Here is a 57,671-nt window from a genome sequence, read left to right as displayed (position 1 = left end):
GTCGGCAGCGGGCCGGTTTGAATCACATTTACACCGGCAGCGGTAAAGCCCGCCACCAATGCCGCTTCCAACATATAGCCTGAAATGCGGGTATCTTTACCGATAATCACAGTCGGCTTTTGTTCGCTATCATGCTGCACCAATACTTGGCCGGCGGCATAACCCAGCTTTAATACAAAATCAGGGGTAATCGGAAATTGGCCGACTTCGCCGCGAACGCCATCGGTACCAAAATATTTTTTCGCCATATTATGGAGTCTCCATTTAATTCAGTAGACATTCTAAATCAGCACAACCAAAGCAGCTAGCGGTTTATCCGCTTTTGCCCCAGGCAGGCATAGTCTTTCCGCTTTTGAAAATACTTCACTATTATCTGCTACTAATCCAAATAAGAAAGCATAATCAGGACAGCTGGCTGCTTGTAGCGTTCAAACGGTTATCTATACGGTTTTTATCCCAATAACCATTACTTATGCCATCTGCAACTGAAATATTTTTTACTGCTAAATCCTATGCCGCTTAAACCTGAAAATTTACTTCTTTGGTTTTATCTGACGGACCGACTATAGACACCTAATGCGCGCCATACGTTCAATGCATCCGAAGTGGCTTTTACGTCATGTACCCTCAGTATTTGGGCGCCGCGTGCGGCAGCAGCCAAAGCAGCCGCAACACTTCCGTAAACCCTAAGCTCCGCATTGCCTTCTCCGGTTAGCTCGCCAATCATTCTTTTTCGAGAAATCCCAACCAGCAACGGTAAATCAATACTGGCTCCTAATTCTTCCAAATGCTCCATCAAAGCAATATTATGCTGCAAAGTTTTACCAAAACCGAACCCCGGATCTGCCACAATTCTATTTTTTGCGATACCGGCCTCCTCACAAATACGAACCCGCTCATCCAAATAAGCGGCCACCTCCGCTACCACATCCTGATAGGTCGGATTTTGCTGCATAGTTTTCGGTTCTCCCTGCATATGCATCAAGCACACGCCTACCTTATCGTACCCTGCCAGCAGATCAACCGCACCTGTATCGGACAATGCCGACACGTCATTAATAATATCTACCCAACCATTTGACAAAGCCCGCTGCATGACAATAGTACGCCGGCTATCCAAGCTAACAGGTACATTCCATTTTGCAACTTCTTCCAATATGGGTTCTACTCGTGTCCATTCTTCCTCTGGCGACACGTAATCCGAACCGGGACGGGTAGACTCGCCGCCTATGTCCAATATATCCGCACCATCCTTAAGCAATTGCTCGGCATGCTTTAAAGATGACTGAATTGATTGCGAATAAACACCGCCGTCTGAAAACGAATCAGGCGTTAAATTCACGATACCCATAATTTTGGTTTCTGCCAAATCGAGAGTAAAACGGTTACATTGCCATTGATAATTTTTCATAGGTTTCTTTTACAAATACATCAAGATAGCGAAAATTAAAACTAAATATGCTTTAATCTTTACTACAACGTCAGGTCTTCGGCGATCGCCACTACATTGATAAAATTTGCATATTATATAATTATGGAAACTACAAACGATACCATATAGGGCATCCGAGTCATTAATAAATATCAAAGTGATGTGATTTTATTTATGGATAACTACTATTTCCTTATAAGTATCAAAATCTTGATTTCTTCCTAGGCCGTCTGAAGCCATTCCTGATCCGACAGGCTAGGTAAAATAATCTATTCATACGCCCATTCAATACCATAAAAAAACAGCAGCCTTTCAAGCTGCTGTTTTGTATTGCCATCAAATTTTATCCGAAGGCTGATGCGGTTGATCTCCATCAGGATTAGGACGCCCTGTCTCAATATCCGCAGAACCTGTTGTAGGTTGTACATGCTCTGAAGACTCAGCCTGCACAGCCTCTTCAGAAGCAGGAGTTTCAACAACTTCTTCAGTACGGATATTATGACTGTAATCTTTAGGCGGGCTGGGCTGTTTACCTGCCATAATTTCCAGCACCTGATCACGATCAATGGTTTCCCAATCCATCAAAGCTTTGGTCATGGTTTCCATTTTATCACGGTTTTCACTCAAGATTTTGTAAGCAACCGCATACTGTTCATCGATAATACGGCGGATTTCGGCATCAACCTGGCGCATAGTCCGCTCGGAGATATTTTGCGAATGAGTTACCGAACGACCCAAAAATACTTCGCTTTCGTTCTCGCCATACACCATCGGCCCCATTTTTTCCGACATACCGTAACGGGTAACCATATCACGCGCAATCTGAGTAGCACGCTCAAAATCGTTAGAAGCCCCTGTCGAAATACGGCCTACATAAATATCTTCGGCAATACGACCGCCAAACAGAATCGAAATCTGATTCAGCATTTGATCTTTATATAGACTGATGCGGTCACGTTCAGGTAACTGCCAAGTCAAACCTAAAGCACGACCACGCGGCATAATGGTAACTTTATGAACAGGATCCGTTCCTTCCAATGTTTCAGCTACGATGGCATGACCTGCCTCATGATAAGCAGTGGCCCGCTTCTCATCTTCGTGCATCACCATCGAACGGCGCTCCGGCCCCATATAGATTTTGTCTTTAGCATCTTCAAAGTCGCTTTGGTCTACTTTGATTTTATTGCGACGGCCTGCAAATAAGGCGGCTTCATTCACTAAGTTGGCCAAATCCGCACCTGAAAAACCCGGGGTACCTTTTGCCAAAGTTTTTAAATCCACAGATTCATCTAGCGGTACTTTTTTCGCATGCACTTTCAAAATCTGCTCACGTCCGCGAATATCCGGCAACGGCACAACTACTTGGCGGTCAAAACGTCCGGGACGTTGCAACGCCGGATCCAACACATCCGGACGGTTGGTAGCAGCAATCACAATAACAGTTTGATTACTTTCGAAACCATCCATTTCAACCAGCAGTTGGTTCAAGGTTTGTTCACGCTCGTCATTACCACCGCCCAAGCCTGCTCCGCGCTGACGGCCTACCGCATCGATTTCATCAATAAAGATAATACACGGCGCATTCTTCTTGGCCTGCTCAAACATATCGCGTACACGGCTGGCACCCACGCCGACAAACATTTCTACGAAATCCGAGCCCGAAATGCTGAAAAACGGTACTTGCGCTTCGCCTGCAATCGCCTTGGCCAGCAAAGTTTTACCGGTACCCGGGCTACCAGCCAGCAAAATGCCTCTTGGCACACGTCCGCCCAAACTTTGGTAACGGTTGGGTGCTTTTAGGTAATCAACAATTTCCTGCACCTCCTCTTTAGCCTCATCGCAACCTGCCACGTCTGCAAAAGTTACCTTATTGTTGTCTTTATCCAGCAACTTGGCGCGGCTCTTGCCGAATGAAAAAGCTCCGCCCTTGCCGCCACCGCCGCTTTGCATGCGCATAAAATAAAACCATGCGCCGATCAGCAGCAATACAGGCAGCAAGCTAAATAGCACGCTAGTAAACATGCTCGGCTTTTCTTCCGGCGTTACCTGCACACGCACTTTTTTCTCTAAAAGCGTAGGAACAAGATTGTCATCCAACGGAGCATTGGTAAAGAAAGGCGTATTGTCGGTACGCTCGCCTTTGATCATATAGCCGCTAACTACCGAACCTTCGATATTGACACTGGCTACTTCACCTTTATTAACTTGTTCGATAAATTGCGAGTATTCGATCTGCTGTTTGTTTTCCTGTTTGTCGGTGATGGCATTGAATGCTGCCATCAAACACACGGCCAAAACCAGCCAGACCAATAAGTTTTTAACGGTATTCCCCACTGAAACAGGCTCCATAAATAGGGTGAAAATGAAAAATGAATTTTAAATCAGGGCAGGTGCATTGTCAGCGTTTATTTTTACCTAATAGATAAATCTCACTGGAACGATTGCGTGAAGCTTCGGGCTTGCGCGTCTGTACTGTAGTGAAAACTTTCTTCATTTCCGACAGATACTCCTGATAACCGGCACCTTGAAATACTTTAACCAAAAACGTACCGCCAGGCTTCAGGTGGTTGGCCGCAAAATCCAAGGCCAACTCGCACAAGTAGAAGCTACGGGCCTGATCCGTTACTGCATTGCCCGACATATTGGGGGCCATATCGCAAATTACAAGGTCTAGCGGCCTCCCCGCAAGTAAAGATTCGAACTCCGCCAATACGGATTCTTCACGAAAATCACCTTGGATAAACGATACGCCGTCAATCTGTTCCATCGGCAAAATATCCAAAGCAAAAACTTCACCGCCTTGGCCGACCAGTTTGGCTGCTACCTGAGACCAACTACCCGGAGCGCTACCCAAATCTGCCAATACTGTACCCGGCTTGATCAACTTATCTTTTTCATTGATTTCCAAAAGTTTGTAAGCCGCGCGCGCACGATAGCCATCTTTTTGCGCCATATGCACATAGTGATCGTTCACATGCTCGTTGAGCCAAGCTTTGGAGGATTTCGAACGGACTGCCATAAAGCCATATTGAAAAACAAAAGAGTGCTATTGTACGTTATTTTCTGCACGAAAGGCTGCAATTCGCGTAAAATAAGAATTTATTTATTTGATTTAAAGTAGTTCATCATGACAGACAAGCTCAGCCATAAAGAAATTTTGGCGCTTAAAGCCCGTGCCCACCACCTGAATCCGGTAGTAATGATCGGCCAAAACGGCCTTACCGAATCGGTTATTAAAGAAACCGATGCGGCGCTCACCGCGCACGAATTGATTAAAGTACGTGTTTTGGGTGATGACCGCAGCGAACGTATCGAAATGTGCGAAGCTCTTTGCGAAGCCGTAGATGCTCAGCTAGTTCAGCATATTGGCAAATTACTGGTTTTATGGCGTAAAAATATTGAAGCTTAAAGAGTAACCCTATCTTGAATTACAAAGGCCGTCTGAAAATTTTCAGACGGCCTTTGTTTAATACCCAAATCTAGCTTAATGCCATTCCAAGCGTAACATACGAAATACCAATCCGAAAGCCAATATACTGCAAACCATATAAATCACGCTCGAAGTGCCGTGCCATTGTCCGAAGCTCCCTCCTACCAGAGAAAGCAGCCAATTGGTTGTTCCCGCCTTATGCGCTTCAATTACCGGCGTAACCAAAAATTGATTTATCGCCAACAAAGCCAGCAACAGCAAAACGAATTTATTGGTTTTGGTACGGATTAGGCTTCGGCTCAATTCATGACGGCCTATAAAATAAATTAACAACCATACCGCCAAACCACTATAGGCCACGACATTAAACATACTTCCGGCCATAGCTCCGGCTTCCATTTTCGTCATATGAGAAAACAGCACCGGTACGGCCAGATAACCTATACCCAATTGCAAGCCCAACCATGCACCTGCCAACACTGCTGCCAGTTTATTCATTCCTACCTCATTTTATAATTTGCTTATCGTATGTCTGCCTGTATACGCTGAGCCTGCCCTTACTGTCAAACGTTTAAGACAAAGCAAAGGTTTATCCGGATAAACGTTCCTCTTAGTGCAAATATTACCACAGTAAATATATGAGGATACCGTATATTTACCCAGCCAGATCATCCTATCTGCCACATAATCCAACCAATAATCTTTGTACCCTTGTTTTAAAATGTTTTTACAAATTAGAATCGGAAAACAAAGGCACCGGATCCAATTCTATTAAATCCGATGCCCTCAATCATTAATAACACAGCAAGCAATTCTGTAAAATACAATTAAATGTATTCAACACTCACAATATCATACTCGCGCACACCGCTCGGAGCTTGTACTTCAGCCACATCACCCTCTTCTTTACCAATCAGAGCTCGTGCAATCGGCGAGCCGACAGAAATTTTATTTTCTTTAATATCTGCCTCATCTTCACCCACAATTTGATAACGAACGCGCTCTTCGGTTTCTAAGTCTTCTAAAGTCACCGTTGCGCCAAAAACCACCTTGCCTTCGGCATGGATTTCGGCCGGGTTGATAATATGCGCCATCGAGAGCTTACCCTCTACCTCAGCGATCCGCCCCTCGATAAAACCTTGGCGCTCTTTAGCAGCCTCATATTCGGCATTCTCAGACAAATCACCATGTGAACGGGCCTCGGCAATGGCTTCGATGACAGCAGGTCGGGCCACACTTTTAAGGTGCTGCAATTCGGCTTTCAGCAATTCGGCACCGCGTACGGTCAACGGAATTTTCTGCATTTCTTCTTCTCCAAAAGAGCGGCACACCCGCCCTGTTTTTTAATATAAAAACGCAAGCCGCCCGAATTGCGGCGGCTTGCTTGTTGCTTTCAAATATAGTGCTTATTGTATCAAAGATAGCCAAAATAGCAACCGTTGCAATCTAATTTTAATGACATGGTAAAGCCGTTTACTTTATAGATTTGCACCTTTCCAAACAAAATTTTCGTAAGTTGGATAAGAATACCAAATCTAGGAAACGCAGTATCCTATTTCAATGTCCATTCATTCGCCCTACATCAACTTTTAGACATTCCGGTTTACTATTATATGTATATTGAGAGTGTTAAAAAAACATCACCCAGAATCTCCGTCTTACAGATGGCACTCGACACCCATCTATAAAAATACGTCGTAATAAAAATAATTCAAAAATAATGATATACTGCTAATCAGCAACATTTATCTGATGCTCAAATGCAATAAATGCTGTGATCATCGCCTGCCAAACGGCTTCTGCCACATCAGGTGCCAAGCCTACTACTTCTGCTTGCTCACGCCGTTTTGCAATCACTTGTGCGACGCGGTCAGGGGCTGCAACAGCCATAGGATTATTCTTTGGCTTTATCTCACCCGCACGCTTTACATATTTTTGACGCTCGGCAAGCAACGTAATCAGCTTCGCATCAATCACATCAATCTGCGCACGAATCTCTTCCAAGGTGTTCATTTGTTCTGCCGACATTCTTCACTCCTTTATTTAACTCGTTTCAAGAGAGCCATAAAAATTTTATGCTTTATTTCCTTTGTCGGCATAATACCGCTTCATACCACTTCCAGAAGACTCTTATCAAATTAATACTACACTTCTCACAAGCATTGATTGGAAGTATGATCCTAAGCCGTCATTTTGGCTACACAATGCTATTTTATTGGTAACACAAAGGGAGCTGATGACTTATTTTTATTACGTGAGGTATTAAGATAAATTGGTAATAAGCAATCCATTTATAATTAATTTAGAGGGGAGAAGCCTTGTTACCAGAATATCTGATTTGGTTGATCAATCACTCAACGATGGCAAAACGCTATTTTGCCTCCGTTTCGCGTGGAACGTCCTTTTCCTTTTAACACTTGGTGGTTGTTGCCAACGGTTTACGCGGTACCTACCGTCCGCCACAATATCGCCATGTAATGCTGCCGCTGATTGTGTTAGCGCGTTTTGATGCGATTTTATCCCCGCATACGGATACGATGAAAGCCTTGTTTGATGCAGACCGTAAGAAGCCTGAAAAAGAACGGTTTTCGCAAAAAATACTGGATAAAAAACTCACCGAAATTGTAGGTAAAGACCGCAAGCAAACTCTTTACAACACCAGTGGGTTTAACCTTACTCATTTACTGGACGACCCTGACCATATTCGAGCAAACCTAATTCAATACCGAGTTAGCCGTAGAATCGCGAAGTTGATTTATAAAAATGTACGTTCGGTGTAATAAATGGTTTGAAATGTAAGAAAGAAAAAACGGAAGCCTTGCTTCCGTTTTTTCTTTCTATACACTCAGAACGGAATATCATCATCAATATCATCGATCGGAGCGGCAGGCGTTGCTGGGGCTTGGCGGCGCGGTGCTGCCGGTGGGGCTGCCGGGGCTTCCTGCTGGTAAGCAGGCGGTGCGCTTTGGTAATGATTTTGAGAAGGCGCCGATTGATAACTACCTTGATCCGCATATTCGGCAGAACTCCCGCCGCTGCGCGAGCCGAGCATTTTCATTTCGCTTGCAATAATATCGTATGCAGTGCGTTCAATGCCGTCTTTACCTTGATATTTCCGGCTTTGAATGCGGCCTTCAATATACACTTGACTGCCTTTGCGTAAATATTGGCCCGCAATTTCGGCCAAGCGGCGATACATAGTGATATTGTGCCACTCTGTTCGTTCTTGACGCTGGCCGTTACGGTCGTTCCAAGTTTCGCTGGTTGCGATACTAAAATTACATACGGCCTCGCCGTTGGGCATATAGCGCACTTCTGGGTCGCGGCCAAGGTTACCGATTAAAATCACTTTATTTAATGACATTTTCTACTCCTGAAATTATTTGGTTGGCCGCTGCCTCGTCAAAACCTTTTTGCAGTGCCTTGATATACACGGTTTGTTTGTCGGCACTGAAACTCACGGCCTCTACACCGTCAAGCGTATTTAATGCAGAGTGTAAAGCGTCTTCACGCCCCTGCCAAGCTGCTGGTACACCGAACGCAATATTTTTTACCGGCTTTGGGGCAGGCGCGGTAGCCGCCACCCAGAGCCATAACAACATTAAGCCGATACAGAATGCGAATATACCGCCGAAACCGAAGTATTGGAACAATACGCCGCCGGCTGCTCCGCCAACAAACAAACCGACAGACTGTAAGGTATTATAAACACCCATAGCCGTGCCTTTTAAATCAGACGGAGCGATTTTCGATACTAGAGACGGCAGGCTGGCTTCCAACACATTGAAGCCGATAAAATACACCACTAAAGCCAAAGCAATCCACCACAATGACGATAAGCCGAGCCAAAGCGCCAATTGCGCGGCTGTTATACATGCGATACCTAATATAAATATCTGTTTGAGCTTATTGCGCGTTTCGCCGACTATAATCAACGGCACCATCACAATCAAACCGATAACGGTAGCAGGAAGATACACCTGCCAATGCTGTACCTTATCCAGACCTTGCGCCACCATGGCAAACGGTAACGAAGTAAACAATGCCATTTGTGCGGCATGAAGTGCGAAAATACCAAAGTTCAGGCGCAATAACTGCCCGTTTTTCAATACCTCTCCCAAGCGCCCGGGTTGGGCTTGCGCGTCTTCATGCAGTTTTGAGCGGACAGGATCAGGAGTTATAAACGCCACTACAGCGATGCTGATCAAGGTCAGCACGGCCGTCAGTAAAAATAAGCCGGGCACCCCTATCCAACGGGTTAGCAGCGGAGCGACCGCCAAGCTGAATGAAAATGTCAAACCAATGCTCAAGCCTATCATGGCCATGGCACGGGTACGGACTTCCTCACGCGTCAGATCGGCTACTAAAGCCGTTACCGCTGCGCTCACTGCTCCCGCCCCCTGCACCGCACGGGCTAAAACCAGCATTTCCAAACTATTTGCAACGGCAGCCATAAAGCTGCCTGCTGCAAACACCAGCAAGCCCGCATAAATCACCTTTTTCCGGCCGAAACGGTCAGAGGCCATCCCTAAGGGCAGTTGCATTACCGCCTGGGTCAAGCCATACGCCCCCATGGCCAAACCAATCAATACTTTATTATTTTCCACCCCGGGCAAAGTAGCCGCATACAGAGCAAGAACAGGTAAAACCAAAAACATGCCCAGCATACGTAAAGCATAAACTCCCGCTAAAGAGCTGCTGGCGCGCCATTCTTCGGGAAACATTTGGGTGCGGTTTTGTTTGACCATGATATAAAACAAAAGCGGCAAAGGCCGTCTGAAAATTTTTCAATGTAATCGGCGATTATACAACGATTACCCCGATCTTTCAGACGGCATATAAAATTTTACCCATTTAAAAATACCTTTCGAGTAATCCCTCAAATACAGCATCTGCGAATGCTTGCAGCAACTGATACTGTTGGTATAATGATTTGCAACACTTGATAAAAGGACAACCTTGGTATGTTTAAACGCCCTGAAGAACTGATTATGGCCGTATTGGCGGCATTGTGGGTAGCGCTAACCTACTTTATCGCCGACTATTTCGGTGCGCCCACGCACACCACGCTTTTAATCAGCCTGCTCACTTTGGTTTGGGCAGTTGTATTTTTTATTTTGTGGCAGCGCAATCTAACCCGACTGATTTGGCCGATATTCTTGGGTTTGCTTGCCGCCTGCTGGTGGCCTTATCTGGATTGGATAGCTATCCGCGATATCGTTGTTCCCGGTGCAACCACCGATACTATCGTTATCGCAAAACCTTGGTACGCTACTTGGACATTTAAAAGTATTTTAGCCGTAGTTCCGGTATTAATCGGTTACGGTATCAAATGGAAACTCAACCGAAAAGCGCCTGTTTCGCAAATTCCGTAACTAACTTCAAATAAATTTCACATACGGCCGGGTAAAAACCCGGTCGTTTTCTTATCTATTCTTACTTAGCAAGAACACTGGGAATGGCATACTCCCTGCCGAACCACACCCGACAACAGTACAGTAATATTTCAATCAACCCGGCTCAATACCATTCACCTTAAAAAAAGGCCGCCTGAAAATATTCAGACGGCCTTTCGATATGGGTTATTTCCCTTTTATTTATGCTGGTAAAAATGGCTTTTAAAATAAGCATCGGCTCCTTCACGCAGCAATACCAAGCTCACGGCTGCCAACGGCAAACCAATCAACATTCCGATAAAACCCATCAGCTGACCAAAAGCCATCAACGAGAAAATTACCCAGAAAGGCGACAAACCGATACGTTCGCCGACAATTTTCGGCGTAATAAAAAAGCTTTCTAAAAATTGGCCGACTGCAAAAACTGCCCAAACCATCAGCAATCCCTGCCATGAACCGAATTGAAGCAAAGCTGCCAAAGTAGCCAACAGTAAGCCCGTAAATGCTCCCAGATAAGGTACGAAAACCAAAATGCCGGCAATCATGCCGATGGCAAAGCCGGAGTCCAAACCGGTTAGCATCAAGCCGATGCCGTAAACCAGTCCCATCACCAGCATTACGGTAAGCTGCCCGCGCAGAAATTCACCCAATACTTGATCCATATTGGAACTGATGCGGCTGTAGGTATCGATATAACGGCGTGGCACAAGAGCGCGTATACCATGTGCCCAACGCTGCCAATCAAGCAAAAAGTAATACAGCAAAAACGGCAAAAGAAACAGATTGGTTACGCCCAATACTACGCTTCCACCCTGCTTCATTACCGTAGGCATGATTTTCTGCAATGCTTCATTTAACGAACCGGTATGCGATTGTAGCCAAGCCACAATCGAATCTGCATCAAGCGATACATAATCACCGGCAAAATGCTTTATCCACGGCAGTAAAGTATTTTGAACATACCCCACAATCTGAGGTAGGCGTGAAACCAAATTGTTGAATTGATTAATCAACATAGGCACAATAATCAGGACTAAAGCCAATAAAACGACCAAAGCAAACACCATGACCAACATCGAAGCAAGTGTCCGCTTCATACCTCTGTCACGCAATTTTTCTACCAAAGGGTTCAGAATATAGGCCAGCACCGCAGCAATGAGAAAAGGGGTCAGTATATTGCCCAATGCATAAAACAACCATATTACAACAAGCAATGCCGCTACCGCCGCCATCCACGGCTGTATTCCGCGCTTTTTCTTCAGATACATTAATCTGCCCTTATTAAAAGTCATTTATCTCTATTTTTCAGGATACCAGCTAAATGCTGCTTTTGCATCTGTATCCTTAAGTTTTAAATGTCATTTAATTTGCCTTTCAAAACGATTCGGAGTGGCATAGAGAAATAATTTGCCGCATCAGGGCAGATATTAGAAAAATCAGGTAAAATAGCAGCCGACTTTTACCCACCCAACTACTCAAAGAAAGCCCCGCAAGATGAGCGATTCACTGAGCTACCGCGATGCCGGCGTAGATATCGATGCCGGCGACCAATTAGTCGAAAATATCAAACCGTTTGCCAAACGCACCATGCGCCCAGAGGTTTTGGGGGATTTGGGCGGCTTCGGCGCATTGGTTGAAATCAGTAAAAAATACCGTAATCCCGTTTTGGTATCGGGTACGGACGGCGTCGGCACCAAATTAAAACTGGCGTTCGATTGGGATAAGCACGATACCGTAGGCATAGACTTAGTTGCCATGAGCGTGAATGATATTCTCGTACAAGGTGCCGAACCACTGTTTTTCCTGGATTATTTTGCCTGCGGCAAGCTTGATGTCGCCCGCGCAACCGATGTAATCAAAGGTATCGCCGCCGGCTGTGAAGAATCGGGCTGCGCCTTAATCGGCGGGGAAACGGCAGAAATGCCGGGCATGTACCCCGAGGGGGAATACGATTTGGCCGGATTCGCCGTGGGCGTGGTAGAAAAAGACAAGGTTATCAACGGCCGCAGTATTGTTCCCGGAGATGTCGTATTGGGTTTGGCTTCGAACGGCGCACATTCCAACGGCTATTCTCTCATCCGCAAAATTATCGACCGCGACCAGCCTGATTTAGACGCACCTTTTGATGGCGAAAAAACCTTGCGCGAAGCCGTTATTGCTCCTACCCGCCTTTACGTCAAACCGATTTTAGCGGCCTTAAAGCAATACACCATCAAAGGCATGGCCCACATTACCGGCGGCGGTATTACCGAAAACGTACCCCGCATCCTGCCTGAAAATACCGTAGCCCAAATTGATGCCGCTTCATGGCCGTTACCCAAACTGTTTCAGTGGCTGCAAGCGGCAGGCAACGTAGAAACACAGGAAATGTACCGTACCTTCAACTGCGGTATCGGTATGGTCGTGGTGGTTTCTCAGGAAGACGCGGATGCAGTACAGCAACTATTGGAAACACAAGGCGAAACCGTTTACCGCATCGGTGTAATCCGCGCCCGCAACGGCGAAGAGCATCAAACCCAAGTCGCTTAAATGTATCTGAATGTATGATGATCAACAGGCCGTCTGAAAGCTTTCAGACGGCCTGCTTATGATTCGCACAATACTTGATATTTAAGTAAAAAAACAAACATATATTATAGTCTGCTCAAGCTATCGGCAGCCTTAACCCTTACATTACCCGATTTATTGAAGTTCTATGAATATCCTTGAAAAACAAGCATTAAAATTCCTACTCAAACATACTCAAGAGCAGCACCTAGAAGAGATGGAAAATTTTGTTCAAACCCACTGGGCAAGATACCGTGCCGGAGAAATCAACTTTACCGACATCAAAAAACTGGCTAAAGAAGCCAAGCCGTGGCTGAAGCCCGAAAGTGTTTCCGAAATTACTGCGTTCGTCAAAACTTGGGCACACCGCTTGAATTTGAAATAAATAATAGGTAACTTTGTTCCAAACAATACAGGCCGTCTGAAAGCTTTCAGACGGCCTGTATCCATTTGATAAACAGCACTCAAGCCAGCGAGCGTACCAACCAAACCACTGCAAATGCAACTGCCGCCGCCAATACGAATTTTACGGCGCCGGCAAATTTCAATACCGGCAGCTTGCCTTCCAGCTCTTTGTATCCGGTAAGCATCGGCGTAATCAAATTATGTTTTTTCACAAACTTATAAAACAAAATCGTTGCAACGTGAACCACTACCAATACCAACAATACATTAAAAAAGGCCACATGGATGCCACGCATTTGGGCACCTGTTTCACTGCCTACCAATCCGTTTAAGTAGCCGTTGTACAACCACATGTTTTCATCGCTGGCCAGTAATCCCGTTAGCAGCTGTACAGACAATGCGCCCAACAGAGCCAATACCATCAAAGCACCCAGCGGATTATGCCCCGGCTGCTCATTTTCCGAGATATCACCCTGTAAGTAACGGCGGATCTGCGCCGGGCCACGTACAAAGCTGCCAAATCTCGCCGTATCACTACCCCATATGCCCCAACACAAGCGGAACACTACCAAACCTAAAATGAGCAGTCCGCAAGGCAAGTGCCATGCCATCAGGCTACCGCCGTTTTCACCGCTGTACCACATAAAGGCAAAAGCAGCCACTAAAGTCCAGTGAAACAGCCTGGTCGGAAAATCCCATACTTTCAAACTTTGCTTCATAAATTACTTTCTTGAATATAGATGATATAGTCGGAGCAAATATTTCTGATACAGTTTAATCTAAGCGGACAAGGAAACGATCAACTGTTGGCAACTATCTGATCATAAACTACCGCCAATAAAAAATAAGCCCGCAAACCGCCGTCCGATACCTTATTGTAACCAATCCCCCGCTAGGAATCACCATGTTTTCAAGCCCGTATCAAACAACAGATATTCGAGCATACTTGGAGCAAAGCAAAAATTTTCCTTTTTTATTCCAACCGCGTCACCCCGAAAGCCATAAAGGCACATACGGCACATTGGCGATTGCGGGCGGCAGTAGCGGCATGAGCGGTGCGGTAATTTTAGCGGCAACGGCAGCCTTGTATAACGGCTGCGGTAAAGTCTGGGCCGGATTCAACCAAGCGGCCTTGCCCTTACCAGTTATTCCCGAGCACCCCGAAATTATGCTGGCTACCGCAAAAAACCTATGTAGCCGCAATGATATTAACGCCTGGGTTGTCGGTTGCGGCTTGGGATTGGATGGCACCGCCGCCGAATTGGTCAAATACTTTCTCACCGAAACCGCAGCACCGCTCATACTGGATGCTGATGCCCTCACCTTGCTATCGCACCAACCTGATTGGAAAAAACACCCCAACCGAACCAATCTGGTTCTCACCCCCCATCCAGCCGAAGCGGCACGTCTAATCGGCTGCACGACTGCCGAGGTTCAAGCAGACCGCCGCACAGCCGTACTCGACATTGCCCGGAAATATGATGCGTGTGTAGTTTTAAAAGGTTGCAACAGTTTGGTATACCGCGATGGAGAAGAAATTTACACTAACACCAGCGGCAACCCCGGGCTAGCAACGGCCGGCAGCGGCGACGTTCTCAGCGGAATAATCGGCAGCCTTTGCGCACAAGGGTTCAATGCCTACCAAGCAGCTTGCGCCGGCGTATGGCTGCACGGAGCAGCGGCAGACGTATTGCGTGATTCGGAAATCGGCGAAGTCGGTATGTTGGCCGGCGAAATTCCTGCCGCCGCCCGCTGGCTGCGCAACCGTTTGATCCAGCACATACAAAAACAAGATAGCGAATAAACCGTTTTACCATTCCAATAAAGATTACTCAATGCCGTCTGAATAATGAATCCGTTTCTGCTCAAGCCTGCCGAACCGGGGTTTAGCAATTATTGGTGAATCGCTCTCTGCCGATACTTAAACCATCTTATCCGGCCCGGTCGCATGACGAGGCTTAAAACTCTAAAGAAGCTTTCAACCAATAAGTGCGCGGCAAGCCCAATACGGTAAAACTGCGGTCATACTGACCGCGTTGTACCTGCCAATAATTTTTATTAAACAGATTCTCTACTGCTCCGCTAACGACCAACTTGTTACCTGCCCACATGGTTGTATAACGTGCACCCACATCCACCAGCATATATCCAGGCAATTTATATTGCCGTTGTGTATCTTGGTAAGACTTACCGTAATATTGCACGTTGCCATTTAAGGTCAGGCCGTCTGCAAACGGAGAATCCCACTCCACGCCTGCTTTGGCAATCACGCGCGGGCTGGCTACTTGGCTGCCGTTAACCAAGTTATCTGCGTAAGTCGGATAGTCGATCAAGTCGGCCTTCATATACGTCAAACCAAAACTCGGACGCAGTGTTTGGTTGAGCAAGTTGGCATAGGTATTGAACTCGATACCGCGATTACGCTCTTTACCCTGCTCTTCGCCTGCAACGGCATTCATCCGCACAAAATCCGTACCTGAAGTGCTGTTGCCTCGCCAATAACCGGGACGGGAAATTTGGAAAGCATTCAAAGCAGTGACCACATTACCCCAATTTTTACGCACACCCACTTCCATTTGGCGGCTTACACGCGGTTTAGCCATCGTACCGCTCTCGCTGTCAATCGCACCGGGTTCCAAATCTTCCATGTAGTTGCCGTAAACTACCCAATCGTTACCCGGCACCCATGCGGCTGCCAGCATCGGACTGAACCGGTGTGCAGAAGCCTTTTGATAAGCATTATTTGTGCGACGCGGCTTATCCTCCTGCCCGATCCATTGCATCCGTCCGCCCAAAGTCAAACGGTAGCGGTTGTCGGCAAAGCCCAATGTATCGGAAAACGCTACGCTGTTGGCTGTATAAGTAGAATGAACATCGGGCAAGGCATTCAGCCCGGCCAATACGGGAGCCGTATCACCAAATGCCCTGTTGCCGTAAGGGTTATAAATATTGGTAGCAATACTGTTGCCGTATCCGCTGCCCCAATAATTCAAACGCGAACGGCGCACACGATCATAAGCTGCGCTCCAGTTGTGCGATACATCACCGGTTTCCAGCTCACCGCGGGCAGTCAGATTCATACTGAAGGTTTTACTGGTTTGATCAGATAAACGAGAACCGTTTCTAGCCGTCCCCACATAATAATCCCCGGCTTCGTTAAGGGCGGTAAGCTGCGCAAAGTTACCTTGATAATTCGAGCGGCTATAGCCGATGCCGCCTGAAAACTGTACCGGCCAATCGGTATCGTATCCGAAAGTCAGCATAGCGGTGCGGTCTTGGGTGGTTTGCGCCTGCCAGCCCGGTACCAGATTGGTTGTTCCGTCGGGTGCTTTCGGCAAAGAAAATTGCAAATTTTGCAAATCTTGGAAACGAGCGCGCGCACCTGTAGTTTTACGTTCGGCCTGCATCAGATCCAATGCCACACGGAGTTTCTCACCCCGATAGTCGGTATTAAGGGCAAACTCTTTATTGTCTTCCTGATAATTTTCACGGGCCGTATCACCGTGCCGAAATGTGCCGTTGGTACGGATACCCCACTCTTTCGCGTTACCGAAACGCCACCCCAAGTCAAACGTACCTTGTGCCCGACTGTCGCTGAAATAGCCGATACCGATTTTTCGACTGCCTTCATCGGCCGCCTTTTTAGTTTCAATATTCACCGCTCCCGAAACCGCGCCTTCAGGATCCATACCGCCGATGGCAGTACTGGCTCCCTTAATCAGCTGTGCTGAGCCGACTGCCGCCGTGGGCGAACTTTGGTAAGCATACATACCCGACAATCCGTTAACACTGAACTGTCGTGCATCAAGTTGGAAACCACGGATATACAGCCCTTGCAAAGTGTTACTTTCTCCTCCGAACTGCATCACCGAAGCATCACGCTGTGCCACCGCATCCACCAAAGTTCGGGCAGCATTGTTTTCCAACATTTTCTCATCGTAATTCACCACGGTAATCGGTACGGTAAAAGCATTTGCCCGCCCCAACAAACCCAGATTGACACGGTCCTGTAAATCTCCGTCACTGGCAATCGAAAACGACTTTGCCGATTTTGCCTTAACCACCACGGTATCCAGTTGCACTTTTCCTGCTTCCGCCGGCTCTGTTTCTGCATATGCCAATGCCTGACATACTAAAAAAGGCAGCAATGCCAAACCTTGTGTTTGTTTTTTCATAGCTGAAATCTCTGAAAGTTTATTCAATATTATTTCTTTAAAATAAATTAATTTTGATAATCATATTTATTTACATAAGATTTTCGCATTATAATTCGAAAACAACGCCTTTTCCCACGGTTGCTTAGCTTTTTTAACAACCCTTTGTTTTATTAAAAATAATAGTAACTCCCGCTTCAACAGACATTTTTTAGGCCGTCTGAAACATTTTCAGACGGCCTTGTGAAATTTTTATGCAAAAATGGCAAATCGAACTTTATGCAACGCCTTTATGGCTGCTACAAACATTTGGCGGTGTCACGGCAGCCTTGGTGATCATCATTTTCTGTATCGGTAAAACGCGCTTCGGCCAACAATTCTGGCAGATACTCCGCCCCTGCCTCAACCGTAAAATCAGTATAAAAGCAGCTTTTATGATTGCTTTGATGATACTGTTGCTGCTAACCGAAATACGCCTGTTCGTTTTAAATACTTTCCTCTACAACAGTGCATACAGTGCCCTGCAAGACAAACTGGCAGCCGTATTCTGGACAGCGGTTTCGATTAATGCCGCAGTAATGCTCATACGCGCAGTAAACGGCATTTTTAACGACTTTCTGGACCAGGCTCTGGCGATTAAATGGTCGGAACAGCTTAACGGCGTACTCACCCGCCGTTGGTTATCGGATAAAAACTATTACCGCCTGCAAATGCAGCGGCATACGCCCGACAATATCGACCAACGCATTCAGCAAGATGCTCAAGACTTTATTGTTTCAACCATAGAATTCGTACGCGGCATGCTCAATTCGATTATCTCCACCATAGAATTCACCCTTGTTTTATGGGGATTGGCCGGCACGCTGCCCATACTCGGCTTTGAAATTCCGCGCGGTATCGTTTTTTTCGTATATGCTGCCATTCTGCTGGCTACCGCCGCCGCCATGTGGATAGGCCGTCCGCTTATCCGCTCCAATTACGACAATGAAAAACTTAACGGCAATTACCGCTACTCGTTAATCCGTATACGCGACCATGCCGAAAGCATTGCCTTTTACAACGGAGAATGGCGCGAACACCGCCAAATCTCGCAACGCTTCGCCTCAATTATCCGCAATCGCTGGCGCATTGCCCGCCAAAGCGTTACCTTAAGCGGCTTCAACGATATCTTTTCACAATGTATGCAACTGCTGCCGCTTATGCTGCAAGCTCCTCGTTTTTTTGCCGGGCAAATCAAAATCGGCGATATGCAGCAAACCGTACAGTCATTCGCCAGATTACAGAAAGCCATGTCGTTTTTCCGCAATTTTTACGAACAATTCACCGCTTATCGTGCACGTTTGGAGCGCTTAAGCGGCTTTCTCACCAGCCTTGGCAAAACGCAAACCATTTCTCAAGCGGATATCGAAGAAATTTCAGACGGCCTGCAATTAAGCCGTTTCTCCATATACCGCAATAACGGCGAAGCTCTACTCAGCCAGCTCGACTTTCATATCCGAAAAGGCGATGCATTGCTGATACAAGGCCCCAGCGGTTGCGGCAAAACCTCATTATTGCGTGCAATGGCAGGTTTATGGCCATTTGGCAGCAGCGGCCTGATACGCCGCCCAGCCCAAAGCGGTATGCTGTTTGTGCCGCAACACCCGTACATGCCTCAAGGTAGCTTGCGAGAAGCGGTATGCTATCCAAACATCAACCCGCAACATACCGGTTTAGCGGCGACCTTAACCGAATGCCGCCTGTCTCATCTGGTTGAGAAGTTGGATGACATCGAAGACTGGCAACAGCGGCTTTCTCCGGGCGAGCTGCAACGTATCGCTTTCGTCCGCATTCTGCTCAGCCGCCCGGGAACAATACTGCTCGATGAAGCCACCAGTGCGCTGGACGAAGATACCGAAGCCTATCTTTACCGTCTGATACGCACCCGCCTGCCCGACAGTATGATGGTCAGCATTGGCCACCGCGGAACGCTGGCAGCATTCCATAACCGCCGTTTGGAGGTCGACACCACGGCTTGCACATAAACTTTCCGCATAATGCAATCCAATGTGTTTATGCGCTTTTTATGGATTTACCCTTAGGTATAGTAAGGCCGTCTGAAAAATATTAGCTAATTGAAAAACGGAGCGCGCATAGAAAAAAGCAGGCTTAAATGCCTGCTTTTTGCTGCCGATATTTTCAGACGGCCTCCAACCTTAGCCATGGAAATCTTATAAATACCTTATCATGTTGTAAAAATAAATACTTTAATTTTCACCGTTATCGGCAAACCAGCGTAATTCCTCACGCAAGGCAACCACTTCGCCAATCACCATCAAAGCCGGCCGCTCGGCTGCCGCCGCCAATTCGGGCAGATTGGCCAAAATACCGGTACGCACGCTTTGCTTTTGTAAGGTACCGTTAGATACCACTGCCACGGGCGTATCCGCAGCACGTCCGTGTGCGATTAATTGCTCTGTGATTTCCGCCGCCTTAATCGTACCCATATAGATCACCAACGTTTGGTTGCCCCGTGCCAGCGTTTGCCAATGCAGCTCCGAACCATCCGGACGGCAATGCCCGGTGATAAACAGTGCGGTTTGCGCACAATCACGATGCGTTAGCGGAATACCGGCATAAGCGGTTGCCCCTAAAGCAGCGGTAATACCCGGCACTACACGAAACGGAATCCCTTTCTCCGCCAATACTTGCGCCTCTTCGCCACCTCGCCCGAACACAAACGGATCTCCGCCTTTCAAACGCACCACCCGTTTGCCGGCCAAAGCATGTTCCACCAGCAAAGCATTGGTTTGTTCCTGCTGTACCTGATGCAGTCCTGCCCGTTTACCCACACACACCTTGTCGGCATCTTTACGGATTAAGGCGCGGATTTCCTCTGAAACCAAAGCATCGTAAAACACGATATCCGCCGCCTGTATGGCTTGTAATGCGTTAAGCGTCAACAAACCCGCATCGCCCGGCCCCGCACCCACCAATACCACCTCGCCCTGCTGTGCTCCCGCACCTTCCAACTGTGCCTGCAATTCGGCTTCGGCTTCCTCTTTTTTACCTTGCGCGACCAAAGTATCAAAACGGCTGTCAAAAAGGTTTTCCCAAAAACGGCGGCGGCTACTCATATCGGCTATTTGCGCCTTCACGCGGCTACGCCATTTCCCGGCCAAAGCTGCTGCTTTTCCTGTGTGCTGCGGTATCAGCGTTTCTATCTGCCGCCGCCATTTGCGCGCCAACACCGGCGCACTGCCGCCGCTAGATACGGCAATCTGTATCGGGCTGCGATCAATTACGGCAGGCACAATAAAAGAGCACAAATCCAACTGGTCTACAGTATTGCAAAATTTCCCAGAAGCTTCGGCTGCCTCGAAAATATGGCGGTTGAGCGCATGATCATCGGTTGCCGCTACTACCAGAAACACCCCTTGCAGCAAAGATTCGTGAAACGCTGTACCCAACCATTCAATTACACCCGAAGCATGCCATTTCCGAAAATGCTCGTTTAAGGTTTCCGCCACCACCCGTACACGCGCACCGGCCGCCAACAGACTTTCGGCTTTTCGTTCTGCCACATGGCCCGCACCGGCCAGTAACACCGGGCGGCCTTTTAAATCGGTATAAATCGGGTAATGGTTCATCGTATGCCTTAATGGTTCAATTAGTCTCAATCACTTTTATATTAAGGCCGTCTGAAACACAGCGGAAAGAACCTTTTTTACTTTCTTTAGCAGATTTCGTTATATGCGGAATGTTATAATTTTGCGTTTTATTAATTCTTGTTTATTTATGAAAAAAGCTTTTTTATTAACTTTAACTGCCTTGATGATGCCCTATAGCGCTTTTGCTGATTCCGACAATTTACGCATCGCCCGCTTGGAGCAGCAAGTTGCAGAACTAAGCCGCCGCATTCAATTTTTAGAACAACAAAACAAGACACAGCGGATTGTGATTGAAAACCGCCAAGCCGTGCGCAATGTATATACATGCCGCACTTCTCCATTCGGTAAAACTTATGAAGCCGCTTCCGAAAACGAAGGGCTTGCCCGCCTGCAAGTCAGCCGCGCCTGCAAAGCAGAGCAATCTGAAATTTTTTGCAGAAACCAAGATATCAAATGTGAGAAATATTAAGCAACAGCTTTTGTATATACAAGCAAAACACATGATAAACCTTTTAGTTATAAGTACATAAAAAACCATTCTTTCCCAACTGCATCTTTGCGGCTGAAAATACGGTTATTCAATACCGATAACTGGGCCGACATCATGAGCAAACCACAACTTTGGCAAGTCCCCACCAGTCATACCGCTGATGAAAACCGACTAACCGCTTTAGAAGCTTCTCTCGCAACGCGCCTACAGGAAATCGCCGAGCGCTATCCGCAGGCCGTATTCGCATCGAGTCTGGCGGTGGAAGATATGGTAATTACCGATCAAATCGCCCGTTTGTCGTTACCCTTGCGTATCATTACCTTAAATACAGGCAAACTCAACCCCGAAACCGAAGCGTTGATTGATATCGCCAATACGCGTTACAGCATTCCTATCGAGGTATACCATCCGCAAGCAAAAGCTGCCGCCTCATTCGATCACGACTACGGTATTTCTGCCATTTATGAAAGTATCGAAAAGCGCAAGCAATGTTGCCATATACGCAAAATCGAACCGCTCAACCGTGCCCTATCCGACGCACCTGCCTGGCTTACCGGCCAACGCCGCAGCCAATCCTCCACCCGAACCGATCTAAATTTTGAAGAACACGACCAGATCAGAAAAATTGCCAAATTCAATCCGATTTACGATTGGGAAGAAGCAGATGTCTGGGCCTATGCGCACAAATATCAAATCCCCTTAAACGATTTATATAACCAAGGCTACCCCAGCATCGGCTGCGAACCCTGCACCCGCCCGGTCAAACAAGGTGAAGACATTCGAGCAGGCCGCTGGTGGTGGGAAAGCCGTGACAGCAAAGAATGCGGTTTACACAAATAAACACCGCTAATTTCACCATCAGGCCGTCTGAAAACGATAACTAACCATATATTTATCCATCAGGCCGCCTGTTATTTTCTTTTGCTTATCTCATGCCCTGCTCAGCTCATGCACCTGATACCACCGAGTAGCTAACAAACCTTAAACGCCCCGGCATGAAGTTATTTCTCCCTCAATACGCTTGCTATTCATTGCTGTTCAAGGCAGAATCAAAATATCTTTACCTATGTCTACCCGCATTAAGGAGCAGCCGTTATGCCGTTTAAAGCCATCTACCTCAGCCAAACCGAAGCAGACCGGCAAACCGAAATCGTGACTCTAGAACCGCACGATTTAGACGAAGGTGAAGTAACCGTAGCCGTAGAATACAGTACGATCAACTATAAAGACGGCTTGGCGCTCACCCATAAATCACCCGTCGTACGCCGTTTTCCGCTGATTGCCGGTATTGATTTTGCCGGTACGGTAACAGAGTCTTCCCACCCTGATTTCAAAGCCGGCGACCGCGTTACTGCCAACGGCTGGGATCTCGGTTTTACCCATCACGGCGGCTTATCACAGCTTGCGCGCGTACCGGCCAAATGGCTGATCAAACTGCCCGACAGTATTACAACGCGAGAGGCCGCGGCAATCGGTACCGCAGGCTATACCGCCATGCTGGGCGTATTGGCCTTGCAGCAACACGGCACAACACCCGATAAAGGAGGAGTATTGGTTACCGGAGCCAGCGGAGGTGTCGGTTCGGTTGCCGTGGCATTATTGGCCGAACTGGGCTACCGTGTAACCGCATCCACAGGTCGCATACACGAAGCCGATTATCTGCACAAATTGGGGGCAAACGAAATCATCGACCGAAGCGAATTAGATGCCCCGTCATCCAAACCTCTTCTTCGCGAACGCTGGGCCGCCGCCATTGATTCGGCAGGCAGCCACACGCTGGCCAATATTCTCGCCCAAACCCGTTACGGAGGCATAGTAGCCTGTAACGGCTTGGCACAAGGTGCTGATTTGGTAATGACCGTAATGCCCTTTATCTTACGCGGCGTCACTTTGGCCGGCATCGATTCCGTATATGTCCCTGTCGAAAAACGCCGCCTTGCCTGGGAGGGTTTGGCACGCTACCTTGACCGCGACAAGCTGGCTGAAATGATCAATGAATATCCGCTGGGGAAAGCTGTAGAAGTGGCTCAACGTATCCTCAAAGGGGAAATTCGCGGACGTACCGTGATTAATGTCAACGCCTAAAAATCCGCCCTAAGCCGCCTACAAGGCGGCTTTGCATATGTAATCTGCCTAGGTTTTATTGGCTAATCATATAAATAACCTCATTTAATGGCTAAATAAACAATAAATTTTCATTTATTCGGCAACACCAATTAAATTATCTGTAAGGCCGTCTGAAAAACGTAGGTTACATCCATCGTTATCTTCATCTTGATATACATAAAAAATGCCGCCTAAAACATTTCAGACAGCATTTTTCTTATAGTCACATCAGCAATACGACACTAATGCAATAATTCGTCATATTTTCTGTAGCCGATAAGCTCCACAAAATTCAAAAACGGCCTTATCCGTAAAATAACATCATCAGTCAAATAGAATAATAATCATTTAAAATCAAATATTTAATATAAATATTGCTAAAAAACGCATACCCCAATCGCCACTATATTCCTTTTTTAACAGGCAAATCTTTTTATACAAACGGAATGCTACATACAAAATCAACACACAGCGTTATAATCCACACCGTTTATTAAGATTGTTAACAGGAATTAACATGCAACAACTCAAAATGGCCGTTTCGGGCGCACAAATTCTTTTTGTGGCTTTCGGCGCAATGGTTTTGGTACCGCTGCTTACCGGCTTGAATCCGGCAATGGCTCTATTGGGAGCAGGTATCGGTACTCTATTGTTCCAATTAGTTACCAAGCGTAAAGTGCCGATTTTCCTCGGCTCTTCTTTTGCCTTTATCGCCCCGATCATTTACGCAATTGCCGAATGGGGGCTGCCTTCCACTATGTTCGGCTTGTTCGCCGCAGGCTTTATGTATTTTGTTTTTGCCGCACTGATTAAATGGCGCGGTTTGGCTGCTGTTAACCGACTGCTTCCTCCCGTAGTTATCGGGCCGGTTATTATGGTGATCGGTTTGTCGGTAGCAGTTGTTGCCAGCCAAATGGCCATGGGACAATCAGGCGGCAATCAGGTGATGGAATACAGCCAATCTCTCTTGCTATCGGGTTTTACGTTTGCCATTACCGTTTTAGTAGCTGTATTCGGCAGCAAAATGATGAAATTGATCCCGATTTTGATCGGTGTAGTATCAGGTTATATTGTCGCTTTAATCATGGGCTTGGTTGATGTCACTCCGATTATAGAAGCACCATGGTTTGCCGTGCCCCACTTCATTACGCCCGAAATTAACTGGCATGCAGCCCTATTTATGCTGCCGGTAGCGATTGCACCCGCTATTGAACATATCGGCGGGGTAATGGCGATCGGAAAAGTAACCGGTAAAGACTATGCCAAAGATCCGGGCTTAGACAAAACACTTGCCGGCGACGGCCTAGGCGTATGCGCCGCCGGTTTAATCGGTGGTCCGCCCGTAACAACTTACGGAGAAGTAACCGGTGCGGTCATGCTCACTAAAAACAGCAATCCCAAAATCATGACTTGGGCCGCCGTTTTCGCGATTGCCATGGCTTTTTTCGGTAAATTCAATGCATTTCTGGCCTCTATTCCACTACCGGTAATGGGTGGCGTGATGATTCTTCTATTCGGCACCATTGCCTCGCTCGGCCTAAAAACACTGATTGATGCAAAAGTTGATTTGATGCAACCCAAAAACTTAGTAATTGTCAGCTCCGTACTGACTACCGGCGTAGGCGGCATGGTGATGAAATTCGGTAATATGAGCTTTGCCGGTGTCGGCCTGTGCGCTATCTTGGCTATTGCCTTAAACTGGCTGTTGCCTAATGAAACTGCCGGTAGCGAAGAGACACAAACCACGGATTAACAGCACCAATAAAGCGTAGAACGGCTTAAAGCAGCCTTCGTTCGACAAAGGATACAGCCTGACTCGCCGTTATCACAAAATGATCCAACAAGCGCACATCCACCAGTGCCAATGCCTGATGCAATCTGCGGGTAAAGTCAATATCCGCATTCGAAGGTTCCGGTAACCCGCCCGGGTGGTTGTGCGCAATAATCAAGCTACTGGCATGGTTTTCCAAAGCCAATTTCACCACCTCTCGGATATATACGGTATTTTCCGCTACCGTCCCCCTTCCTAATTCACGCAGACAAATTAACCGGTTCTGTTGGTTCAACAACAAGGCCAGCGTTACCTCTACTTTTTCATGTCCGAGCTGTAAACGTAAAAAATCCGCTACGGCCTGAGGGTGGTTAAATACCGTTTCTTCCGATAGTTCTTCACTTAACACACGCCGCCCGATTTCACGTACCACGGCAAATTGGGTATAGCTAGCTGGCCCCATGCCTTTATAAGCCGAAAGCTCGCGCTGATCCGCATTCATTAGCCTACCCAAACTGCCAAACTCACCCAACAGATAGCGTGCCAAATCCACTGCACTCATTCCACGCGTACCGACGCGCAACAAAATTGCCAGCAGTTCCGCATCGCTAAGCGCGGCAGCCCCTCTCTCTAATAATTTTTCACGCGGCCTCTCCCCTTGAGGCCATTGTTTGATGCTCATTTATTTATCATAAATTTCATAATATAAATTATTATAACATCATAAATTTTTATCGAAAACACCAATATATTATATAGATGACTACACACAAGGTTATTATTTCAATAATAGAACATCTATTTTAATTTCAATAAAATCAATTGTTAACATCCGTAAAATCTTTCTGTAATTTTATTAATTGAACTTCTTTTTAGAGCAACATATCTTACTAACGTAATTAGGTGCACCTCAATTACCGGTACCCAAGTTTTTAATCTTTAAATTTCAAAGGATTTGATCATGAAAAAAATTACTCTGTTTCTATTGGCTATGTCTATGACTGCTGCGGTGCAAGCAGGAGGGATCGGAGATGTTGCGAGTGTGCTTGGTGCTGTCGCCGGAGCTCAAGGGAATGTTACAACAGGAGTAATTACCAACAGCACCATTGATGCTACTGCCGAGGCAAGCGGAAAAGATTCTGAAGCCATGGCCGGTGGTGTAATTAGCGCATCACCTGATATGAAAGGTGTAAAACTTAGCGTAACTACCGGCGTAATCGAAAATAGTACGATTAAGGCTAAAGCCAAAGCAAGCGGTGGTGGTGCCGCATATGCAGGCGGAGTGATTAATAAATAATTTATTTTTAAACACAAGTCAGTATGCAGTATCTGCATGAAAAATACTGACTTGTGTTTCCTTAATTGGTGTTCAAAAACTAGCCACAATAGGAACATAAAATGGCAAAAGCAATTCAAATATTCAAATTCGCTGCCACTATATTGGCTATATCCAATTTAGCTATGGCAGCTCCTAGTTCGATTACCAACAAAGGTTCGGCAAGCCAACCCAAAGCTACTCAATCCCAGAATTCGGCTAGTTCACAAACTAAAAACAAGGAAATTATAAAAATAAACGGGTTGAAGGACGGTAAGATTATTCAAAATGGTAATAATATTGTCGTTCAAGGAGGTACTATTGTATCTAAACCCGGCACAAAGCAACCGCTCATACAAATTCAAAATCCTAAAAATAAAAATATTTTAGTTCAAAACACCCGCATTATTAGTGACGGATATAGACAAGACAATAGCGACGGCGATGCGGCAATCATCATTATTGAAAACGGCAAAAAATACGGGAACTCCACCTCTCGAGTGAAAGTTAATAATGTTCGCGTAAAAGCACAAAACACCACCGTCCGTGCCAAATCTTCCGGCGGCGCATCTGCTTGCGCAGGTGTTGTATGTACAGGATCCGGCAAGGACGATGAAAATAATATTACCGTAGAAATCCGGGGTAATAATTACTTCGAGGCTATTGCAAATGATTAATACTTCTTTAAAAACTTCTATTATCGCAGCGGCCACTGCGCTTGCGTTGAGTGCTTGTACGACAACTGACTTAGAACTATCCCGTGCTCATTACCGCTCAGAAAAAAGTCTTCAAAAACAACAAAAAGTAGCTGACGAGCGCTCTAAGCAAATTTCAACCGACCGTACTTTTTATGGAAAAAAACTAGAGTGTTTAAGCAACTTACATAAAGATTTTTTTGATGCTCAAACTATTGCGGCACAAAAATCAGGACAACTAAAAAATAATAGCCGGTTCCGTATGTCTGTTGCGCCTATCCGTGATAAAACCGGGAAAATTTTTGATACAAATTCAACCGTATTATCAGATATGGTGATGGATTCATTAGTACATTTCAAACATTTTGATGTGTTGGAAACGCCACTTTCCCCAGATGGTTTAGCAGATTCTCGCAATAACTTTCTAGATCCTCGCTATGGAATGCAGCCGGGTATTATTCAAAATTTTGCTGCAACTATGACTACTCTCCAACATTTACCCATAGGTGTATTATTTCCCTCTAATTATTATATCAGCGGGGCAATTATCCAATATGACGAAAGCGACGTATTACCCAGTAAGCGCAGTATTGCTGCAGATATCTACCAATATCAGTTCAGACATGACGTAAGTATGATTACGACTACGATTAATCTAAGATTAATCGACTCATGGACAGGGGCCATCGTAAGAACCCAAACAGGTGATTTAGCCAGTATTAATCTGACAAATGCCATTTATACCATAAAAACCGGAAATAACTTTTTCAGACTGATTGGCACGAAAGATTACGGGCTTGATTACTCTGTTGAAGTTTCAGATCCTAAAACTGCCGCTATTAAAGAAATGATAGATAAAGGCGTATACGAATTACTTGATAAATTCTTAAAGCCCTATCAAGTACGCAGCCAAGAATGCTAGGAGAATGACAAGATGCATTATAAAAAAAACAATAAATTAAAAAAATGGCTCTTCTTTTTTTTAATTACCATATCTACAAATATATATGCCCAAGTTTATATTATAAACAACCAAACCCTTGATCCCTCAGATTGGGATACAAGCTCAACCTCCTTGAGTGATATAGATAATAATAAATTTATCTTATTACAATATTACAATTATGCTGAGCGTAAAAAAATAGCAGAAACAAAACAACAAAATCTTAATGAATTAAGTAATGAAATACTGAATCTAAATAACAGTAATATTGATTTGGAAATAGCTAATATTCAAGAACAGCTATCCACAATGAAAAAAGAATCTGAGGAGGCTATAAAATTTTTATCAACCTATACTTTTCCTGAGTTGAAACAGCTAAATCAACTGGAGCAAGATAACCTTCAAAAGATAATTCTCTTACAAGAACAAATAAACAGTTTTACTCAAAAATAAAATTACCTCCGCTTAAAAAAATATATTGCATATAAAAATGCCGTCTGAAACCAAAGTTTCAGACGGCATTTTTCAAACCATCAGATAATTACACGCCTTTTTTATCCAAATAGCTTTCGTAATCGCCCAAATAATGTTCATAACCACCTTTACCATCCAACTCGATAATCTGAGTGGCCAAAGAAGATACGAACTGACGGTCGTGCGATACGAAAATCAGCGTACCTTTATATTTTTCCAAAGCCATATTCAGCGACTCGATACTTTCCATATCCATATGGTTGGTAGGTTCGTCCATCACCAATACGTTCGGCTTGAGCAAAATCAGTTTGCCGTACAGCATGCGGCCTTTTTCACCGCCCGAGAGTACCTGCACCTGCTTTACGACATCGTTGCTGCCGAACAGCAAACGGCCGAGGGTACCGCGGATTACTTGTTCGTCATCACCTTCTTGCCCCCATTGGCGCATCCATTCGGTGAGGTCCATCTCAACATCGAAATCGTTTTCATGGTCTTGCGGATAGTAGCCCACATTGGCTTTTTCCGCCCATTTAATCGTGCCTGCATCGGCTTCTACACCTTCACCGTACTCTGCGTCAAATGCGCCGGCCAACAATTTCAGAAGGGTAGATTTACCTGCACCGTTAGGGCCGATAATCGCTAATCGCTCACCGGCTTCCAGCATAAAGTTGAGGTTTTTAAACAATTGGGTTTCAAAACGTTTGCTCAGCCCTTCTACCTCTACGGCTTGACGGTGTAATTTGGCTTTTTCATCAGTTTCAAAGCGGATATACGGGTTTTGGCGGGTAGAAGGCTTCACTTCTACCATTTCTGCTTTAATCTTATCTGCCTGTTTCAGACGGCTTGTAGCTTGACGGGCTTTAGATTTGTTGGCGCTAAACCGCGCCACGAACTCTTGCAGCTCTTGCAGCTTTTCTTTGGCCTTCGCATTGTCTTTCATTGCCCGTTCGCGTGATTGGGCCGAAGCCAACATATAATCATCGTAATTTCCCGGATAAATGGTGATGCTGTTGTAATCGACATCAGCCATATGAGTGCACACTTCATTTAAAAAGTGGCGGTCGTGTGAGATGATAATCATTGTGGAATCGTATTGGTTCAACACACCTTCCAACCAACGGATAGTATTGATATCCAAGTTGTTGGTTGGTTCGTCGAGCAGCAACACATCCGGTTTTGAAAACAGCGCCTGCGCCAGCAAAACGCGCAGTTTGAAACCGGGAGCAACTTCACTCATCAGAGAATTATGCAAATCTTCAGAAATACCTACGCCGCTGAGCAATTCGGCAGCACGCGCTTCGGCAGTATAGCCGTCGTACTCGGCAAATTTGGCCTCCAATTCGGCAGCACGCATGTAATCGTCTTCGGTAGCATCAAGATTGGCATAGATAGCGTCACGCTCCGTCATGGCCGCCCACATTTCTACATGCCCCATCATCACTACGTCTAACACGCGCATATCTTCGTAGGCAAACTGGTCTTGCCGTAATTTACCCAAGCGTACACCGTTTTCAATCGCTACTTCGCCGCTGGTCGGTTCCAAATCACCGCCTAGGATTTTCATAAATGTGGACTTACCCGAACCGTTGGCACCGATCAGGCCGTAACGGTTGCCCTCACCGAATTTCACAGACACATTTTCAAACAGCGGCTTGGCGCCGAACTGCATGGTAATGCCGTTAGTAGAAATCATTTTATATCAACCTTATGCAACGGAAAGCCCCGCCAGCTACCGCTCTGCTTACCGATAAGGGTAAGGCTTTGAACTGGTCGCTTCGGAGCTTTCCCAAATTATTCAAATCGGCATCGATTGTACCATATTCATACTAACCCTGCCGCCTTATCTGCCTAGTTAACGATTATCTCAACAGGCCGTCTGAATGCTTAATCCAACACCCGCTGCCGCGGCAAACGTCCTGCCCAATCGCAGGCAAACTGCCAAGCCGTCCGCCCCGAGCGGCTGCCGCGCATCAACGACCAATTCAAAGCAGCTTGGCGGGCGGTATCGTCCAGCGGCAAACCGAACTCATCCAACCAATTGGCAACAGCCTGTAAATAATCATTCTGATCAAACGGATAAAAACTCAACCACAAACCGAAACGGTCGGAAAGAGATACTTTTTCTTCTACCGCCTCTTTCGGATGCACTTCCCCGCGAATACCGGTTACGGCAGTATTTTCATCCATATATTCCGGCATCAAATGGCGGCGATTGGAAGTGGCATAAACCAAAACATTGGCACAACGTTGCGACAAACCACCGTCTAATGCGGTTTTCAAAGCTTTATAAGTATCTTCACCGCTTTCAAATGATAAATCATCACAAAAAACAATAAATTTCTCAGGCCGCTTCGATAATATCGGCAATAAGGCGGGCAAACTTACCAAATCGGTTTTATCCACCTCAATCAATCGTAACCCCCGCCCTGCGTATTCGTGCAGCAAAGCTTTAACCAGTGAAGATTTACCCGTACCGCGTGCACCGGTCATCAATACATTATTAGCCGGCCGGCCTTCAAGAAACTGTTCGGTATTACGTACCAACCGCTGTACTTGATTATCCACCGCAGCCAAGCGGCTCAAAGGGAAAGTATGCGGTTGCGGCAAACTTTCCAAAATACCGCTCCTACCCACCGTTTGCCAGCGAAAAGCCAATGCCTGCCAATCCGGTTCGGCAGTTTCAGGGGGCAGCAAAGCATCGAGACACTTTAACACCGAGGCGGCAAGTTTGAAAAATTTAGCGGGTTTCATACATATTCCTTTTCAGACGGCATCACTTGAATATACAGCCAACGATTATGCAGTGTGCAACAGATATAAACAAGAAAAGGCCGTCTGAAACATCATTTTCAGACGGCCTTTAGTGAACTCTTTTCTACAACACCGTATGCGGCGGTTCATAATGGATAATACCGCGGATTTTGTTGTGCTCGTTCACCAATACCACTTTCGGCTCGTGTTTCTGCGCTTCTTCATTGCTCATCAACACATACGACATGATAATCACGATATCGCCTTTCTGAACCAAACGCGCGGCTGCGCCGTTTAAGCAAATCACACCGCTGCCACGCTCGCCGGGAATGGTATAGGTTTCGAGGCGGGCTCCGTTGTTGTTATTGACGATTTGTACTTTTTCATTCACACAGATACCTGCGGCATCAAGCAGGTCTTGGTCTATCGTAATGCTTCCGACATAATTCAAATCGGCTTCCGTAACGGTTGCACGATGAATTTTGCCGCCTAACATGGTACGGAACATGGTTTTCTTTCTGCTAAATCAAATTCAATCTTTTAAAGCATTCAGACGGCATCTGAGGCCGTCTGAAATCTATACTGCCGGATTATACACGCTTTCAAACGGCCTGTATTATAAACCCAAAGCCGCTTTTGCCCATACCAGATATGGAGTAAACCCTCTATGCACAGGCTGCATCAGAACCTGCGGGCACTCATAGCTGTGCAAACGCAAAATAGTTTTTTCTACCTTTTTATAATGGCAGCGGGCAGATTTAATGGTAATGCGGATTTCATCTTCGCAAACCGCTTCCCCCTGCCAACAGTAATGGCTGGTGATGCTTTCATATTGAACACACGCCGCCAAACCTTTTTCCAATAAAGCCGCACCTATCCGGCGCGCTTCATCAAGATTCGGAGCGGTGGTGGTGATAATAACCGGTTTGAAATGTGCCACAGGCTGGATACCTTACATAAAGTTTAAAACCGGCCAACCGTTGGCCATTGCTTCTTTTTGCAGTTCCTCGTCCGGATTCACAGCTACCGGATCAGAAACAATGCGCAGCAGCGGTAAATCATTTTTTGAATCACTGTAAAAATAGATTTTTCCGTAGCTGGAGAAGCTTTCGCCGCGCTTGGCAAGCCATTCGTTTAAGCGCGTGATTTTACCCTCTTTCAAACTGGGCGTACCGATATATGCGCCGGTATAGCGGCCGTCCGTACCGACTTCAAGCTGCGTACCGATAATATTTTCAATGCCGAACAAATGGCAAATCGGGGTAATGATAAATTCATTGGTCGAAGAAATGACTAACAATTCATCGCCTGCGTCGCGGTGGCTTTGTACCAGCATTTTTGCCATCGGGCTAATATGCGGCAGGATAAACTCCTGTGTAAACTCACGGTGCATTTGCGCCAATTCTTCCATATCGAAGCGGCTTAACGGCTCTAACTGAAATTTTAAAAATTCATCTATATCGAGACAGCCATTTTTGTAGTCTTGATAAAATTTATCGTTTTTGATACGCACAAACTCTGCATCCACCACACCCTTTTTCATCAGGTATTGCGGCCAGGTGTTATCGGAATCTGTGTTGATTAATGTATTGTCGAGGTCGAAAATGGCGAGGTTTTTCATTCGGCTTCCTGTTGTTTTAAAAGTTGGCGCAACAACGGCAGGGTGATGCGTTTACCCAATGTAACCGCGTAGCTGTCGAGCGTATCGAGCATCTGCATCAGGCTGTCCATATCTCGGCGCCAATGGTTCAGCAGGTATTCGAAAATTTCAGGCTCCACGGTAATCTGACGCGCCGCCGCCATGCTCATCAAAGCATTGATTTTTTCCTCATCAGTCAACGGTTTGACTTCATATACCAAGCAATAACCCATGCGTGTGCGTAAGTCTTCCCGAATCATCAGCCGTTGCGGCGGCGCATCTGCGGAAAGCAGCAAGAAGCCCTTGCCGCTGTTACGGAATCGGTTGAATATGCTGAATAATAAAGCCTGCTCTTCATCACCTAGCTTATCCGCTTGGTCGATGGCGAGATAATCGGCATCAAATGCTTCTTCGGTAAGCGGCATACGGGCCGCATCAATATAAGCGGCACGGTAACCTGCCGCCAAAGCCTGTACTATCCATGCCTGCAACAAATGGCTTTTCCCCGACCCCGGCTGCCCCCAAACATAAATAAACTGGCCGTGCTGCTGTTGCAGTACATGCACAAGCTCTGCATTGACGGTACCCAAAAACTTATCAAATGCCGGATAAGCATCGGCGGAAAAATCAAAAATCAGCTGGTTCACAAGGCTAACCGGTAGACTGGAAAACATCTGATTGTACGTTGTTTCAACGTTCAGCGGCAAGCTGCGCCGTATAGGCGGCTGATTTGGCGCGACTACTTTTTTCGCTTAAAATGATGAACTTTTATACAAGCTATGCCGTCTGAAAGCCTGCTTGGGGCTTTACAACAAATATTTCATATTTATATCTGAAAGAACACCGTGATCAGTACCATTATTGATTTTATTCTCCATATCGACCAACATCTGGCCGCATTGTCGGCAGAGTACGGGCTATGGATTTATGCCATTTTGTTTTTAATTATTTTCTGTGAAACCGGCTTGGTGGTTACTCCTTTCCTACCCGGAGATTCATTATTGTTTGCGGCAGGCGGTATTGCTGCTGTGGGCGGTATGAACATTCATGTGATGGTGCTGCTACTGCTGATTGCCGCTATTGTAGGCGATGCGGTTAATTTCATGATCGGCAAGTATTTCGGCGCAAAATTGTTTGCCAATCCCGATTCCAAAATTTTCCGCCGCAGTTATCTGGAAAAAACCCACCGTTTTTATGAAAAACATGGCGGTAAGACTATCATTATCGCCCGATTCGTACCGATTGTACGCACATTCGCCCCCTTCGTTGCAGGCATGAGTGATATGCATTACGGCCGCTTTCTGCACTATAACGTTATCGGCGCGGTCTTATGGGTAGTCTCTTTTTCATACGCTGGGTATTTTTTCGCAAATCTACCGATCGTCAAAAACAACCTTAGTTTGGTATTGGCCGCGATTATCGTTATTTCCATATTGCCAGGTATTATCGAAATTATCCGGGCCCGTCGCTCAGGTCAAACCAACGAATAGAAGCCAGCCCAAACAAATACGCACAACCAACTTAAAAAAAGCCGCTTACCTATAGGCAAGCGGCTTTTTTATTAGCTTGATTAATAGAAGGTTGTTTACTTCTCTTGCTTCTGATTCCAATGAGAAGGCGAGCGCGGTCCATATAAAATACCTTTCGAGCCGCCTGCATTGAGTAAGCGCTGTGCGGTTATTCCGGCGATTTCATAGCTTTTATCACCAATATTGCTGGCAATCTGCTGAACTGCTGCCTGTACCAACATAACCAGTAATCCTTGCTGACTCTGATTTTCCGTACTGGAAGCAGTCGCCTCTCCGCGCCACAACTCTTGGCCGCTGCGAGCATCAACCAATATTGCATCAGCAGTTACACGGGTATCGCTTACCAATACTTTATAGCTGGTACCGTATTGTTTCACCTTAAGATAAAGCACTGCATCCGCTCCGAAAATTTCATGCAATTTACTGAGCTGAACAGCGTGAATATCCGCAGAATGATCCAAACCGTTTTGTCGGAAAGTTTGCTGCACTACCGCCACGGGAAATACATAATAGCCAGCTTCGGCCAAAGGTAAAGTGGTTTGCGACAAAAAGCCGTTCACCGCATTAACATCGGGCGATTCGTTTACCGGCGGCAATACTAAAATAGAACGCGGATTACTGGCTTTAAAGGCACTATAGTCATGAGGCACGGCCTGGTTCGCACAGCCCGCCAATAAAGCTGCAGCTAAAGCCGCTGCACATATACACAACGTATTCATTTACCGGCTCCTTGGTTGGCTGATTTGTTTTTCAATAGAAAATCCATAAATTGCGCCGACTCGGGAAATCTTACCTTTTCTTCGTTAAATGCCTTTGCAGCCAGCTCGCCTCGCCCCATTTCTACATATAGCATACCCAACTGGGCATATACGCCGGGAGCAACCGCCTTGTTTTTAGATTTAGCCTGCTCTAAATAATTTTCTAATTCAGCCACTTGCTGATCAGGGGATTTTTTCCCCTGCATACCTTGATAAACGGTATCGGGGTATTTTTCCCAGTGATATAGAGTCTGTTGCGACGTACCGCACGCAGCCAGCATCGCAGCCAGCGGCAGCAAGAGTATTTTTTTCATTTTCCCTATCTCCCTTGATCTCCGTCAGATGCTTACTTCGCCGGCTGCCACATACCGCTATCGATACCGGCCACCAATTTATTCACTGCCTCACGAACGGCCAAATCCAACACTTTACCGCTTAAAGTAGAGTCATAGCTGGCCGTACCGCCGAAACCGATAATCTCACGGTTGGAAAGCGCGAACTCCCCTGCTCCTTGAGCCGAATACACAACTTCCGAAGTGGAAACGTTCACGACATTCAAATTCACTTTAGCATAAGCCACTTGGGTTTTACCGCGGCCTAAGATGCCAAACAATTGGTGATCACCCACTTCCTTACGGCCAAACTCAGTTACATCACCGGTTACCACATATTGCGCGCCTTTCAACGCTTGTGCCTGCCCCCGGATACCGGCTTCCGCTTTGATTTCCGCCATATTACTGCGGTCAAGCACATTAAAGCGGCCACTTTGCTGCAAATGGGTTACCAAAATGGTTTTTGCCTGATTACCCAAACGGTCTGCGCCGTCTGAAAACACACCTTGCTGGAAGCTTGAACGGTTGTCGAACTTACCTACCGCAATCGGGCTGCGCACACCTTGATATTGTGCCGCGGTAGCCGCACCTGCCACTTGCGCGGTTTCCAATACGCGCGAAGATTCGGTGGCACATGCACCCAATGCAAATACTGTGGTAAGGAGTAAGGTTTTTACACAAAACTGCTTCATTTTATACCTTTCTATCTTATATTGAGTATCCGGCCATCTGAATCGCCTATACTTTTCAGACGGCCTGAAAAACTATTTTTTTTGAGATTCAATTTTTTATTATATGCGGTATGTGCCAAAACAGACAAATCATCATGATTGTCCGGAATTGAATTAAAGCCCAATATTCTACAAATTAATTTTCAGCTTCAGCCAATGCAGCCGCTCATAACCATGCTTTCTAAAAAATAATTCGATACATAACAGTATTGAAAACCGATTATCTATATAATTCTGCCAGCCACTATATTGATTTTTTCATATGATGTTCCAAACCCACCCCTTCAACACACTGACTATTCCCATCGAAGGAACCAACCTGATCGAAGCCTCTGCAGGCACTGGTAAAACCTACGGCATAGCAGCCCTTTTTACCCGCCTGATTGTGCTTGAGAAAATGGCTGTGGAAAGAATCTTAGTCGTTACCTTCACAAAAGCTGCCACCGCCGAACTGAAAACCCGCCTGCGCGCACGGTTGGAAGACGCATTAGAAGTATTGGAAACATTAACCCCCGGCATCGAACTGATCCGTCACGATACCGACTATCAAGCACTGCACACCCTCTACCGGCAATACCGCCGGCAAGAAGAGGCTCTCGATGATTTTATATTCAAGCTGCTTGCCGAAGCTTTGAAAAAAGAAAACCTGCCTCGGCTGGTTATCCGTTTGAAAGCCGCCATTGCCGATTTCGACAGTGCGGCCATTTTCACCATACACGGTTTCTGCCAACGGCTTTTGCGCGATTACGCTTTTCTATGCCAAGTACCCTTCGATACCGAGCTTACCGAGCAAAACGACGAGCGCCTACTTCTACCCGCCCAAGATTTTTGGCGCACCCGTATTGCGAACAATCCCACCTTGGCACGTTTGGTATATGAACACAAATATACTCCGCAAAACATGCTGGCATCATTACGCCGGTTTCTCAACCGCCCCCATCTGAATTTCAGACGGCCCAATGCCGACTTAGATAAAATTGAAGCGGAATTACACACCTGCTGGCGGGATGTCCGCAACCGACTGCCCGAACTTATCCGTATTTTCTGGAATGTCCGTCCTACGCTAAACGGTAACAGCTACCGTGAAAGCACATTTAAAGAACTGTTCGCCGAATTGCAATATGCGGCTGATAACGGTCTGATTCCCGGAGATTCCAAAGGCAAATTGGCTGATCTGGATGCCGAAATACTACAAAGTAAGCTAAAGAAAGGCCAAACTGCCAACCACGAAGCATTTAAGCAACTGCATATATTGGCCGAACTAGGCCGTCTGAAAACAGCGCGCGAAGAAGCCGCAACGGCCGTTCTCACCGCCTTGCAAATAGATATGCTGGTTTACCTTAACCAGGCACAGGCCGAATACAAAAAATCCAACCGGGAACGCGACTTTGATGATCTGCTGATTGATGTCCACAATGCCCTCAACGAAAGCCCTCTTGGACAGACCTTTGCAAAAACGGTAGCAGAGAACTGGCAAGTAGCCCTGATAGACGAATTCCAAGATACCGACCCACTACAATACGGCATCTTCCGTGATATTTTTATCCGGCACGGCAACCCTCTGTTTTTGGTGGGCGACCCCAAACAGGCTATTTACAGCTTTCGCGGTGCCGATATTTATGCCTATCTGCAGGCAGCCAAAGATGCCGAATATCACTATACGCTCGATATAAACTATCGAAGCCACACGGCCTTGGTAGACGGCATCAGCGCATTATTTAACCAAAAGCAACGCCCGTTTGTACTCGAAGACCTTGATTTTGCAGAGGTCCGCGCGCAACGTAACGAAAGCAGGCTGGATCCGCCGCAAAATGCCATCCGCATCCGCTGGCTGCACGGCAACGAAACCGAAGCCGTCAGTAAAGAAGCCCTACGCCGCAGGGCGGCCGATTATTGTGCCGATGAAATCGCCGGCATCCTAAACCAAGCCGAAACAGGCCGTCTGAACTTTCAAGGAGAGCCGCTGCAATCCGGCCATATCGCCGTGCTTGTACGCACCCACAACGAAGGGCATATGATAGCCGGAGCGCTCAAAGCCCGAAACGTTCAGAGCGTATTAATCTACCACGATTCGGTATTTGCAGCCGAAGAGGCCGCTGCCCTTGCGGCTCTGATCTCCTTTTGGCTTCAACCCCAACGTACCGAGCTTTTAAGATTTGTATTGAGCAGCGTCCTTTTCGGTTTTACTGCTGCCGACCTACACACCCTAAACCAAAGCGAAGCCGAATTATCCGAGTGGATACATTCGGCCGAAACGGCCGCACAACAATGGCAACAACACGGTTTTTACGCCGCCATGCAGGCTTTTGCCTCCCGCCACGGCATAGAAACCCATCTGCTTGCCTCCGGTAACGAACGCAGCCTTACTAATTATCATCAGCTTCTGGAAAAACTGGCCGAAGAAGACGAACAAAGCCACACGCCCGCCGCACTGCTCCAATGGCTTCAGGCACAAATTCAAAGCGCACACAGCGGTAAATCTGCCAAAAGCAACATCCTACGTTTGGAAAGCGACGAAGCACTGGTCAAAATCGTCACCATCCATGCCTCAAAAGGATTGGAGTATCCGCTGGTGTTCTGCCCTTTTATTTGGGATGCGGCTAAAAACACTCCGGATGATTGGCAGGTTTTACACACGCCCTCCGGCGGCACCGAATTACTGGCCAAACACCAGCTCGACAGCAGCAACGAACAACAATTAGCCGATGAAACCGCCTCGGAAAACCTGCGTCTTTTATATGTAGCCCTTACCCGTGCTGCGGAACAGCTAACCATCTATGCAGGCTATTGCAACAATACGCCCGATAATACTTTTGCCTATTTATTGGAAGGTACGCCGCAAACAAGCCGCGAAGACACGGCCGCTGCATATATGGCCGAAAGAAAAAGCAACAAAGCCGCCGGAGAAATGCAGATGCTTTATCGGAATTGGCAAAGCTTTGTGCAAAAACACCCCGATAGCGGTATTGCCTTATGCAACGATATCCCTCCTCCCGCCGTTTACCACGCAAACAACAGCACACGAGGCAACTATCAGGCACATATTCTGCCTGAACGCATATTCGAATTTATCCGACATACCAGCTTTACCGGCTTAAGCAGAACCACCCGCGCCCACGACTACGAATACAGCGAACTGCAACCCGCGCTCGACCCCGCCGAAGCAGGCTTGTCCAACCTGCCCGTATCCGGCACCGATACTGCCGAAGCCGACAGCATCTTCTATTTCCCACGCGGTGCGGCTGCCGGTATCTGCCTGCATGAACTACTTGAGAAATTTAATTTCAATCTTTCCGCCGTCGAACAAACTGAATTTATCCGCACCACGTTAGCCAAACACAGCTTTGATGCGGAGTATTGGTATTCTTCTATTGCGTCCATGCTCGAACATACCCGCCGAACACAGCTCACGGGGAAATACGCCTTGGCCGATATACCAACCAAACAGCGTTTGCCCGAAATGGGGTTTGTATTGCACATGGAGGATTTCAAACTACCGCATATCCGAACATGGTTGGCCCAAGACCACATATGTTTGCCGCAGGTGTGCATTGATGCCGCCGCACTACTCGACTTCAGCGATGTAAAAGGTTTTTTGAACGGCTTTATCGATATGGTCTATCAGGATTCAGACGGCCATGTCTGCATTATCGACTACAAATCCAATCACTTAGGCAATAGCAGCAATGATTACAGCGCAGAGAATATGGATGCCGCCATGGCCGAGCACCACTATTATCTTCAAGCCCTCATTTACGCCATTGCCACTGCGCGTTATTTCAAACAACGTGGCCGCCCGCTGCAAACGGTTGCTGTCCGCTATCTGTTTTTACGCGGCCTGAACAATAACGGCAACGGCGTATGGTCTTGGGATATCGATACGGCCGATCTTGCGCCCTGGCTTTGATTTCATATTCCATCAATATATATTTGATCCGACCTAAATCCGGCGGGCTAAATGTGACCGTGCTTTCGGAATACCGCCGATCATTTGAAAATCAATACGTCCGCGCGTGCGGTTACCGATTAAATAATAAAGCTGCCTACCAAAATAAAAGGCCGTCTGAAACTTTCAGACGGCCTTTTATTATTTATACCAAGCGGCATTAATCCAAGCTTTCATTATTCGGCGGTGCCAATACCGTACGGTTACCGTTGGTTTCCGGTGCCGATACGATACCGTCCGCCTCCATCTGATCAATCAAACGTGCCGCACGGTTATACCCGATGCGCAATTGACGCTGTACAGATGAAATGCTCGCCTTGCGTGTTTTCAATACGCAGGCAACCGCTTCGTCATACATAGGATCAAGTTCGCCATCATTATTACGCCCGCTGTTGGCATTGCTGAACATATCATCGCTGCCTACACCGGCAGTCAGAATATCATCTACATAATTGGGTTCGCCAAACTGTTTCAAATATTCGACCACTTTATGCACTTCTTCATCAGATGCGAATGCACCGTGCACACGCTGCGGATAACCCGTTCCGGGCGGTAAAAACAACATATCGCCTTGGCCGAGAAGGTTTTCCGCACCCATTTGATCCAAAATGGTACGGCTATCCACCTTACTCGATACTTGGAATGCGATACGGGTCGGAATATTGGCCTTAATCAAACCGGTAATCACATCCACACTCGGGCGTTGGGTAGCCAAAATCAAATGGATACCCGCTGCGCGGGCTTTTTGCGCCAACCGCGCAATCAGCTCTTCGATTTTCTTACCTGCCGTCATCATCAAATCGGCAAATTCGTCTACCACAACCACAATAAACGGTAATTTTTCCAAAGGTTCCGGATCAGCGGGCGTCAGTGAGAACGGGTTTGCCAACTTTTCACCGCGTGCGGCGGCTTCGGCTACTTTTTGGTTGAAGCCTGCCAAATTGCGCACACCCATATGGCTCATCAGGCGGTAACGTTTTTCCATTTCGTTCACACACCAATTAAGTGCGTTTGCCGCCAGTTTCATATCGGTTACCACGGGTGCGAGCAGATGCGGGATACCTTCGTAAATACTCAATTCGAGCATTTTCGGATCGATCATAATCATGCGGACTTCTTCGGGCGTTGCCTTGAAGAGCATGGAAAGAATCATCGCATTCACACCCACCGATTTACCCGAACCGGTCGTGCCTGCTACCAAAAGGTGGGGGGCCTTGGCCAAATCGGTTACCACCGGTTCACCGGTAATATCCTGCCCTAAAGCCAAGGTCAGCTTAGATTTGGAATCTTGGAATGCAGGGGCATTAAAAATCTCGCTCAAGCGTATCATCTGCCGTTTCGGATTCGGCAACTCCAAGCCCATACAGCTTTTACCCGGTATGGTTTCCACTACTCGGATAGAAGCGACACTCAGCGAGCGGGCCAAATCTTTTTCCAAATTCAATACCGCATTACCGCGCACGCCGACATCAGGCTCGATTTCATAACGCGTAATCACCGGCCCGGCATAAGCATCCATCACTTTGACTTTAACTTTAAATTCAGCCAGCTTTTCTTCAATCGTAATGCTGTTTTCCAATAAGGCCTCTTCCGTTTGGGCGGCACTCGGATCGTATTGCGGCGGCAAAAGCAAATCTACAGAAGGCAAACGGTTTTCAGACGGCATATGCACTGCCGGATTTGCCGTTTGGGTTTGGGCTTGTGCTTGCTGCATAGGCGCCGGAGAAATACCGCATTGCCCTTCTTCCGCCTCTGGTTCAAATGTTTCTTCGCCCAAAACCTCCGCCAGCGGGCTGCGTTGCGGCACATGCTCGGTAAATACGGCAGCCGATTCGCTAATCAAACGATCGGTAATCGACCAACGGGGAGTGTCGCTGATATGCGCACTCGCCGTTACGGGTGCCGGTTCCGGCAATATTTCAACCTCATCCGCTACATGGGGATATATTTCGGCCTCCTGAAATACAGGTGGCGGCGGAATATCGATTGCAGGCATTTCTATTTCGGGAACGGGGGGAGGCTCTACCACCGTAGCAGTCGGAGCCGGAATCACCGCCGCCGTATAAGGCGTAAAGCGGGTAGAAATCGGAGCCGTGGCTTTAGGCGTTTGGAGCCGGATCGCATGACTTTGCTCCACCCGGGCCGCCTCGGGAATTACGCTCTCGCGCATAGCCGTACTTACCCGGCGGATACGCTGGCGGTTTACCGGCGAATCCGTTTTAGCCAAGTTAGCCAGAATCTCCCCCTCGGGAATCACATTAGGTATAACCTCCTGTACCGGGCTTTCGGCCGAAACCTGGCGACGGCGCGCCAAACGCTGGCGCAACAGATTACTGCGGATATCGTCTTCACCGATAATCTCGGGCGCGGCAGAAGCATCGCCAATAGCTGCGGGGCGCGCTTCTGTTTTCGGGACATCATGGCTGATTTTCTGAACTTCCGCCAAAGTGCGGCTTCTCGTACGTACCAACGCCGGATCGTCCGGGCTGATGGTTTTCAGTTCTACCGGCGGCTTGGGCGTTTGTATGCCCTCCATTTCCAAAGCCGGCTTAAAATGCCAATTGATATCGACTACTTCCAAATCCGCGGGCGGCGGTGTTTTTACTGTCGTTACCGTTTCTTCCTCGGGAGATTTGATTAAATCGGCCAAAGGCGTTTCATGCAGGCTGCGGGTCGCTTCTTCCAAAGTAATAACGGGAAGGTCCGCATCAACTTTTTTTACCGGGCGGTATTCACTTTCTTCAAAAGTCAGATACGGCGCCGGCGCCATCGCCTTACCGCTCCTTACGGCTTCTGCCGGTTTCACCATAGGTTCCAATACGGCGCCAAACATGGGAATATCATGCGCACGGTCATTACCGTTATCTTCACGGGCTGCTTCCAGAGGCTCTGCTTTTAACTGATGAACGGATGCTTCTGCTGCTTCCGACTGCTCCGGATTTACCGGCTTAGGCACGCTGTTGTTATCATCAACTTCGGCAAATTCTTCTGTTTTCGGCAATGCGGCAAAAATCGGCAAGTCATCAAGATTGTCGTTTTCAGACGGCATATTTCTACCGGAAATAGCATCCAACTTGCGACTGTGCTTTGGAGAAAGCTCGCGTAGCTTGGCAACCGTTTTTTCATACACCTGCCTTGCCTCTTCCGCGGCCTTGTGGCTTTGACGGATATTTTGCAGATTAGGGTCGGCACCGCGGATTTCTTTGGCAGGCTTCATTTCCGCCGCCCCACTGTTTTTTTCTCCGTTTTCATGGCGGCTCAGATAAGTCAGCTCGCGCATCCATTCCTGCTCTTGGCGATGACGGACCCAAAGTACACAGGCAATCGCACCGACCAAGATAATCAATAAAAAAATCCACAACATAAATACGGCAGTCCCGAATTAAGAAATCAGAAATCCCCAATGCTGCCGCCCATCCGGACAACAGGCCAAGCCATTGAAGCACTCTTCAGACAAATGCGTTATTTTAACGTGTTTTTGATATGAACAGAACCGCTTTCCGCCATCTGAAACCGCCCTCCGAATCAAATCGTACTGTATCAAGCCTTCCCCCGAACTTTTTACCTTCACAGCTGCATCTGCACGCGTATAATGCAATAGTTCGCCCTAAAATCTTCAAACTTTAGCGCCATGAATTTCCTTGCCTCTTGGTTCCCCCACACAATACTTGTCGGCGCCAATATTTTGTTATTGCTTATCTTGATTAAAACCGCCAAACCGGCCTTATCAGCCGTTCACAAACGGCTGCCGGCCTTTGCTGCCGCTGCGGTCGCATTAAGCATCTTATGGGGACTTCACGTCGAACTCGGTGAAGGCCATTTGGCCGGAATGACTTATCATCTGCTTGGCATCAGCTTGGTAGTACTGATGCTGGGCGCCCCTGCTGCACTTTGGTTAGGCACCCTACTTTTGATTCCTTACACTTGGCTGCTGCACGGCGTGGAAAACCTAAGCGTCATCGGTATCAATACGTTGGCCTTACTGCTGCCTTCCATTTTACTGAATTTGAGCGTCCGTCGTTTCAGCCGCCACCTTCCTGCTCATATTTTTATCTACATATTCGTCAATGGTTTTTTTACGGCAGCCGCCAGCATGATACTTACCGGCATAGTATTACTGCTCTGCCTTCAATTTACAGGGGCATACGAACCGGCGGTATTATGGGGAAACGCGTTTCCGGTATTTTTCCTGCTTACCTGGGGAGAAGGTTTTCTCAGCGGTATTTTTACGGCAATCTTTGTCGCGCTTGCACCCCAACTATTGATTACCTACGATGATGCCCGTTACCTGCAACCCAAACGCGAAATCTGGAAACCCTGATAACAATATTGCACATCCGCCGTTATGCCGTCTGAATTTTTCAGACGGCAATCTTAGCCTCCTGTTTCAAAAATACTTATATTTTTTCGGAAATTTTCAGCAAAACATCAAAATTAATTCAATTTCAAAGAATTTAAATACAATTAGCTGCAAAATTTAATTACAATAACGGATTAAGCCGATGTACCAATGCAACGGCATCATGCCCGGCCGGATAACAATAGCGCAACTTATTTTACCGCTCCGTTTGAAGCCGCCTGACCAACCATAATAATCGAAGCAACACACATGATCGAACGTTGGAAACACAAACTCCCTACCCGTGAAAAAATCTTTGCTTCCCGATTTTTCAAACCTCTCGCACCGCTTTTCGACAAGCCCGAATATTGGTCGTTCAAGCGCGACAAAGTTGCGCTGTCGGTAGCTATCGGACTTTTTTGCGGTATGCTTCCGGCTCCCACGCAATTTGCGTTTGCCCTGCTCATTGCCTATTTCACCCGCACCAATCTGCCCGTAGCTCTGTTCTCTACGCTCTATACCAACCCTCTTACCCTTATCCCTCTATATGTTGCCGCATACAAACTCGGCGGTTTACTCTTAACAGGCCATACTCCTGCCGGAGATTTGGTCATGCCGGCATTAGGAGAGCCCGGTTTTTGGGCCGATGCCGGGCGTTGGGCGCTGCAATTCGGAAAACCTTTAACCGTCGGCGTATTAGTAATGGGTATTACATTTGCCGTTTGCGGTTATATTTTGGTACAGCTTATCTGGCGCAGCAACGTTCGCCGAAAACAGGAAAAACGGCGCCAACGCCTTTCCGCAAAAAATACTCCCGCAAACCGATAAATATTTAAAACATATACAAATTAGTCACTATATTTATTAATTTAAAATACAACAAGGCCGTCTGAAATTTCAGACGGCCTTGTTGTATATATGCCATGTCGCAAGCATATTCATCGGTTCCCCTTCTTCAAGCAAACTTCATATGGGTAAAACAAAAAAATAATACGGCCGACACTCGCTAAAATAAAAGATTACATGCCAAAATCATTCTCCGGCTGCGCCCGCAACCTTCCTCTAAAATGCCAAATTTCATAAAAAAATCAATAGCAGGTTTTACGCAGCGATTATTGACACCCAACACACAAAAAGCTATAAACAAACACTTTTTTTAAAATAAACTAACAAAAAATCACACATGTCTGCCTTAATCATTACTTCTATCAGCGAATCTGCATTGGCATGTACTCTGCCGCCGCCTGCTTCATTGGAAAAGCAGCAAAAACTATGGGCTTTTGCCGAAGCCGCTGCCGCCATGGAAGGTGTGTCGGAAACCGTAACAGGCATGAACAACCTTACCGTATTCGCTCACCCGCAAACCGATTTGGCCATTCTTTCAGACGGCCTTAATAAGCTATGGGCAACAATCAAAAGCAGTGCGCATAAAGGCCGTCATATTGAAATTCCCGTATATTACGGCGGTGAGTTCGGCGAAGATCTTGCCGAAGTCGCGGCCTTTCACCAAACCACACCCGCCGAAATCGTACGCCGTCATACCGAGCCGGTTTACACCGTATATATGATGGGTTTCCAGCCCGGCTTCCCCTATTTGGGCGGTCTGCCCGAGCACCTTCACACACCGCGCCGTGCCACACCGCGCACCTCCGTTCCGGCAGGCTCTGTCGGCATCGGCGGCAGCCAAACCGGGGTTTACCCCTTTTCATCACCCGGCGGGTGGCAACTGATAGGTCGAACCGAAACCGCTTTGTTTCAAGCGGACGCTTCGCCGCCAACCCTGCTGGCCGCCGGAGATACCGTACGTTTTGTCGCGGAAAAGGTGATTCTATGATGCGCGTACATTCCGTGCAGGCTATTGCACATATTCAGGATTTAGGACGTTTCGGGTTGCGCCGCTTCGGTATCGGACATGCCGGCGCAATGGATACGCTGGCTTTGCAGGCAGGCAACCTGTTGTTGCAAAATAACCCCTCGGCAGCGGCTTTGGAAATTGCCTTAGGCGGCATCAGTGTATCGTTTACCCAAGATACGCCGTTTTGCATTACCGGAGCCCTTTACCAAGCCGACCTCGATGGAGAGGCGATTCACTCATACTGGCGTTACACTGCCAAACGCGGCCAAATACTCACGCTTACCCGCGCCGTACAAGGCATGTATGGTTATTTATGTGTAGCGGGAGGTTTTAACACACCCGCCGCTCTTGGCTCTTGCAGCACAGATTTAAAAACCGGCTTCGGCGGATTTAAAGGCCGCTGTCTGCGCGCCGGCGATGAAATCGCAATCGGCCAAGGAGCACGCAAACTTTCTAAAATCGGTATCGCACCGATTGCGCTGACCAACCGCATCCATGCGTTGCCCTCTTCCGAATACGAAGCATTTACGCCGGAAGCACACCGTGCGTTGTGGTCCCAAAGCTGGACACTGCAAAGTAACAGCAACCGCATGGGTTACCGCTTGCAGGGTGGCAATCTAACTTTACGCGAACCGCTTGAAATGCTTTCTCATGCCGTGGCATTCGGCACGGTTCAAGCTCCCCCTTCCGGCTCGCCGATAGTATTGATGGCCGATGCCCAAACCACGGGCGGTTATCCGAAAATCGCCGCCGTTGCGGCAGCCGATTTAGGGCGTTTGGCGCAAATCCGCTTCGGCAGCCCTGTTTATTTCCAACGGATAACGCCTGCCCAAGCAGCCTATCTGCAAAGAAAAAACCAAGTGTATTTAAACCAAATAAAGAAGATAGCCAATGATGCAAGTTGACCTTAATGCTGATTTAGCAGAAGGCTGCGGCAATGACCAAGCCCTGCTGCAAAGGGTTTCCTCCGCCAATATCGCCTGCGGCCTGCACGCGGGTAATGCCGCCGAAATGCAACGTGCTCTGGAGTGGGCCAAACTTAACGGTGTACGGATAGGCGCTCATCCCGGTTACCCCGACCGTAAAAATTTCGGCCGTACCAATATGGATTTACCCGAAGCGGAGTTACGCGCCCATCTCCTTTACCAATTAGGAGCCATACAGGCGTTATGCCGCGCCCAAGGTATGGAAATGGCCTATGTAAAACCGCACGGCGCGCTTTATAACCAAGCGGCTGCCAACCGTGCTTTAGCCGATATCGTGGCAGACTGCGTACGGCAGTTCGATCCCAAACTGAAACTGATGGCACTCTCCGGAAGCCAACTTTTAGAAGCCGGAAAAGCCGCCGGACTAGGTGTAATTTCGGAAGTATTTGCCGACCGGCGATATCTGTCTAACGGCAACCTGGTACCGCGCAGCCGCCCCGATGCCCAAATCGAAGATGACGACGAAGCCATTGCCCAAGTATTGCAAATGATCCGCCAAGGAACGGTAAATACCGTAGACGGCGGCGAAGTTGCCGTATGTGCCGACAGTATCTGCCTTCACGGAGACGGCGCTCATGCTTTGGTTTTCGCAGACAAAATCAGCGATGCGTTACGGGCCGGCGGTATTGCCGTCAAGGCCGGCTGAAGCCGCCCATCTTGCTTGAAATTTTCCCAATCGAAATATTTACTTTTCAAATCATATACATAAAATATCAAAGCATATCATTTCAACGGCTATGCCTCTATAACAAGGAGTTCTTCAGATGTCTAGCAAACCTTCCAACCGCAGTGCCTTAATGGGCGCGGCCTTCCTAATGGCTACTTCTGCCATAGGCCCGGGGTTCCTTACCCAAACTGCCACCTTCACCCAAACTCTTTTGGCCAGTTTCGGCTTTGTGATTTTACTTTCTATTCTGTTGGATATCGGCGCCCAATTGAATATCTGGCGCATCATTGCCGTTTCCGAACAAAGTGCACAAGACATCGCCAACAAAGTATTGCCCGGTTCAGGTTACTTTCTGGCACTATTAATCGTAATAGGCGGCTTAGCCTTCAATATCGGTAACGTCGGCGGGGCCGGCATGGGCTTGAACCTCCTCACCGGTATCAGCCCTGAGATGGGCGCCATCATCAGCGGTATCATCGCCATCGGTATATTTTTATTCCGCGAGGCAGGTAAAGTGATGGACCGCTTTGCCCAAATCATGGGTTTTGTCATGATTGCGCTGACTGTTTATGTCGCCTTTAAAGCCAATCCCCCTGTTGGCGAAGCAGTCGTACGTACTTTTGCGCCTTTGGAACTTGACGCAATCGCAATCGTTACCTTGGTAGGCGGCACGGTAGGCGGCTACATTACTTTTGCCGGCGCACACCGTTTGCTGGATGCGGGCATCAAAGGTAAAGAAGCGCTGCCCCAAGTCAGCAAAAGTTCGGTATCGGCTATCCTAATCGCCTCTATCATGCGCATCGTACTGTTTTTGGCCGTACTCGGCGTGGTATCGCAAGGCGTAGAGCTTGATCCTAAAAACCCGGCATCTACGCCGTTTGCCTATGCCGCCGGCTCGGCAGGCCTGATGATTTTCGGCGTGGTGATTTGGGCGGCTTCAATTACTTCCGTAATCGGGGCGGCTTATACATCCGTATCATTTATTGCCGGATTAAGCCCTGCCATCCAACGCCACCGTAACAAATGGATCATCGGCTTCATTCTGATCTCTACCGCCGTACTCGCCACTATCGGCCGCCCCGCGCAGGTATTGGTATTCGTCGGTACGCTCAACGGCCTGATTCTGCCTATTTCTTTGGGTTTGATCCTGATGGCCGCCTATAAAACCAAAATTGTCGGCGACTACAAACACCCGCTTTGGATGACTTTATCTGGCATCGTAGTCGTGGTATTGATGGCTATTTTGAGCGGTATCACTTTGGTTAAATATATTGGCGGACTGATGGGTTAAAACATATCTTCCGATAAAAAATGCCGTCTGAAAATTTTCAGGCGGCATTTTTAATACTCAATCAAAATGCTTTTTCAACACTTACAAACCACTGGGCGCTACTGCGGGAGTAAAAGCCCGGCATGTTACTGTCGATATTCAGATAACGGAAATTCAACCGGGGCATGATACCTTGCCAAGCCAATTTACGATGCCATACCGATGCCTGTACCTGATATTCGTGGTCTTTACGGATATAGCGGTAAACCACAGGCTCCGGCGCATCAAAAATACGGCGGGTGTAGCGCAAATTCACACGGGTGCCCAAACCGTTATCAAAGTTTTTGACTGTTCCGATGCGGACACCGCGGCGGTCGGAGGATACCGAGGCATCACGGTTATTATCTACCTGATAATCCAAACCGCCGAACACCGTCCACGAGCAGTCTACCCTATATGTGGCGGTGGTACCCAACGCATTACTGAATCCGTTATACCGTTTGGCCGTTTCTTCCTTATCATAGTGCCGCTCGGTACGCGAAGCGTTAAGCGCAATGTTCAGCCTGGGCGACACTTTATAGCCGTATTCCCATCCTGCGCCGTGTAAGCGGCTGTAAGAGGAGCCTCCCAACCAGTTTTTCTCAACAAACGGGATTACACCCCATGAACGGTTCGCATTCTGATTCTTATAACCTGACGACAAGCGCAGACTTTGTTCGTCATAATCATGGTTGTCCCAATAAAACACGCCGTCCCCGCTCAAATTGGCATGAACGAAATGGTTGCCACCTATATTTTTATCACGCTTAAACCCTGCACCGTAACGGAAACCTTCGGCACTTTGCGGCAGACTTTCGGCATTTTTTGTCCACCGTTTTCCCTGCCATTCGATTACGCGCTCATTTGAGGCATTGTTTACATTATCCGTACGCTCATAGTGTAAAGAAAAATCCGGCTGCCACGCCTGCACCTTGTCCAACGCCTTGCTATAGGCCGCCGCCATATTTTTAGCACGGGGTGGCAAATCGGAATCCTTCAGCGAAGACAACACTTCCTCGGCCTCTTTGTATTGTTTATCTTCGACCAACATCAAACCCAAATCAAGCTTGACGTAATCTAGCTCCGGCTGTTCCTCAAGCAGGCTGCGATAACGTTTTACCGCCTCGCCTACCTGCCCCTGCTTACGCAATAAAGCACCTTCGGCATGACGAATCAGGTTTTGGTCGGGCTGCTCACTCCGGCGGTATACTGCCAGCAAATCTGTCAATAAATCCCATTGTTTGTTTATTACCGCCCGGTTAATCAAATAGACCAATGTCTCCGGCTTGGCAAGTAAATCTGTTTCGGTTAATACTTCAGGCCCCAGTTTTTCAGACGGCTTATCGGGTAATACTTCTTGCGACGATGTCTTGTATCTTTCCACACCGTTTCCAAAAGATACCGGATCGGGTGCCGGCTGTTGCGGAGTTGTCTGATTTTGCGCATAAAGCGGCGAAGAAAAAACCAATAGAAGAGTAAGTGTTTTCTTAAACATGATGATGATTTTTCATGGTTATCGCAAACGGATTTTTCCTGCCTATATATAAGCAGACCATCCTTATTTTATTGAAACACGCATTTTAAAACAGGCCGTCTGAAAAGATAATATACACTTTCAGACGGCCTTAAATTATAACATTAATTACTATATTTTAAGTTAAAATTTCTTTTCTATCTCAACAAATACACCTTGCTTGCTAAATGTATTTAAAATACTGTTACTTTGATTTTTCTGCCTTTGCCAAGATAATTTGGGCGTCAACCCGGCAATTTCAAATTTATCATTCCATAATGTTCCGCTCAGCAACGTATAGTGATCCCTACGATGATGTGTTCCCGTAAACAAAGTGCCTCCCCCATATTTGCGCTTTTCCTTCACCAAGCCAAGCTGCCCTTTAAAACCGGCGGGCAGCTGCTGCGACCACAATAAGCGCATACGGCGGCTTTGATAACGGTCTTCAGAATCCCGGGTTCCGTAATGGCGGCCAATATCAACACCAATCAAAGCACCAAAACCGCCATCAGGATCACTACCGGCCAAATTAAAGCTAATCTCATTGTTTTTATTGTTATATATCCGACGCTCTTTCCTAGAGAGTTTTTCTTGTGCATGATCAAAGGCAACCGAAGTGGTTATATAATCTTGCCAACGGCGGGCCAAACTAAAACGGCTGCCGACTGTATGGGAATAGGGACGGTTGCCATAAAAACGCTTTCCTGCATACGGCTTGACGGATAAATCATAGCGCCAATCCGACCAACCCAGCACCATAGCAGTTTGAATATTCAAATCATTAAAATCCCTTGCCTTCTTATAATATTTTCCCCATATATCCGCATAAGGTTGTAAATAAAAACCTTTAGGTAGCGCAATACGGCGGGCCACATTAGATTGAAAGCGTATACCGCTATCTTCAATTTTTTCATTAAACGTAAAACCACCAGAGCTACGGGCATCAGGGGCATTATTAAGATTGCGGTCATAAATAAATGAAGCAGATAAATCGGCTTGCCATTTTCCTCTTTGTTCTAATGCATTTGCATATAAAACGACAGCTTCTTTTATGGTATTGTCGGAAGCGTTTGCCTTCAGATCATCCAATATCTGCCGCGCTTCGTAATTTTGTTTGTTCGCAGCCATTGAAGCAGCCAGATAAAGCGAAGCTGCCTCCGCATAATGAGAATCCACACCCGCCTGCCGAAAATATCCGGCCGCTTCGGCATATTCCTTTTTATGCATCAGCAAAATACCTTGGGCATAGGCGGCCAATGCAGGGTTATGCCCGGGCAAACGCATATATAAAGGCAAAATTTTTGAAATCCCCGCCACATTGTTCCTGCCGACAACCGATTGCATAGCTTGCTCCAACAATCGGGGCTGGGCCAAAATTTGCTCGCTGCTAACTTGGTATACCCCATGTTCCGAAGACAATATGGGATATTCATTAGGAACAGCCGTGCTTTCCAATAAATGACTGCTGTGTTCCAACTTGCGTTGCAAATCGGGCGGTTCATCCGAAGGATTCAAAGTTTGCGCCATCGACTCCCCTACACCGACACACAATAAACAGCCCCAAAAGATAAATATCCGCCCACACGACACTTCCGATAAGCCTTTGAACAATAACTTCATACTTTTATCCGGTGAAATAATTTTTTACCGATTTCATTCCACAATGCGGTAGAAAATGAATCAGAAGGAAAAGCCGGCACTCTCTTTAAAGCCTGCCGCCTGTCTAAACACCACACTCTTAAAAACAGGGCTATCTGCCTGCTTTATTCGTGAAGCAGGCAGATAACCCAAATTTATAAGCGGTTAAAACTTTATTTCGAAACTAACTTGGTAATTGCGTCCCGGTGCTGCTAGGGCAGTATAGTTAGGGGTAGAAATCCGTGCATCCAAGCCATAGGAGGTTTGGCGCAGAGATTCCCAAGTGGTATAGCGGTAGTTAAATAAGTTATACACCCCGGCCCGTAAAACGCTATTTTTACCAAAACGATAATGACCGGACAAATCGGCAATACGCCAGCTTTTTGTACGGACATCCATACTATCACTGACTTTTTCTTCTCTACCCTGACGCATATTTAGTACCAATTCATTAGGATTTTTAGCCTTTGAATATGTAGTAGTAAAATTTATTCCCCATTTATCATCTGGTCGGTTGTAATCAATACCGTACACAATCCTCAACGGCTGTATTGCATCTAGGGAGTATCCAAAAACCATACTATATTCAGGACTGATTTCCACTGTTCCCTTATGTTTAGTCTGGCTGACACGAGCAAATAATCTCAAACCTTCCGGTAATTTCTGCCAAAGCGTGTTACCATCCACATATGCACTAACATCAAACCCATAAGTCTTAACCCTATGCAGATTGTAATAAACGTTATCTCCATGACCGATACCGCTCGGTTTTGGCTTAGAGGCTACTCCAATCAAATCCCGATAGCTTGTCCAAAAATAACTCCCTGAAAATTTTAGTAAAGGACTCTGCCAATTTATGCCGATTTCATTATTTAGCGATTTTTCTGCCTTGGGCGGCTGATGCTGCAAAAATACACTGCTGATATTAAAATCTGGCCCTAGCTGCTCTACTATACTTGGTACCCTAAAACCACTGCTGTTACGGTAAGAAAATGCTAAACCATCAACAGGGCGATACTGCACGCCCAAATCCCATGAAAGATTACCATAATGGCTATTAGTAAAGATGATCCCTCTTTTCTTTTGTTCATCATCTGGTTTCGCTGAAAAATTATGTCGGTCATATCGGACTCCGCCACTCAATGATACTTTTTCATCCAAATCCACATGGTTACCCATAGAAACAAACCAATGTTTCCCCTTAATCGGCCCTGCATGATCTGAATAATCATATTCAGATACTTCAAATCCGGTAATAGTTGGATCAACCTTAACGTATCGAGCGCGTTCGTCTACATCAAACTGGGATTGGGTATAGCCGCTACGAAAGTATAAATCGTAAGTTATATCCTTAAATTGCCACTGCTTACCGGCATCTAACTCGAACCGTTTATCTTTTTGCGCCAAGACGGTATCCAACCAATAGCCGCGTTTGCCAACATTATCCGCACTTTTTTCAGGCCAGCAGTTGATATCTATACTCGGCCAAGGAGAGCAGTTCAATGTTTTCACAGTAGTTTTTAGCTGTAAATCCCGACTATCTGCCCGTAGAGTTAATGTATCCGGCAACCAACCCGAATCATTTTCGGAGGCTCGATATTTATATTCGATACCCAAGCGCCGGTTATCATGGTCATCTACATAAAACCTGGTCGGCGTATATTTAATTACATCACTATCAATTTCATATAGTGGTTCTTGTACATCCTTTATCGTTCGTGCTCCATGATAATTCGGTACAAACATATCCCGAACTTGGTATTTCTGTCGGCTATTTTCTACTACTGCGCCAACATAATGTTCCGGCGTAAGATTCCAACCAAATTTAGATAACCACGATCCACTCAAATAATCTAGCGGATTAGGTATCCGACGTATCGCACCGCTTTCCGCATCTGTACCACTCACTTGGTTGGCAGAAAGCAACCTCCCTCGTGAAGCATCTGAATAGTTCTGCACATAAACACTTTGTTTATATAAATCACCATGCGCTTTGGTCTCATGCCCGTCTCGGTGGGTATATTGGATAAACCCTTCAAAATCTCCAATACGACCAGCTAAAGCAAGTGATCCCATCTTACGCATATCTTTCGATGTAAATCCGGTTTTAAAACGTCCGGAAAAATTCTCCCCCTCATCCAAAAAATCAGAAACATCTTTGGTAGTAGCAGCAACTGCACCCCCTAATGCCCCACTACCTGACTCAAAAGAAGCAGATCCTTTATTCAACACAACTTCCTTCAAGTTTTCATATTCGACTTCATTTTGAGCGCCGCTGGAACGTGAAGCAGAATTAAGCCCTGCAGTTCGATCTCTCCTTTTCAGCATAACCGCCTGCCCCATACCGTCCACCGTTACCGCTACCCGTTCTTTTTCAACACCACGTATAGCATAGCCTCTCGATGTTCCCCGTCCCCCCGACTCATTCACGGCAATTCCCGGATCGTAACGCACTAAATCACGAATGTTTTCCACCTGCTCGCGCTGTAATCTTCCGGATATTTTCTTAATTTCTCCCAAACCGCTGGCATTACCGCTTTTTACAGGTGAACGCTTTCCCCATACGTGAACAGTTTCAAGCTCCGCTTCGTTCAGTGCTGCATCTTCTGATAAGTTCGTATTTTGTGCCGCTCCGGCACATAAAGGTATACCTAGAAAAACCGTAGATACTACATAAGCCAGATAATTGATACGAAAGCGTCGGGTGAATAATAAATTTGACATACCATTCCTTATTAACCTGCATGCAGACAAACCGCACGACAACTTGGAGAGCCTAATTCGATAGCCTCCAAACCTGAATTACATAATTGAAAAATTAGGAAATCTATTGAAAATAAAGATTATTTAATTTGCTTAGCACCAAATACTGCGGCAAATGAATGATCATCTTTAGTAACGGTTCCGCCCAATTCGTTGGCTTTACTGCCGTAAAAATGGCCATGAACCCGCCCTTCTCCCGCAATCAAATTACGGCTTAGATTGTTACCGCTGTCGGCATTGATCTTTAATATTGCCTTATCGGTTGAAAAACCATTACCTTTGATATCTGCGGCAAACTCTACCGCCCCCGGCACACCGGCGGCACTGTGTAAGTTACCCAGCAGTTTTTTATTAGAAAAATCGGCGGTGAAGTCGGCATCTAGCTTACTACCGGAGAACAAAACTCCTTTTCCGTCTTGGCTACTGAAACCGTAGCCGTACCAAAAACCGTTATACTTAGCCTTACCATTTACCGGCATATCAGATTCAGGCGTTACATGGCCTTGGATAAAATAACCTGCCTTGTTGCTGGTTTGGCTGACCACATCGAAGTAGCGTCCCAAGCGTACAAAATCAAAAACATCACAACATATCGGATTGGCCGTACTCTTTTCTGCCATTTTATCTAGTTCAATCAGCACTCCATCCAACTGCAACAACTTGATATCACCTGAAAAATTATTGTTCTCAAAACCTTTTGCCGATTCAGATATCTGATAGTTCTTGGTCATTTCGGGATTAAAGCGCAAAACAGAACTGTGTATCTGCTTACCGTCTGTTTTAATGCCGTCTGAAGTTTTCTGTTCTGCGGCAAAAACACCGACAATACTACCCGTTTTACCATTTAGGCGGCCGGCTAACTCACTGGCGTTCGGCCCGAAAAATGAACCGCTTACATCCGCTTTATCATCTAAGGGGTTATTAGATGAATCATCTTCAAATAAAGTCGTACCTTTGGTATTTTTTACTGCTTCGCCACGAAATCCGTTGCCACTGATATTTGCCGAAATGTCATAGTGAATCTGACCACCGCGACGGTTTGAATTTTGTGCTTTCAAAGCCCCGTTCAATGTTTTACTGCCAAAATCAACTTTAAAATCCGCCGTATTCTGTTTACTGAAACGCCCATTATCCGGTTGGCTGCCCGCAAGATGAAAACCGTTGCTCGAAACCTGATTTCGAGTAGCATACTCCCACGTACCCGAATACTCCGCAGTACCGCCTACCGGCATATCGGCAGTTTTGTTTTGTCCTTTGTAATAGATATTGCGGTACATTTTATCTTGCCAACGCTTCTCCCCTTTCACCACGATATCTACGAAACCAACCTTGCTATATTCAAAAGCATGCTCACGCAAACGGGTTTCTTTCGATGTATCCTCACGAAAATCCGTTCCATAGCGTTTACCAAACAAACCATGTTTAGCTAAATCCGACTCCAGAGCAACGTCATCCAAGCCATTCCCGGGATACCATTTTTCCCCATCGTGTTTTAGTGAAATCAGACGCTCTTCTTTTTTACCATCGTCTGCCACAAAGCGGATGGCATCGTATTGGCTCGCGTCTTTATCCACCCGGGTTTCAGTTACCGCTTTCACACCATGTTTTTCCCAATCTTCTCCCCACGGTACGGTTACGGTATAACCCAACTCGGTTTGATCTGCCGCTGTTGGCGTATCCCCTTTTATATACACAGGCCCACGTTGAATATTGCTACTACGGTCCGGAATCTTATCAACTTCCAAACTTCCTCCCCCTGAAGCACAACCGGTGCAATAAACCGCCAGCAAACATAAATTCAAATATCCCAATTTATGCCGAAACATACCACCTCCATCATTAAAACATTGTTTTATAAAATATAAAAATAAAACCATTACCAGCAACACCCAACTTTACTACTGTAAAGGTTAATTAACATACAAATTTATTATAAAATATAATTATTATTATTTGCAAATAATAATAATTATATTTTATACATATTTTTTGGGGCTGTATTAGATTGGCAGTTATGTTACCCTTTAAAAATGAAGATAACACACTGTAAACTATCTAAAAAAGTACAAAAAAAGTTGCTTGAATTTTTTGTACTTGAGGTAACCGC

Annotated in this window: 51 protein-coding genes and 1 pseudogene (1 of these 52 running past the window's edge); 24 read left to right on the top strand and 28 right to left on the bottom strand. The window is 46.7% G+C overall.

The genetic code is table 11. The features are described 5' to 3' along the window. From glmM to ACEPPX_RS08840, 4 genes are all read right to left on the bottom strand, one after another. Positions 1-248: the 5' portion of a phosphoglucosamine mutase gene (glmM, locus tag ACEPPX_RS08855; RefSeq protein WP_047761706.1), read on the bottom strand. It extends 1,102 nt beyond the left edge of the window; 248 of the gene's 1,350 nt are visible here — the first part of the coding sequence; its start codon is at positions 246-248; its stop codon lies beyond the left edge, outside the window. 299 nt (positions 249-547) lie between these two features. Then, positions 548-1,411 (bottom strand): dihydropteroate synthase, encoded by an 864-nt coding sequence (gene folP / locus ACEPPX_RS08850; protein WP_416623720.1) that lies wholly within the window; start codon positions 1,409-1,411, stop codon positions 548-550. 357 nt (positions 1,412-1,768) lie between these two features. After that, entirely contained in the window at positions 1,769-3,766 is a 1,998-nt protein-coding gene (ftsH, locus tag ACEPPX_RS08845) for an ATP-dependent zinc metalloprotease FtsH (RefSeq protein WP_082131269.1), read from the bottom strand. A gap of 64 nt (positions 3,767-3,830) precedes the next feature. Beyond that, positions 3,831-4,451, bottom strand: a complete 621-nt coding sequence (locus tag ACEPPX_RS08840; RefSeq protein ID WP_416623719.1) for an RlmE family RNA methyltransferase — start codon at positions 4,449-4,451, stop codon at positions 3,831-3,833. A 108-nt stretch (positions 4,452-4,559) separates the two neighbouring features. On the opposite strand from ACEPPX_RS08840, the gene yhbY reads away from it, so the two are divergent. Beyond that, a complete protein-coding gene (gene yhbY / locus ACEPPX_RS08835) occupies positions 4,560-4,841 on the top strand; it encodes a ribosome assembly RNA-binding protein YhbY (RefSeq protein WP_047761710.1) in 282 nt (93 codons plus the stop codon). A gap of 75 nt (positions 4,842-4,916) precedes the next feature. On the opposite strand, the gene ACEPPX_RS08830 is transcribed toward yhbY, so the two are convergent. The 3 genes from ACEPPX_RS08830 to ACEPPX_RS08820 all read right to left on the bottom strand — a co-directional run bounded on the left by ACEPPX_RS08830 (position 4,917) and on the right by ACEPPX_RS08820 (position 6,890). After that, entirely contained in the window at positions 4,917-5,360 is a 444-nt protein-coding gene (locus ACEPPX_RS08830) for a DUF4149 domain-containing protein (RefSeq protein WP_047761711.1), read from the bottom strand. Positions 5,361-5,689: 329 nt separating this feature from the next. Further along, entirely contained in the window at positions 5,690-6,166 is a 477-nt protein-coding gene (gene greA / locus ACEPPX_RS08825) for a transcription elongation factor GreA (protein ID WP_047761728.1), read from the bottom strand. Between the two features lie 427 nt (positions 6,167-6,593). After that, a complete protein-coding gene (locus ACEPPX_RS08820; protein ID WP_047761712.1) occupies positions 6,594-6,890 on the bottom strand; it encodes a chorismate mutase in 297 nt (98 codons plus the stop codon). A 392-nt stretch (positions 6,891-7,282) separates the two neighbouring features. On the opposite strand from ACEPPX_RS08820, the gene ACEPPX_RS08815 reads away from it, so the two are divergent. Then, on the top strand, positions 7,283-7,642 hold the full coding sequence (locus ACEPPX_RS08815) for a type I restriction-modification system subunit M N-terminal domain-containing protein (protein ID WP_047761713.1): 360 nt from the start codon (positions 7,283-7,285) through the stop codon (positions 7,640-7,642). 65 nt (positions 7,643-7,707) lie between these two features. On the opposite strand, the gene ACEPPX_RS08810 is transcribed toward ACEPPX_RS08815, so the two are convergent. After that, positions 7,708-8,226 (bottom strand): single-stranded DNA-binding protein, encoded by a 519-nt coding sequence (locus ACEPPX_RS08810; RefSeq protein WP_047761714.1) that lies wholly within the window; start codon positions 8,224-8,226, stop codon positions 7,708-7,710. Beyond that, positions 8,213-9,610: an MFS transporter gene (locus ACEPPX_RS08805; RefSeq protein ID WP_416623718.1), complete on the bottom strand. Its 1,398-nt coding sequence runs from the start codon at positions 9,608-9,610 to the stop codon at positions 8,213-8,215. The genes ACEPPX_RS08810 and ACEPPX_RS08805 overlap by 14 nt, the downstream gene beginning before the upstream one ends. Before the next feature lie 216 nt (positions 9,611-9,826). Here ACEPPX_RS08805 and ACEPPX_RS08800 point away from each other — a divergent pair, with 216 nt between their 5' ends. Next, positions 9,827-10,237: a hypothetical protein gene (locus ACEPPX_RS08800; protein WP_416623717.1), complete on the top strand. Its 411-nt coding sequence runs from the start codon at positions 9,827-9,829 to the stop codon at positions 10,235-10,237. Positions 10,238-10,455: 218 nt separating this feature from the next. Here the strand turns inward: ACEPPX_RS08800 and ACEPPX_RS08795 are convergent, their stop codons facing one another. Next, the gene (locus ACEPPX_RS08795; RefSeq protein ID WP_416623716.1) at positions 10,456-11,526 is read right to left on the bottom strand and encodes an AI-2E family transporter; all 1,071 of its coding nucleotides are present in this window, start codon (positions 11,524-11,526) and stop codon (positions 10,456-10,458) included. Positions 11,527-11,752: 226 nt separating this feature from the next. Between ACEPPX_RS08795 and purM the strand changes: the two genes are divergently transcribed. After that, on the top strand, positions 11,753-12,787 hold the full coding sequence (gene purM / locus ACEPPX_RS08790; protein WP_416623715.1) for a phosphoribosylformylglycinamidine cyclo-ligase: 1,035 nt from the start codon (positions 11,753-11,755) through the stop codon (positions 12,785-12,787). A 166-nt stretch (positions 12,788-12,953) separates the two neighbouring features. Further along, entirely contained in the window at positions 12,954-13,190 is a 237-nt protein-coding gene (locus tag ACEPPX_RS08785; RefSeq protein ID WP_047761719.1) for a hypothetical protein, read from the top strand. A gap of 79 nt (positions 13,191-13,269) precedes the next feature. Here ACEPPX_RS08785 and ACEPPX_RS08780 read toward each other — a convergent pair whose 3' ends face one another. Further along, a complete protein-coding gene (locus ACEPPX_RS08780) occupies positions 13,270-13,929 on the bottom strand; it encodes a cytochrome b/b6 domain-containing protein (RefSeq protein ID WP_047761720.1) in 660 nt (219 codons plus the stop codon). A 185-nt stretch (positions 13,930-14,114) separates the two neighbouring features. Here ACEPPX_RS08780 and ACEPPX_RS08775 point away from each other — a divergent pair, with 185 nt between their 5' ends. Next, a complete protein-coding gene (locus ACEPPX_RS08775) occupies positions 14,115-15,014 on the top strand; it encodes an NAD(P)H-hydrate dehydratase (protein ID WP_416623714.1) in 900 nt (299 codons plus the stop codon). 154 nt (positions 15,015-15,168) lie between these two features. On the opposite strand, the gene ACEPPX_RS08770 is transcribed toward ACEPPX_RS08775, so the two are convergent. After that, entirely contained in the window at positions 15,169-17,385 is a 2,217-nt protein-coding gene (locus ACEPPX_RS08770; RefSeq protein WP_416623713.1) for a TonB-dependent receptor, read from the bottom strand. A gap of 233 nt (positions 17,386-17,618) precedes the next feature. Here ACEPPX_RS08770 and ACEPPX_RS08765 point away from each other — a divergent pair, with 233 nt between their 5' ends. Further along, positions 17,619-19,388: an ABC transporter ATP-binding protein/permease gene (locus ACEPPX_RS08765; RefSeq protein ID WP_416623712.1), complete on the top strand. Its 1,770-nt coding sequence runs from the start codon at positions 17,619-17,621 to the stop codon at positions 19,386-19,388. A gap of 222 nt (positions 19,389-19,610) precedes the next feature. Here the strand turns inward: ACEPPX_RS08765 and cysG are convergent, their stop codons facing one another. Then, positions 19,611-20,993, bottom strand: a complete 1,383-nt coding sequence (gene cysG, locus ACEPPX_RS08760) for a siroheme synthase CysG (RefSeq protein ID WP_416623711.1) — start codon at positions 20,991-20,993, stop codon at positions 19,611-19,613. Positions 20,994-21,141: 148 nt separating this feature from the next. Between cysG and ACEPPX_RS08755 the strand changes: the two genes are divergently transcribed. The 4 genes from ACEPPX_RS08755 (at position 21,142) to ACEPPX_RS08740 (ending at position 25,363) form a co-directional block, all read left to right on the top strand. Continuing rightward, positions 21,142-21,483, top strand: coding sequence for a hypothetical protein (locus tag ACEPPX_RS08755; protein ID WP_416623710.1), 342 nt, complete (start codon positions 21,142-21,144; stop codon positions 21,481-21,483). A 135-nt stretch (positions 21,484-21,618) separates the two neighbouring features. After that, positions 21,619-22,344 carry a phosphoadenylyl-sulfate reductase gene (locus ACEPPX_RS08750; protein WP_416623709.1) on the top strand — a complete coding sequence of 242 codons (726 nt, stop codon included), beginning with the start codon at positions 21,619-21,621 and terminating at the stop codon, positions 22,342-22,344. Between the two features lie 255 nt (positions 22,345-22,599). Then, positions 22,600-23,589, top strand: coding sequence for an MDR family oxidoreductase (locus ACEPPX_RS08745; protein WP_416623708.1), 990 nt, complete (start codon positions 22,600-22,602; stop codon positions 23,587-23,589). 538 nt (positions 23,590-24,127) lie between these two features. Continuing rightward, positions 24,128-25,363 (top strand): uracil-xanthine permease family protein, encoded by a 1,236-nt coding sequence (locus tag ACEPPX_RS08740; RefSeq protein WP_416623707.1) that lies wholly within the window; start codon positions 24,128-24,130, stop codon positions 25,361-25,363. Between the two features lie 25 nt (positions 25,364-25,388). On the opposite strand, the gene radC is transcribed toward ACEPPX_RS08740, so the two are convergent. Then, positions 25,389-26,063: a RadC family protein gene (gene radC / locus ACEPPX_RS08735; protein WP_416623706.1), complete on the bottom strand. Its 675-nt coding sequence runs from the start codon at positions 26,061-26,063 to the stop codon at positions 25,389-25,391. Between the two features lie 279 nt (positions 26,064-26,342). Here radC and ACEPPX_RS08730 point away from each other — a divergent pair, with 279 nt between their 5' ends. The 4 genes from ACEPPX_RS08730 (at position 26,343) to ACEPPX_RS08715 (ending at position 28,787) form a co-directional block, all read left to right on the top strand. Further along, positions 26,343-26,678, top strand: coding sequence for a hypothetical protein (locus ACEPPX_RS08730; RefSeq protein ID WP_416623705.1), 336 nt, complete (start codon positions 26,343-26,345; stop codon positions 26,676-26,678). A gap of 101 nt (positions 26,679-26,779) precedes the next feature. After that, positions 26,780-27,373, top strand: a complete 594-nt coding sequence (locus ACEPPX_RS08725) for a hypothetical protein (RefSeq protein WP_416623704.1) — start codon at positions 26,780-26,782, stop codon at positions 27,371-27,373. After that, positions 27,366-28,313, top strand: a complete 948-nt coding sequence (locus tag ACEPPX_RS08720) for a hypothetical protein (protein ID WP_416623703.1) — start codon at positions 27,366-27,368, stop codon at positions 28,311-28,313. Before ACEPPX_RS08725 ends, ACEPPX_RS08720 begins: the two co-directional genes overlap by 8 nt. Positions 28,314-28,325: 12 nt before the next feature. Beyond that, positions 28,326-28,787 (top strand): hypothetical protein, encoded by a 462-nt coding sequence (locus tag ACEPPX_RS08715; protein WP_416623702.1) that lies wholly within the window; start codon positions 28,326-28,328, stop codon positions 28,785-28,787. Between the two features lie 88 nt (positions 28,788-28,875). On the opposite strand, the gene ACEPPX_RS08710 is transcribed toward ACEPPX_RS08715, so the two are convergent. From ACEPPX_RS08710 to hda, 6 genes are all read right to left on the bottom strand, one after another. Further along, entirely contained in the window at positions 28,876-30,501 is a 1,626-nt protein-coding gene (locus ACEPPX_RS08710; protein ID WP_416623701.1) for an ABC-F family ATPase, read from the bottom strand. Between the two features lie 191 nt (positions 30,502-30,692). Then, positions 30,693-31,559, bottom strand: a complete 867-nt coding sequence (locus ACEPPX_RS08705; protein WP_416623700.1) for an ATP-binding protein — start codon at positions 31,557-31,559, stop codon at positions 30,693-30,695. A 124-nt stretch (positions 31,560-31,683) separates the two neighbouring features. After that, positions 31,684-32,067, bottom strand: coding sequence for an aspartate 1-decarboxylase (gene panD, locus ACEPPX_RS08700; RefSeq protein WP_047761163.1), 384 nt, complete (start codon positions 32,065-32,067; stop codon positions 31,684-31,686). A 108-nt stretch (positions 32,068-32,175) separates the two neighbouring features. Next, positions 32,176-32,499: a divalent-cation tolerance protein CutA gene (cutA, locus tag ACEPPX_RS08695; RefSeq protein ID WP_047761162.1), complete on the bottom strand. Its 324-nt coding sequence runs from the start codon at positions 32,497-32,499 to the stop codon at positions 32,176-32,178. Positions 32,500-32,511: 12 nt separating this feature from the next. After that, positions 32,512-33,180 carry an HAD family hydrolase gene (locus ACEPPX_RS08690; protein WP_416623699.1) on the bottom strand — a complete coding sequence of 223 codons (669 nt, stop codon included), beginning with the start codon at positions 33,178-33,180 and terminating at the stop codon, positions 32,512-32,514. Further along, on the bottom strand, positions 33,177-33,845 hold the full coding sequence (hda, locus tag ACEPPX_RS08685; RefSeq protein ID WP_416623698.1) for a DnaA regulatory inactivator Hda: 669 nt from the start codon (positions 33,843-33,845) through the stop codon (positions 33,177-33,179). The genes ACEPPX_RS08690 and hda overlap by 4 nt, the downstream gene beginning before the upstream one ends. Before the next feature lie 198 nt (positions 33,846-34,043). Here hda and ACEPPX_RS08680 point away from each other — a divergent pair, with 198 nt between their 5' ends. Continuing rightward, the gene (locus tag ACEPPX_RS08680; protein WP_416623697.1) at positions 34,044-34,688 is read left to right on the top strand and encodes a DedA family protein; all 645 of its coding nucleotides are present in this window, start codon (positions 34,044-34,046) and stop codon (positions 34,686-34,688) included. Between the two features lie 95 nt (positions 34,689-34,783). Here the strand turns inward: ACEPPX_RS08680 and ACEPPX_RS08675 are convergent, their stop codons facing one another. The 3 genes from ACEPPX_RS08675 to ACEPPX_RS08665 are packed head-to-tail and all read right to left on the bottom strand — an operon-like array spanning position 34,784 to position 36,509. Continuing rightward, positions 34,784-35,446: a DUF799 domain-containing protein gene (locus ACEPPX_RS08675; RefSeq protein ID WP_416623696.1), complete on the bottom strand. Its 663-nt coding sequence runs from the start codon at positions 35,444-35,446 to the stop codon at positions 34,784-34,786. After that, positions 35,443-35,799: a DUF4810 domain-containing protein gene (locus tag ACEPPX_RS08670; protein ID WP_416623695.1), complete on the bottom strand. Its 357-nt coding sequence runs from the start codon at positions 35,797-35,799 to the stop codon at positions 35,443-35,445. The genes ACEPPX_RS08675 and ACEPPX_RS08670 overlap by 4 nt, the downstream gene beginning before the upstream one ends. 32 nt (positions 35,800-35,831) lie before the next feature. Continuing rightward, entirely contained in the window at positions 35,832-36,509 is a 678-nt protein-coding gene (locus tag ACEPPX_RS08665; protein ID WP_416623694.1) for a CsgG/HfaB family protein, read from the bottom strand. Positions 36,510-36,810: 301 nt separating this feature from the next. Here ACEPPX_RS08665 and recB point away from each other — a divergent pair, with 301 nt between their 5' ends. Next, complete coding sequence (gene recB / locus ACEPPX_RS08660; RefSeq protein ID WP_416623693.1) at positions 36,811-40,455, top strand: exodeoxyribonuclease V subunit beta; 3,645 nt, start codon at positions 36,811-36,813, stop codon at positions 40,453-40,455. 199 nt (positions 40,456-40,654) lie between these two features. On the opposite strand, the gene ACEPPX_RS08655 is transcribed toward recB, so the two are convergent. Beyond that, a complete protein-coding gene (locus ACEPPX_RS08655) occupies positions 40,655-43,858 on the bottom strand; it encodes a DNA translocase FtsK (protein WP_416623692.1) in 3,204 nt (1,067 codons plus the stop codon). Positions 43,859-44,125: 267 nt separating this feature from the next. Between ACEPPX_RS08655 and ACEPPX_RS08650 the strand changes: the two genes are divergently transcribed. The 6 genes from ACEPPX_RS08650 to ACEPPX_RS08625 all read left to right on the top strand — a co-directional run bounded on the left by ACEPPX_RS08650 (position 44,126) and on the right by ACEPPX_RS08625 (position 49,632). Then, positions 44,126-44,815: an energy-coupling factor ABC transporter permease gene (locus tag ACEPPX_RS08650; protein ID WP_416623691.1), complete on the top strand. Its 690-nt coding sequence runs from the start codon at positions 44,126-44,128 to the stop codon at positions 44,813-44,815. A gap of 288 nt (positions 44,816-45,103) precedes the next feature. Beyond that, on the top strand, positions 45,104-45,661 hold the full coding sequence (locus ACEPPX_RS08645; protein ID WP_047761153.1) for a DUF2062 domain-containing protein: 558 nt from the start codon (positions 45,104-45,106) through the stop codon (positions 45,659-45,661). A gap of 355 nt (positions 45,662-46,016) precedes the next feature. After that, complete coding sequence (gene pxpB / locus ACEPPX_RS08640; protein ID WP_416623690.1) at positions 46,017-46,667, top strand: 5-oxoprolinase subunit PxpB; 651 nt, start codon at positions 46,017-46,019, stop codon at positions 46,665-46,667. Continuing rightward, positions 46,664-47,593 (top strand): biotin-dependent carboxyltransferase family protein, encoded by a 930-nt coding sequence (locus ACEPPX_RS08635; RefSeq protein ID WP_416623689.1) that lies wholly within the window; start codon positions 46,664-46,666, stop codon positions 47,591-47,593. The genes pxpB and ACEPPX_RS08635 overlap by 4 nt, the downstream gene beginning before the upstream one ends. Beyond that, positions 47,580-48,320, top strand: coding sequence for a 5-oxoprolinase subunit PxpA (pxpA, locus tag ACEPPX_RS08630; RefSeq protein WP_416623688.1), 741 nt, complete (start codon positions 47,580-47,582; stop codon positions 48,318-48,320). Before ACEPPX_RS08635 ends, pxpA begins: the two co-directional genes overlap by 14 nt. Positions 48,321-48,438: 118 nt before the next feature. Continuing rightward, positions 48,439-49,632: an NRAMP family divalent metal transporter gene (locus ACEPPX_RS08625; protein WP_416623687.1), complete on the top strand. Its 1,194-nt coding sequence runs from the start codon at positions 48,439-48,441 to the stop codon at positions 49,630-49,632. A gap of 61 nt (positions 49,633-49,693) precedes the next feature. Here ACEPPX_RS08625 and ACEPPX_RS08620 read toward each other — a convergent pair whose 3' ends face one another. The 4 genes from ACEPPX_RS08620 to ACEPPX_RS08605 form a co-directional block, all read right to left on the bottom strand. Beyond that, positions 49,694-51,145, bottom strand: coding sequence for a surface lipoprotein assembly modifier (locus ACEPPX_RS08620; RefSeq protein ID WP_416623686.1), 1,452 nt, complete (start codon positions 51,143-51,145; stop codon positions 49,694-49,696). Between the two features lie 162 nt (positions 51,146-51,307). Next, positions 51,308-52,783 carry a surface lipoprotein assembly modifier gene (locus ACEPPX_RS08615; protein WP_416623685.1) on the bottom strand — a complete coding sequence of 492 codons (1,476 nt, stop codon included), beginning with the start codon at positions 52,781-52,783 and terminating at the stop codon, positions 51,308-51,310. A 183-nt stretch (positions 52,784-52,966) separates the two neighbouring features. Beyond that, positions 52,967-55,525, bottom strand: a complete 2,559-nt coding sequence (locus tag ACEPPX_RS08610) for a TonB-dependent hemoglobin/transferrin/lactoferrin family receptor (RefSeq protein ID WP_416623684.1) — start codon at positions 55,523-55,525, stop codon at positions 52,967-52,969. Positions 55,526-55,644: 119 nt separating this feature from the next. After that, complete coding sequence (locus ACEPPX_RS08605; protein ID WP_416623683.1) at positions 55,645-57,390, bottom strand: transferrin-binding protein-like solute binding protein; 1,746 nt, start codon at positions 57,388-57,390, stop codon at positions 55,645-55,647. A gap of 204 nt (positions 57,391-57,594) precedes the next feature. On the opposite strand from ACEPPX_RS08605, the pseudogene ACEPPX_RS08600 reads away from it, so the two are divergent. Then, positions 57,595-57,671: pseudogene (locus tag ACEPPX_RS08600) on the top strand (IS1595 family transposase); the annotation flags it as partial.

Source organism: Neisseria sp. S1 (assembly GCF_048060015.1).
Lineage (GTDB): Bacteria > Pseudomonadota > Gammaproteobacteria > Burkholderiales > Neisseriaceae > Neisseria > Neisseria arctica.
This window is presented reverse-complemented; position numbering and strand designations above follow the sequence as displayed.

Excerpts from the sequence above, each read along its gene's own strand:
- ACEPPX_RS08665 (WP_416623694.1), bottom strand. The coding sequence starts at position 36,509 with ATGAAGCAGTTTTGTGTAAAAACCTTACTCCTTACCACAGTATTTGCA.
- ACEPPX_RS08715 (WP_416623702.1), top strand. The coding sequence starts at position 28,326 with ATGCATTATAAAAAAAACAATAAATTAAAAAAATGGCTCTTCTTTTTT.
- ACEPPX_RS08635 (WP_416623689.1), top strand. The coding sequence starts at position 46,664 with ATGATGCGCGTACATTCCGTGCAGGCTATTGCACATATTCAGGATTTA.
- ACEPPX_RS08670 (WP_416623695.1), bottom strand. The coding sequence starts at position 35,799 with ATGAAAAAAATACTCTTGCTGCCGCTGGCTGCGATGCTGGCTGCGTGC.
- ACEPPX_RS08650 (WP_416623691.1), top strand. The coding sequence starts at position 44,126 with ATGAATTTCCTTGCCTCTTGGTTCCCCCACACAATACTTGTCGGCGCC.
- ACEPPX_RS08655 (WP_416623692.1), bottom strand. The coding sequence starts at position 43,858 with ATGTTGTGGATTTTTTTATTGATTATCTTGGTCGGTGCGATTGCCTGT.
- ACEPPX_RS08770 (WP_416623713.1), bottom strand. The coding sequence starts at position 17,385 with ATGAAAAAACAAACACAAGGTTTGGCATTGCTGCCTTTTTTAGTATGT.
- ACEPPX_RS08780 (WP_047761720.1), bottom strand. The coding sequence starts at position 13,929 with ATGAAGCAAAGTTTGAAAGTATGGGATTTTCCGACCAGGCTGTTTCAC.
- pxpA (WP_416623688.1), top strand. The coding sequence starts at position 47,580 with ATGATGCAAGTTGACCTTAATGCTGATTTAGCAGAAGGCTGCGGCAAT.
- ACEPPX_RS08805 (WP_416623718.1), bottom strand. The coding sequence starts at position 9,610 with ATGGTCAAACAAAACCGCACCCAAATGTTTCCCGAAGAATGGCGCGCC.
- ACEPPX_RS08710 (WP_416623701.1), bottom strand. The coding sequence starts at position 30,501 with ATGATTTCTACTAACGGCATTACCATGCAGTTCGGCGCCAAGCCGCTG.
- ACEPPX_RS08740 (WP_416623707.1), top strand. The coding sequence starts at position 24,128 with ATGCAACAACTCAAAATGGCCGTTTCGGGCGCACAAATTCTTTTTGTG.
- ACEPPX_RS08625 (WP_416623687.1), top strand. The coding sequence starts at position 48,439 with ATGTCTAGCAAACCTTCCAACCGCAGTGCCTTAATGGGCGCGGCCTTC.
- ACEPPX_RS08785 (WP_047761719.1), top strand. The coding sequence starts at position 12,954 with ATGAATATCCTTGAAAAACAAGCATTAAAATTCCTACTCAAACATACT.
- folP (WP_416623720.1), bottom strand. The coding sequence starts at position 1,411 with ATGAAAAATTATCAATGGCAATGTAACCGTTTTACTCTCGATTTGGCA.
- ACEPPX_RS08645 (WP_047761153.1), top strand. The coding sequence starts at position 45,104 with ATGATCGAACGTTGGAAACACAAACTCCCTACCCGTGAAAAAATCTTT.
- ACEPPX_RS08615 (WP_416623685.1), bottom strand. The coding sequence starts at position 52,783 with ATGAAGTTATTGTTCAAAGGCTTATCGGAAGTGTCGTGTGGGCGGATA.
- ACEPPX_RS08840 (WP_416623719.1), bottom strand. The coding sequence starts at position 4,451 with ATGGCAGTCCGTTCGAAATCCTCCAAAGCTTGGCTCAACGAGCATGTG.
- pxpB (WP_416623690.1), top strand. The coding sequence starts at position 46,017 with ATGTCTGCCTTAATCATTACTTCTATCAGCGAATCTGCATTGGCATGT.
- ACEPPX_RS08820 (WP_047761712.1), bottom strand. The coding sequence starts at position 6,890 with ATGTCGGCAGAACAAATGAACACCTTGGAAGAGATTCGTGCGCAGATT.
- ACEPPX_RS08720 (WP_416623703.1), top strand. The coding sequence starts at position 27,366 with ATGATTAATACTTCTTTAAAAACTTCTATTATCGCAGCGGCCACTGCG.
- recB (WP_416623693.1), top strand. The coding sequence starts at position 36,811 with ATGATGTTCCAAACCCACCCCTTCAACACACTGACTATTCCCATCGAA.
- ACEPPX_RS08725 (WP_416623704.1), top strand. The coding sequence starts at position 26,780 with ATGGCAAAAGCAATTCAAATATTCAAATTCGCTGCCACTATATTGGCT.
- ACEPPX_RS08775 (WP_416623714.1), top strand. The coding sequence starts at position 14,115 with ATGTTTTCAAGCCCGTATCAAACAACAGATATTCGAGCATACTTGGAG.
- yhbY (WP_047761710.1), top strand. The coding sequence starts at position 4,560 with ATGACAGACAAGCTCAGCCATAAAGAAATTTTGGCGCTTAAAGCCCGT.
- ACEPPX_RS08730 (WP_416623705.1), top strand. The coding sequence starts at position 26,343 with ATGAAAAAAATTACTCTGTTTCTATTGGCTATGTCTATGACTGCTGCG.
- purM (WP_416623715.1), top strand. The coding sequence starts at position 11,753 with ATGAGCGATTCACTGAGCTACCGCGATGCCGGCGTAGATATCGATGCC.
- ACEPPX_RS08675 (WP_416623696.1), bottom strand. The coding sequence starts at position 35,446 with ATGAATACGTTGTGTATATGTGCAGCGGCTTTAGCTGCAGCTTTATTG.
- ACEPPX_RS08755 (WP_416623710.1), top strand. The coding sequence starts at position 21,142 with ATGAAAAAAGCTTTTTTATTAACTTTAACTGCCTTGATGATGCCCTAT.
- ACEPPX_RS08795 (WP_416623716.1), bottom strand. The coding sequence starts at position 11,526 with ATGTATCTGAAGAAAAAGCGCGGAATACAGCCGTGGATGGCGGCGGTA.
- ACEPPX_RS08745 (WP_416623708.1), top strand. The coding sequence starts at position 22,600 with ATGCCGTTTAAAGCCATCTACCTCAGCCAAACCGAAGCAGACCGGCAA.
- cysG (WP_416623711.1), bottom strand. The coding sequence starts at position 20,993 with ATGAACCATTACCCGATTTATACCGATTTAAAAGGCCGCCCGGTGTTA.
- ACEPPX_RS08765 (WP_416623712.1), top strand. The coding sequence starts at position 17,619 with ATGCAAAAATGGCAAATCGAACTTTATGCAACGCCTTTATGGCTGCTA.
- ACEPPX_RS08800 (WP_416623717.1), top strand. The coding sequence starts at position 9,827 with ATGTTTAAACGCCCTGAAGAACTGATTATGGCCGTATTGGCGGCATTG.
- ACEPPX_RS08690 (WP_416623699.1), bottom strand. The coding sequence starts at position 33,180 with ATGAAAAACCTCGCCATTTTCGACCTCGACAATACATTAATCAACACA.
- ACEPPX_RS08810 (WP_047761714.1), bottom strand. The coding sequence starts at position 8,226 with ATGTCATTAAATAAAGTGATTTTAATCGGTAACCTTGGCCGCGACCCA.
- ACEPPX_RS08750 (WP_416623709.1), top strand. The coding sequence starts at position 21,619 with ATGAGCAAACCACAACTTTGGCAAGTCCCCACCAGTCATACCGCTGAT.
- ACEPPX_RS08610 (WP_416623684.1), bottom strand. The coding sequence starts at position 55,525 with ATGTCAAATTTATTATTCACCCGACGCTTTCGTATCAATTATCTGGCT.
- ACEPPX_RS08705 (WP_416623700.1), bottom strand. The coding sequence starts at position 31,559 with ATGAAACCCGCTAAATTTTTCAAACTTGCCGCCTCGGTGTTAAAGTGT.
- ACEPPX_RS08620 (WP_416623686.1), bottom strand. The coding sequence starts at position 51,145 with ATGTTTAAGAAAACACTTACTCTTCTATTGGTTTTTTCTTCGCCGCTT.
- greA (WP_047761728.1), bottom strand. The coding sequence starts at position 6,166 with ATGCAGAAAATTCCGTTGACCGTACGCGGTGCCGAATTGCTGAAAGCC.
- radC (WP_416623706.1), bottom strand. The coding sequence starts at position 26,063 with ATGAGCATCAAACAATGGCCTCAAGGGGAGAGGCCGCGTGAAAAATTA.
- panD (WP_047761163.1), bottom strand. The coding sequence starts at position 32,067 with ATGTTCCGTACCATGTTAGGCGGCAAAATTCATCGTGCAACCGTTACG.
- ACEPPX_RS08830 (WP_047761711.1), bottom strand. The coding sequence starts at position 5,360 with ATGAATAAACTGGCAGCAGTGTTGGCAGGTGCATGGTTGGGCTTGCAA.
- ACEPPX_RS08605 (WP_416623683.1), bottom strand. The coding sequence starts at position 57,390 with ATGTTTCGGCATAAATTGGGATATTTGAATTTATGTTTGCTGGCGGTT.